The sequence below is a fragment of the Methylobacterium iners genome, from assembly GCF_022179305.1.
In the GTDB taxonomy this organism is placed as follows: domain Bacteria; phylum Pseudomonadota; class Alphaproteobacteria; order Rhizobiales; family Beijerinckiaceae; genus Methylobacterium; species Methylobacterium iners.
Genome location: NZ_BPQP01000022.1, coordinates 1 through 55414, shown reverse-complemented (window position 1 = coordinate 55414; position 55414 = coordinate 1). Strand labels below are relative to the sequence as shown.

Annotated in this window: 56 protein-coding genes and 1 pseudogene (1 of these 57 cut by a window edge); 41 read left to right on the top strand and 16 right to left on the bottom strand. The window is 69.7% G+C overall.

Annotation, left to right across the window (positions count from 1 at the left end):
- The 4 genes from MFF55_RS08145 to MFF55_RS08130 form a co-directional block, all read left to right on the top strand.
- Window positions 1–932, top strand: partial view of a hypothetical protein gene (locus MFF55_RS08145; RefSeq protein ID WP_238243580.1) — the 3' portion only. 277 nt of this gene lie to the left of the window's left edge; the window shows 932 of its 1209 coding nt (coding positions 278–1209); its start codon lies off the left edge, out of view; the stop codon is at window positions 930–932.
- Window positions 933–1041: 109 nt separating this feature from the next.
- Window positions 1042–2019 (top strand): trypsin-like serine peptidase, encoded by a 978-nt coding sequence (locus MFF55_RS08140; RefSeq protein ID WP_238243579.1) that lies wholly within the window; start codon window positions 1042–1044, stop codon window positions 2017–2019.
- A gap of 137 nt (window positions 2020–2156) precedes the next feature.
- Window positions 2157–2975, top strand: coding sequence for an OmpA family protein (locus MFF55_RS08135; protein WP_238243578.1), 819 nt, complete (start codon window positions 2157–2159; stop codon window positions 2973–2975).
- Between the two features lie 54 nt (window positions 2976–3029).
- On the top strand, window positions 3030–4019 hold the full coding sequence (locus MFF55_RS08130) for a hypothetical protein (protein ID WP_238243577.1): 990 nt from the start codon (window positions 3030–3032) through the stop codon (window positions 4017–4019).
- 60 nt (window positions 4020–4079) lie between these two features.
- On the opposite strand, the gene MFF55_RS08125 is transcribed toward MFF55_RS08130, so the two are convergent.
- Window positions 4080–4604 (bottom strand): NUDIX hydrolase, encoded by a 525-nt coding sequence (locus MFF55_RS08125; RefSeq protein ID WP_238243576.1) that lies wholly within the window; start codon window positions 4602–4604, stop codon window positions 4080–4082.
- A 161-nt stretch (window positions 4605–4765) separates the two neighbouring features.
- The gene (locus MFF55_RS08120; RefSeq protein WP_238243575.1) at window positions 4766–8941 is read right to left on the bottom strand and encodes a PAS domain-containing protein; all 4176 of its coding nucleotides are present in this window, start codon (window positions 8939–8941) and stop codon (window positions 4766–4768) included.
- A 301-nt stretch (window positions 8942–9242) separates the two neighbouring features.
- On the opposite strand from MFF55_RS08120, the gene MFF55_RS08115 reads away from it, so the two are divergent.
- From MFF55_RS08115 to MFF55_RS26755, 11 genes are all read left to right on the top strand, one after another.
- Entirely contained in the window at window positions 9243–10559 is a 1317-nt protein-coding gene (locus tag MFF55_RS08115; protein WP_238243574.1) for a replication-associated recombination protein A, read from the top strand.
- Window positions 10560–10563: 4 nt separating this feature from the next.
- Entirely contained in the window at window positions 10564–10893 is a 330-nt protein-coding gene (locus tag MFF55_RS08110; RefSeq protein ID WP_238243573.1) for a GlpM family protein, read from the top strand.
- Window positions 10894–10981: 88 nt separating this feature from the next.
- Entirely contained in the window at window positions 10982–11536 is a 555-nt protein-coding gene (locus MFF55_RS08105; protein WP_238243572.1) for a TerB family tellurite resistance protein, read from the top strand.
- A gap of 75 nt (window positions 11537–11611) precedes the next feature.
- Window positions 11612–12859, top strand: a complete 1248-nt coding sequence (locus MFF55_RS08100) for an Hsp70 family protein (protein WP_238243571.1) — start codon at window positions 11612–11614, stop codon at window positions 12857–12859.
- Window positions 12860–12911: 52 nt separating this feature from the next.
- Window positions 12912–14303: an RluA family pseudouridine synthase gene (locus MFF55_RS08095; RefSeq protein WP_238243570.1), complete on the top strand. Its 1392-nt coding sequence runs from the start codon at window positions 12912–12914 to the stop codon at window positions 14301–14303.
- Window positions 14304–14428: 125 nt separating this feature from the next.
- On the top strand, window positions 14429–14818 hold the full coding sequence (locus MFF55_RS08090; protein WP_238243569.1) for a hypothetical protein: 390 nt from the start codon (window positions 14429–14431) through the stop codon (window positions 14816–14818).
- Window positions 14819–14840: 22 nt separating this feature from the next.
- Window positions 14841–15509 (top strand): HAD-IA family hydrolase, encoded by a 669-nt coding sequence (locus tag MFF55_RS08085; protein WP_238243568.1) that lies wholly within the window; start codon window positions 14841–14843, stop codon window positions 15507–15509.
- Window positions 15510–15565: 56 nt separating this feature from the next.
- Entirely contained in the window at window positions 15566–16375 is an 810-nt protein-coding gene (locus MFF55_RS08080; protein ID WP_238243567.1) for an ATP12 family chaperone protein, read from the top strand.
- A gap of 64 nt (window positions 16376–16439) precedes the next feature.
- Entirely contained in the window at window positions 16440–16991 is a 552-nt protein-coding gene (locus MFF55_RS08075; protein ID WP_238243566.1) for a chlorite dismutase family protein, read from the top strand.
- A gap of 110 nt (window positions 16992–17101) precedes the next feature.
- The gene (locus MFF55_RS08070) at window positions 17102–18634 is read left to right on the top strand and encodes an acyl-CoA carboxylase subunit beta (RefSeq protein ID WP_238243565.1); all 1533 of its coding nucleotides are present in this window, start codon (window positions 17102–17104) and stop codon (window positions 18632–18634) included.
- A 140-nt stretch (window positions 18635–18774) separates the two neighbouring features.
- On the top strand, window positions 18775–18906 hold the full coding sequence (locus MFF55_RS26755; protein ID WP_283206711.1) for a hypothetical protein: 132 nt from the start codon (window positions 18775–18777) through the stop codon (window positions 18904–18906).
- Between the two features lie 11 nt (window positions 18907–18917).
- Here MFF55_RS26755 and MFF55_RS08065 read toward each other — a convergent pair whose 3' ends face one another.
- Window positions 18918–19979, bottom strand: a complete 1062-nt coding sequence (locus tag MFF55_RS08065) for a right-handed parallel beta-helix repeat-containing protein (protein ID WP_238243564.1) — start codon at window positions 19977–19979, stop codon at window positions 18918–18920.
- Between the two features lie 119 nt (window positions 19980–20098).
- Window positions 20099–21013 (bottom strand): metallophosphoesterase, encoded by a 915-nt coding sequence (locus MFF55_RS08060; protein WP_238243563.1) that lies wholly within the window; start codon window positions 21011–21013, stop codon window positions 20099–20101.
- Between the two features lie 262 nt (window positions 21014–21275).
- Between MFF55_RS08060 and lepA the strand changes: the two genes are divergently transcribed.
- The 3 genes from lepA (at window position 21276) to MFF55_RS08045 (ending at window position 24429) form a co-directional block, all read left to right on the top strand.
- Window positions 21276–23081 carry a translation elongation factor 4 gene (gene lepA / locus MFF55_RS08055; RefSeq protein WP_238243562.1) on the top strand — a complete coding sequence of 602 codons (1806 nt, stop codon included), beginning with the start codon at window positions 21276–21278 and terminating at the stop codon, window positions 23079–23081.
- 155 nt (window positions 23082–23236) lie between these two features.
- A complete protein-coding gene (locus MFF55_RS08050) occupies window positions 23237–23857 on the top strand; it encodes an AAA family ATPase (RefSeq protein WP_238243561.1) in 621 nt (206 codons plus the stop codon).
- A gap of 149 nt (window positions 23858–24006) precedes the next feature.
- Window positions 24007–24429, top strand: coding sequence for a hypothetical protein (locus tag MFF55_RS08045; RefSeq protein ID WP_238243560.1), 423 nt, complete (start codon window positions 24007–24009; stop codon window positions 24427–24429).
- A gap of 498 nt (window positions 24430–24927) precedes the next feature.
- On the opposite strand, the gene MFF55_RS08040 is transcribed toward MFF55_RS08045, so the two are convergent.
- From MFF55_RS08040 to MFF55_RS08025, 4 genes are all read right to left on the bottom strand, one after another.
- On the bottom strand, window positions 24928–25356 hold the full coding sequence (locus tag MFF55_RS08040) for a hypothetical protein (protein WP_373874748.1): 429 nt from the start codon (window positions 25354–25356) through the stop codon (window positions 24928–24930).
- A gap of 148 nt (window positions 25357–25504) precedes the next feature.
- The gene (locus MFF55_RS08035; RefSeq protein ID WP_238243559.1) at window positions 25505–25894 is read right to left on the bottom strand and encodes a hypothetical protein; all 390 of its coding nucleotides are present in this window, start codon (window positions 25892–25894) and stop codon (window positions 25505–25507) included.
- 59 nt (window positions 25895–25953) lie between these two features.
- Window positions 25954–27783: a methylmalonyl-CoA mutase family protein gene (locus MFF55_RS08030; protein WP_238243558.1), complete on the bottom strand. Its 1830-nt coding sequence runs from the start codon at window positions 27781–27783 to the stop codon at window positions 25954–25956.
- A gap of 120 nt (window positions 27784–27903) precedes the next feature.
- Window positions 27904–28707: an undecaprenyl-diphosphate phosphatase gene (locus tag MFF55_RS08025; protein ID WP_238243597.1), complete on the bottom strand. Its 804-nt coding sequence runs from the start codon at window positions 28705–28707 to the stop codon at window positions 27904–27906.
- Window positions 28708–28920: 213 nt separating this feature from the next.
- Between MFF55_RS08025 and MFF55_RS08020 the strand changes: the two genes are divergently transcribed.
- From MFF55_RS08020 to MFF55_RS08010, 3 genes are all read left to right on the top strand, one after another.
- Entirely contained in the window at window positions 28921–29613 is a 693-nt protein-coding gene (locus MFF55_RS08020; protein WP_238243557.1) for a glutathione S-transferase family protein, read from the top strand.
- A 446-nt stretch (window positions 29614–30059) separates the two neighbouring features.
- Complete coding sequence (gene queG / locus MFF55_RS08015; RefSeq protein WP_283206712.1) at window positions 30060–31205, top strand: tRNA epoxyqueuosine(34) reductase QueG; 1146 nt, start codon at window positions 30060–30062, stop codon at window positions 31203–31205.
- A complete protein-coding gene (locus tag MFF55_RS08010; protein WP_238243556.1) occupies window positions 31202–32059 on the top strand; it encodes an SDR family oxidoreductase in 858 nt (285 codons plus the stop codon). The genes queG and MFF55_RS08010 overlap by 4 nt, the downstream gene beginning before the upstream one ends.
- Here the strand turns inward: MFF55_RS08010 and MFF55_RS08005 are convergent.
- The 3 genes from MFF55_RS08005 to MFF55_RS07995 all read right to left on the bottom strand — a co-directional run bounded on the left by MFF55_RS08005 (window position 32052) and on the right by MFF55_RS07995 (window position 34883).
- Window positions 32052–33179 carry an acyltransferase family protein gene (locus MFF55_RS08005; RefSeq protein ID WP_238243555.1) on the bottom strand — a complete coding sequence of 376 codons (1128 nt, stop codon included), beginning with the start codon at window positions 33177–33179 and terminating at the stop codon, window positions 32052–32054. The genes MFF55_RS08010 and MFF55_RS08005 overlap by 8 nt on opposite strands.
- Before the next feature lie 104 nt (window positions 33180–33283).
- Window positions 33284–34303, bottom strand: a complete 1020-nt coding sequence (olsB, locus tag MFF55_RS08000; RefSeq protein ID WP_238243595.1) for a l-ornithine N(alpha)-acyltransferase — start codon at window positions 34301–34303, stop codon at window positions 33284–33286.
- A gap of 196 nt (window positions 34304–34499) precedes the next feature.
- Window positions 34500–34883, bottom strand: coding sequence for a DUF2267 domain-containing protein (locus tag MFF55_RS07995; RefSeq protein ID WP_238243554.1), 384 nt, complete (start codon window positions 34881–34883; stop codon window positions 34500–34502).
- Window positions 34884–35023: 140 nt separating this feature from the next.
- On the opposite strand from MFF55_RS07995, the gene MFF55_RS07990 reads away from it, so the two are divergent.
- From MFF55_RS07990 to obgE, 4 genes and pseudogenes are all read left to right on the top strand, one after another.
- The gene (locus tag MFF55_RS07990; RefSeq protein ID WP_238243553.1) at window positions 35024–36544 is read left to right on the top strand and encodes a helicase HerA-like domain-containing protein; all 1521 of its coding nucleotides are present in this window, start codon (window positions 35024–35026) and stop codon (window positions 36542–36544) included.
- 211 nt (window positions 36545–36755) lie between these two features.
- Window positions 36756–37067 (top strand): annotated as a pseudogene (rplU, locus tag MFF55_RS07985) (50S ribosomal protein L21); the annotation flags it as partial.
- A 124-nt stretch (window positions 37068–37191) separates the two neighbouring features.
- A complete protein-coding gene (rpmA, locus tag MFF55_RS07980) occupies window positions 37192–37458 on the top strand; it encodes a 50S ribosomal protein L27 (protein ID WP_238243552.1) in 267 nt (88 codons plus the stop codon).
- Window positions 37459–37570: 112 nt separating this feature from the next.
- On the top strand, window positions 37571–38602 hold the full coding sequence (gene obgE, locus MFF55_RS07975) for a GTPase ObgE (protein WP_238243551.1): 1032 nt from the start codon (window positions 37571–37573) through the stop codon (window positions 38600–38602).
- A gap of 80 nt (window positions 38603–38682) precedes the next feature.
- Here the strand turns inward: obgE and MFF55_RS07970 are convergent, their stop codons facing one another.
- Together MFF55_RS07970 and MFF55_RS07965 are read right to left on the bottom strand one after the other, a co-directional pair.
- Entirely contained in the window at window positions 38683–39072 is a 390-nt protein-coding gene (locus MFF55_RS07970) for a type II toxin-antitoxin system VapC family toxin (RefSeq protein WP_238243550.1), read from the bottom strand.
- A complete protein-coding gene (locus MFF55_RS07965; protein WP_238243549.1) occupies window positions 39069–39338 on the bottom strand; it encodes a type II toxin-antitoxin system Phd/YefM family antitoxin in 270 nt (89 codons plus the stop codon). Before MFF55_RS07965 ends, MFF55_RS07970 begins: the two co-directional genes overlap by 4 nt.
- A gap of 53 nt (window positions 39339–39391) precedes the next feature.
- On the opposite strand from MFF55_RS07965, the gene MFF55_RS07960 reads away from it, so the two are divergent.
- From MFF55_RS07960 to MFF55_RS07910, 11 genes are all read left to right on the top strand, one after another.
- A complete protein-coding gene (locus tag MFF55_RS07960; protein WP_238243548.1) occupies window positions 39392–39520 on the top strand; it encodes a type II toxin-antitoxin system VapC family toxin in 129 nt (42 codons plus the stop codon).
- Window positions 39517–40638: a glutamate 5-kinase gene (proB, locus tag MFF55_RS07955; protein WP_238243547.1), complete on the top strand. Its 1122-nt coding sequence runs from the start codon at window positions 39517–39519 to the stop codon at window positions 40636–40638. Before MFF55_RS07960 ends, proB begins: the two co-directional genes overlap by 4 nt.
- 99 nt (window positions 40639–40737) lie before the next feature.
- A complete protein-coding gene (locus tag MFF55_RS07950; protein WP_238243594.1) occupies window positions 40738–42036 on the top strand; it encodes a glutamate-5-semialdehyde dehydrogenase in 1299 nt (432 codons plus the stop codon).
- A 41-nt stretch (window positions 42037–42077) separates the two neighbouring features.
- On the top strand, window positions 42078–42656 hold the full coding sequence (locus MFF55_RS07945) for a nicotinate-nucleotide adenylyltransferase (RefSeq protein ID WP_238243593.1): 579 nt from the start codon (window positions 42078–42080) through the stop codon (window positions 42654–42656).
- A gap of 148 nt (window positions 42657–42804) precedes the next feature.
- A complete protein-coding gene (gene rsfS / locus MFF55_RS07940; protein ID WP_373874749.1) occupies window positions 42805–43137 on the top strand; it encodes a ribosome silencing factor in 333 nt (110 codons plus the stop codon).
- A gap of 28 nt (window positions 43138–43165) precedes the next feature.
- Window positions 43166–43669 (top strand): 23S rRNA (pseudouridine(1915)-N(3))-methyltransferase RlmH, encoded by a 504-nt coding sequence (gene rlmH, locus MFF55_RS07935; RefSeq protein WP_238243546.1) that lies wholly within the window; start codon window positions 43166–43168, stop codon window positions 43667–43669.
- 101 nt (window positions 43670–43770) lie between these two features.
- The gene (locus MFF55_RS07930) at window positions 43771–45039 is read left to right on the top strand and encodes a murein hydrolase activator EnvC family protein (protein ID WP_238243591.1); all 1269 of its coding nucleotides are present in this window, start codon (window positions 43771–43773) and stop codon (window positions 45037–45039) included.
- Window positions 45039–46361, top strand: coding sequence for a S41 family peptidase (locus MFF55_RS07925; RefSeq protein WP_238243545.1), 1323 nt, complete (start codon window positions 45039–45041; stop codon window positions 46359–46361). Before MFF55_RS07930 ends, MFF55_RS07925 begins: the two co-directional genes overlap by 1 nt.
- A 136-nt stretch (window positions 46362–46497) precedes the next feature.
- A complete protein-coding gene (locus tag MFF55_RS07920; RefSeq protein WP_238243544.1) occupies window positions 46498–47706 on the top strand; it encodes a divergent polysaccharide deacetylase family protein in 1209 nt (402 codons plus the stop codon).
- A gap of 367 nt (window positions 47707–48073) precedes the next feature.
- Window positions 48074–48625, top strand: a complete 552-nt coding sequence (locus MFF55_RS07915) for an RNA pyrophosphohydrolase (RefSeq protein WP_238243543.1) — start codon at window positions 48074–48076, stop codon at window positions 48623–48625.
- 36 nt (window positions 48626–48661) lie between these two features.
- Window positions 48662–49273: a DUF2939 domain-containing protein gene (locus tag MFF55_RS07910; RefSeq protein WP_238243542.1), complete on the top strand. Its 612-nt coding sequence runs from the start codon at window positions 48662–48664 to the stop codon at window positions 49271–49273.
- A 14-nt stretch (window positions 49274–49287) separates the two neighbouring features.
- On the opposite strand, the gene MFF55_RS07905 is transcribed toward MFF55_RS07910, so the two are convergent.
- The 3 genes from MFF55_RS07905 to MFF55_RS07895 form a co-directional block, all read right to left on the bottom strand.
- Window positions 49288–50361 carry an ROK family protein gene (locus tag MFF55_RS07905; RefSeq protein WP_238243541.1) on the bottom strand — a complete coding sequence of 358 codons (1074 nt, stop codon included), beginning with the start codon at window positions 50359–50361 and terminating at the stop codon, window positions 49288–49290.
- A gap of 105 nt (window positions 50362–50466) precedes the next feature.
- Window positions 50467–50811, bottom strand: a complete 345-nt coding sequence (locus MFF55_RS07900) for a photosystem reaction center subunit H (protein ID WP_238243540.1) — start codon at window positions 50809–50811, stop codon at window positions 50467–50469.
- A gap of 25 nt (window positions 50812–50836) precedes the next feature.
- Window positions 50837–51265, bottom strand: coding sequence for a response regulator (locus MFF55_RS07895; protein ID WP_238243539.1), 429 nt, complete (start codon window positions 51263–51265; stop codon window positions 50837–50839).
- On the opposite strand from MFF55_RS07895, the gene MFF55_RS07890 reads away from it, so the two are divergent.
- The 5 genes from MFF55_RS07890 (at window position 51264) to MFF55_RS07870 (ending at window position 54866) form a co-directional block, all read left to right on the top strand.
- Window positions 51264–51560, top strand: a complete 297-nt coding sequence (locus tag MFF55_RS07890) for a hypothetical protein (RefSeq protein WP_238243538.1) — start codon at window positions 51264–51266, stop codon at window positions 51558–51560. The two genes, MFF55_RS07895 and MFF55_RS07890, sit on opposite strands and share 2 nt — an antisense overlap.
- Before the next feature lie 88 nt (window positions 51561–51648).
- Entirely contained in the window at window positions 51649–52656 is a 1008-nt protein-coding gene (locus tag MFF55_RS07885) for a WD40 repeat domain-containing protein (RefSeq protein ID WP_238243537.1), read from the top strand.
- Between the two features lie 6 nt (window positions 52657–52662).
- Window positions 52663–52929, top strand: a complete 267-nt coding sequence (locus MFF55_RS07880) for a hypothetical protein (RefSeq protein ID WP_238243536.1) — start codon at window positions 52663–52665, stop codon at window positions 52927–52929.
- Window positions 52930–52993: 64 nt separating this feature from the next.
- Window positions 52994–53512 carry a DUF2937 family protein gene (locus tag MFF55_RS07875; protein WP_238243535.1) on the top strand — a complete coding sequence of 173 codons (519 nt, stop codon included), beginning with the start codon at window positions 52994–52996 and terminating at the stop codon, window positions 53510–53512.
- 124 nt (window positions 53513–53636) lie between these two features.
- The gene (locus MFF55_RS07870) at window positions 53637–54866 is read left to right on the top strand and encodes a peptide ABC transporter permease (RefSeq protein WP_238243534.1); all 1230 of its coding nucleotides are present in this window, start codon (window positions 53637–53639) and stop codon (window positions 54864–54866) included.
- The last annotated feature ends 548 nt before the right edge of the window (window positions 54867–55414 follow it).

The window sequence follows — 55414 nt, the reverse complement described above, 5'->3', positions numbered from 1 at the left end:
CGCTGCTGGCGATGGGCCATCGCCTCGTCGCGGACCCGTCCGAGGCGGAGCTGATCGTCTGGGCAACAGGCGCGGTCGACCTCGACCTCCGCCTGATCCCGGGCGACTACGCGCTTCTCGACAAGCTCGAACGCTCCCGCGATCTCCTTGACGGCGCGGCCGGCACGGCGCTCGCGGTGCTGCTGCCGCCGGGGGGTGAGCGCGCGGAGGCCGAGCGAGTCCTGACGGGCATCGGCCGGCCCACGCCCCCGATCCTCCTGCCGCAGACGGGCATCGCGGACGCGGCGGCCCGCCTCGGCCGCAGCTCGGGGGAACCCGGGACGAGCCCTCCCGAGGCGCCCCGTCCGGGCAGCCGTGTCCTTCGGAGCGCTCTGCTCGTCGCGCTCGGCCTGGGCGCCGCGGGCGCAGCGATTTTGGCCGCCATGCCGGAGCGCACGCCGTCGAACGATGGTCCGGTCGCGACACCCGACGCGACGGCAGCCAAGATGGTGCCGTCGCCGGAGAAGCCTCCGCAGGACCCACGACCCGCGGCGACCGCCCAGGCTCCTGCGGCGGGACCAATCCCGGAACAGGCGCCGCCCGAGCTGCCCCTTCTCGTCGAGGAGCTGCACGCCCGGGCGGGCTCGTCCTGCCGGCGCGTCCTGTTCGGCGCGGATTCGCCCGAGCGCCGACCCATCCCCCGGGAAGCGCCGGAGCGGCTCCGGGCGAGCCGCCCGGAACCGCGGCTGTGCGGCCTCGCCTTCGTCGGCAGGTCCGGTGCGCGCGTCACGGTCGGGCCGGAGCTGCGGGCCGCCGCCGTCGCGCCCGTCGCCCTGCCGGACGGGGCCCAGGCCTATTTCCTGCGCGAGAACGGCCCGCGAAACTTCGTCTACCGGGTCCAGGTCTTGGTCGACGGCAGGGAGACCAGCCTCGCGCACGCGATCGCGCCGTGACGGCCCGGCTGCTGGGACACGCTGCGCGGGGCCGGGCGATGGAGGCCCTGGCGTCTTTGACGATCTGTCATGGTCTCGGCATAAACCCTCGGCGGAACGGAGGACGAGCATGGTCTTGAGCCCTCGCATGCGGCAGCGCGCCGCCACGAGCCTCGCCCTCGGGGGGCTGCTCCTGGCGGGACTGGCCGGCACCGCGGCGCATGCCCAGACGGTCGGCTTCGACCCCGCCGATTACGGGCGGGCGCAGCTGCCCCTGCGCCAGACCACGGGCGACGCCGTCGCCTTCATCGACCAGAACAAGGGCGCCTTCGAGCCGATCGCCGAGCTCGACCCCAAGGACCCAATCGCGGCCCTGGCCCGTCCGGTCGGCCGGGTCGACGTCGTGATGAAGAACAACCGCACCGGACAGACGGTCGGGGCCTCCTGCACCGGCACGCTGCTGCCGGGCGACTACGTCCTCACGAACCACCATTGCCTTCCGCAATCGGGCGAGGTCTCGCCGGTCAAGGCCTCGATCCTGATGGATTTCCTGACGCTGGACGGCCGGGGGTCGAAGCGCTTCGAGATCGAGGCACGCCCGGTCGAGTTCGACGCCCGCCTCGACTACGCCGTCGCGAGGGCCGCCGGGAACCCGACGCGGGAATACGGCACCGCCCGCATCTCGGGGGAGGCGGTGCCCGCCGCCCGGTCCATGCTGGTGATCCACCATCCCCTCGGGCGCCCGAAGGTGATGAGCCGGTTCCGCTGCTTCGCCATGAAGGACCAGCCCGGCGACGCCAATCTCCACCATCGCTGCGACACGCTGGGGGGCTCCTCCGGCTCGCTCATGTTCGACGGCTCGGTGGCCGGCATCGCGCTCCACAAGGAGGGCGGGCTCGATCCGAGGGACCCGTCGAGCTTCAACAGCGCGACGCGTCTCGCGGCGATCCTGAAGCACAGCCGCATCCTGGCCGAGATCGCGGGCGGGCAGGGCGCCACCGCGGCGAGCGCGAAGGTCGGCCCCTCGACGGGCGCGCCCTCCGCAACCGCGCCCTCGGCGGCACCGCTCGACCCGGGCGGGATGAACGCGATCCTGCGCGGCCGGTGAGCACCCGCTTGCGCGAGGGCGGCCGAGAACATTCTGCAGGTCCGACGAAAGCGCGGCGCCGAAACGCGCTCTGCCGTGTCCAGGGGGGAGGGTGTGAGGGGGCCACGACGGCTCGCTCGACCACATCCGGGAGTTCGATGATGCAAGCCCTTCGCGATCCATCGGGTCTCGCACGCCGCCTTCGCTTCGCCCTGGGCCTGTCGCTGGTCCTGACGGGCGCCGCCGCGGCGCAGGCAAACCCGCTGACCGAGGTGCCGGGGCGCAGGGCGCCGGAAGTTCCCGCCGAGGAAGCGGCCCCGCCGCGGCCTCCCGCGCGCGACGAAGCCGCCGAGCGGGCCGAGGCGGGAGTCACGAACCCCTCCGCGACCGCGATCATCCGCTCGCTCGCTCCCTTCGCCGACGGCAATCCCGGCGCTCCGGCCCGTCCGCTCGGCGTCGATCCCGGCGACGGCGGTCCTAGAATCCGCGTCGACGTGGCCAGGGCCGTCGATCTCACCGTGTTCTTCGCCTACGACAGCGCCCGCCTGACGCCGGAGGCGCGCATCCAGCTCCAGCCGCTCGGCGAGGCGCTGAGCGCGCCGGCCTTGGCCCGCCACGGCTTCCTCATCGCCGGCCACACCGACGCGGCCGGCGGCGCCCTCTACAACCGCCGGCTCTCCCTCGACCGCGCCCAGGCGGTCAGGGCCTGGCTCGTCGAGGCCTACGGCATCGACCCGAACCGCCTGCGCATCCACGGCTGGGGCGCGACCCGCCTCAAGGTCGCCGACAGCCCGCTGTCGCGGCTCAACCGCCGGGTCGAGGTGAGCCTGATCGCCCCGCCGAGCGCTCGCCTGCGCTTCGACGCGCCCGCCACCGCGCTGTGCCGCGAGGACGGCCTCATCGATCCGCGCCGGCGCGTCGTCCTCGACCTCGACGATTTCGGCGCCGCGCCGACGCCGCTCGACTGCGACGACTAGGTCCTTCGGCGAAGCCGATCCTTCCCACCGTCACGATTATCAGGAGACCCGTTCATGAGCATCAATGATCGCCCCACGCGCATGCCCACGCCTCTGCGCCTGGCGGCGCTGGCCGCCTTCGCGGCGGCCTTCCTCGGCTTCTCACCGCCGGCTGCCCTGGCGCAGCCCAAGCCCAACATCGTGGTGATGGGCGAGGACGCGGACGAGGATTCCGTGCCGCGCGGCAACCGCATCTTCCAGCGCGTCATCACCGAATTGTCCGAGTCGATGAACCTGCGCGGATACAACGTCTACGACGAGACCGCCGTCGCCATGGGCTTCACCCAGCCCAACCGCGTCCGCCGCCGCGACGCGGAGCTGATCGAGGTCGCCCGCGCGGTGCAGAACCCGCCCATCGACGTGATCGCCATCTTCCAGATCTACGCCTCGGCCTCGAAGTCGGGCTATTCCGACATCGTCCGGCCCGAGGTGCGCATTCCCGGCCGCCTCCACAACGTGCGGACGGGCCAGTCGCTCGGCGCCTTCGAGGTCGCCGGCGTACAGCTGCCGCCGCTGCCGCAGGGCTGCGACCGCGAATGCCTGCTGGAGCGGGTGGGTGCCGAGGCCAAGACGATCGCCGCCGACGTCGCCGGGGCGCTGACGGCCAAGCTCGACGGGGTCGTGGCGCCGCGGCGCTCCAATGCGGGGCCGGGACCGGCGCTCGGCACGACGCTCCTCGGGGCCGGCGGTGCGGCGCCGGGCGAGACCGTCGCGCTTCCGGCGGAAGCCTGCGGCGGCCTTCCCACGGCCTACACCGTGCGGCTGAACGGCTTCTCGGCCCAGGACATCCAGGCCGCCGAGGAATACATGGCCGCCTTCCGCTGCTACGAGCACCATCGGCCGGTGCGCTCGGGAGCTTCCTCCTCCGAGTACTGGTACGAGACCCGCGCGGATTCCGCCCGGCTCGCGCGCAATCTCCGGCTGATGCTGGATCATCTCGGCGCCGGCGGCCAGGTCCAGTTCTCAGGCAATGCCTTCGTGGTCAACCGCATCGCGACGCGCTGAGACCCGCGGATCGCGGGACCGGTTGCCGCGGTTCGAAGGCAATTCTCTTGGGCGCAGAGATCAGGTCTTGCAGGCACGCAGTCCGGCGGACCTGGTCTCGCACCCGGCCTCGCCCGCAGGGTGGGACTTGGCCCCGAAGGCCAGCAGCAATTGCTGCAGGTCGCTCTCGTTGACGAGGCTCGCCGCCTCGTCCGCCGCGTACCAGCGGCGATCGCGCTGCGCGGCTTCGGGCCAGCGCTTGCGCTCCTGGCGCACCTTCATCGGGTACACCTCCACCGAACAGGCCACCGTGCTGCCGTCGCTGAGCAGCTTGTCGTAGCGGTAATGGCCGACCGCCTTCTTGGCGACGCGCCCCTTCAACCCGGCTTCCTCGTAGGCCTCCTGCTCGGCCGCGCGGTGGTCCTTGCGCCCCCGCATCGGCCAGCCCTTCGGGATGATCCAGCGCTTCGTCTCACGCGAGGTCACCAGAAGGATCTCGGGACGACCGTCCGCGTCGAGCCGGAACGGCAGCGCGGCAACCTGGTTGCGCGGTGAGCGCAGCTTCTTCTTCAGCGTCCCCTCCGGGGGTTCGTTGGGATTGCCCAAGACCAATGGGCCTCACGCGACCTGACCGCATTCACATCGGTTAGGAGCAATTAGATCTCGAAGGGCTTAGCGCAGGGCCAGAGTAACAGACGTATTGCTGGAGAGTTCCCTTGTCGTGCGATTGATCCGGCCGATCGAACATCTGGTCCGGGAGGACGGGCCTACGCGGGGGCGGCGCTCGATGGCGCCCGTTGGCCCCGCGTCACACGGCGCAACACCTTCGACAACTCTTCGGCAGCGTAGGGCTTCTGGAGCAGCTCGAAGCCGTGACGGCCTTCCTCGGCGAGCACATGGCTGTAGCCGGAGGTCAGCACTACCGGCAGATCCGGGTAGCGGCGGCGGATCTCCTGCCCGAGTTCGATCCCGCTCATGCCCGGCATGACCACGTCCGAGAAGACGGCATCGAAGCCGTTCACCTCGGCGAGAAGCCTCAGAGCCTCGCTGGCATTGACCGCCCAGGTCGTCTCGTAGCCGAGATCCTGAAGCACCTGCGTGGAGAAGGCGCCCACCGCCTCGTTGTCCTCCACCACGAGGACCCGCTGCCCGTGTCCCCCCTCGACCATCGGCGCCGGCACGGCACTGCCCGCTTCGTGCGCTCCCGCCCCCTTCGCGCGAGGCAGGTAGAGGGTGAAGGTCGTGCCATGTCCCACGGTGCTGTCGGCGGCCACGTCGCCGCCCGACTGCTTGGCGAAGCCGTAGACCTGGGACAGGCCGAGCCCGGTCCCCTTGCCGACCTCCTTCGTCGTGAAGAAGGGTTCGAAGATCTGGACGAGCTTATCCTCGGGAATGCCCGAGCCCGTATCCGCGAGCGAGACGGCGACGAACGGTCCCGGTCCGCCGCGATGGCCCCGGATCGCCGGCATGGCCTGCGCGGAACGGACCTGCACCGTGAGCGTGCCCTGGCCGTACATGGCGTCGCGCGCATTCACGGCCATGTTGACGATCGCGGTCTCGAACTGGCTCGCGTCGGCCTCGACGAAGCAGCCGCCTTCCGGGAAATGCGTGATGATCTGGACGCGGGACCCCACGATGGTGCGCAGCATGTCCGCGATCGCCTGGATGCAGCTTGCCGCGTCGAAGACCTCGGGCTTCAGCGCCTGGCGGCGCGCGAAGGCGAGGAGCTGGCCCGTGAGCTTCGAGGCCCGGTCGACGGTGTCCGAGATCGCGCCGACGTAGCGCTGACGGCGATCGTCGGCGAGGCCGGGTCGGCGCAGCAGGTCGGTCGAGCTCTTGATGATGGTGAGCAGGTTGTTGAAGTCGTGGGCCACCCCGCCGGTGAGCTGGCCGACCGCCTCCATCTTCTGCGCCTGGCGCAGGGCTTCGTCGCGGAAACGGTCCTGGGTCACGTCACGCCCCACGGCGTAGAAGCGATCCCCTTCGGGCACCGCCGTCCAGGCGATCCAGACCACCTCGCCGTTCTTCCGTACGAGTCGATCCTCGAAATGTCCGACGGGACGACCTGCCGCGAGCTCGGAGACGACCTTGGCTGCCGCCTCGTGATCGCCGGGGTGCACCAGTTCGACGAAGGGCCGCGAGAGAAGCTCGACCTCGGTGTATCCGAGAAGCTTCGACCAGGCCGGGTTGATCGTCTTGAGGTAGCCGTCGAAGCCGGCCGCCGCGAAGAGCTCGCTCGAGAGGTCGAAGACGCGGTTGCGCTCGCGGGTGCGCTCTTCGACGGTCTGGGCGAGCTGGTCCGCCCTGTCGCGCAACTCCTCCTCGAGCCGGTGCTGGCCCGTCACGTCCACGTTGATCCCGGTGAGCCGGATCGGCCGACCGTCACGGTCCCGAACCGCCATGCCCTGCGAGCGCACCCAGCGCACCTCACCGCTGTCGCGCAGGACGCGTACATCCATCGAGAAGATGTCGCCCGTCGTGGCACTCTCCTTCGCGACGGTCTCGGCCGCCTCGCGGTCGGCCGGGTGCAGCACGTTCGTCCATGCTTCGAAGAGGCGCTCCGGCGGCGTCGCGGGATCGACCCCGAGCACCTGATACATCTCCGACGACCAGGTGATCGCGTTCGTGGTGAGATCCCAATCCCAGACGCCGATGCCGGCAGCCTGCTTGGCGAGCTGGAGGCGCTTCTCGCTTTCCCGCAGCTCCGCCTCGGCCGCCCGCGCCTCGCTGATGTCCTGGATCGAGACGACGACGCGATCCGGCTCGCCGGCGAGCGGCGCCGAGGAGATGCGCACGGGAAAGCGCCCGCCGTCGAGCCTGCGATATTCCTTTTCGTAGGGCTCCCACCAGCCACGTTCGCGCGCCTGCGCGAAGGCGGTCTCGTCGAGGGGCAGGTAGTCGGGGATCGTGAAATCCCGCCAGTCCCAGCGGCCTTCTTCGAAGTCGGCCCGGCTATGGCCCGTCATGGCGAGGAAGGTGTCGTTGATCGCCAGTGTCTCGCCGGTCCGCGCGTCGAAGATGGACAGCCCGGTGAGCTTGGAATCGAACACGCCGCGGAACCGCGCCTCGCTCGCGCGCAGTCGCGCCTCGGCGCCGACCCGCTCCACATGCGCCCAGCAGCGCTCGACCACCGTCTCGACCAGGGCGACCTCGTCGGGGTGCCAGCCGCGCGATTGGACCTGGTGCACGGCCATCATCGCGACGAGCCGCCCTTCCTTGACGAGGGGACAGCAGACGATCGCATCGATGCCGATGGCCTGGAACATCTCGCGGCCCTCGCCGGGTGCGAGCTCGCCCGCGACGTCGCGGATCACGAGCGTGCGCCCGGACCGCATGTCGGCCGCCGCCCGGGGGCCGAACAGATCGAGGCTGTAGGTCCCCGCGGAACTCGCCAGGCCCGGTACCGTGTAGTCGTCGTGGATGATGAAGCGGTCGTTATCCGCGTCGACCACCGCATAGGCGCAGCGGGAGGCCCCCAGGCTTCGTGCCAGGAGCTCGGCCGCGGCGAGCATCGCGCAGAGCGCGTCGCGCGAGGCGCGCATCGCCTCGTCCAGCTCGCTCATGAAGCGCAGCCGCGCCTCGCTGGCGCGCAACGCCGCCTCGGAGCGCGCCCGCTCGACGGCCGCCCAGGTCCGCTCGGCTGCGGCTTCGATGAGGTCGACCTCCGCATCGGTCCAGGCGCGCGGCCGGGCCTGATGCAGGTTGAGGTTCGCGACGAGGACTCCGTCCTTCAGGAGCGGGACGCTGACGATGGCCCGCGCACGGATTGCGTCCAGGGCAGCGAGGTTGCGCTTCGTGTGCGGATCGATAGAGGCGTCGTCGACGCGCAAGGTGCGGCCGGACCGCAGGCGATCGATCATTGGACCGCTGAAATCGGCCATCCGCAATGCGCTCGGCAGATGATCGACGGTCCCATCCGTCCAGCCGCCGCGGATGAGGGCGAGGTCCTGCGCCTCGTCGATCTCCGCGAATGCCACCCGGCTCGCCCCGAGCCGCTCGCCGAGCGCGCGCGTGGTCGCGGCGATGACGGCCTCCGGATCGGCGAGGCCACGGGTCCGATCCCCGAGGTCGAGCAGGAAGCGCTGACGCTCCTCGCTCTGGCGCAGGCGGTCGGCGGCATGGTGCCGGTCGGTCACGTCGCTGGCCGCGCCGAACCATTCGACGACGGCGCCGCCGCGATCCAGGATCGGCACGGCCCGCGAATGCGTCCACCCGACGCTGCCGTCCGCACGCCGGACGCGATGCTCGAGATCGAAGGTGCTTCGGGCGGCGACGGCCGCCTCAATTGCGGCCGCCACGAGGGGCTGATCGTCGGGGTGGACATAGGCCTCGAGCCAGTCCGTCCGCGGTGCTTCAGCGTCCGCGAGGAAGCCTCGCCCGTCGAGCTCGCGCAGCTCGGCCCAGTCCGGGCTCATCCTGAAGAGGGCGTTGGAGCTTGCGGTCACGAAGGCGCAAAAACGCTCGCTGCTTTCCTTGATGCGGCGTTCGGCGAGAACCCGCATTGTGGTCTCGACGACGATCGCCAGCACGCCCGCGGGCCGGCCGCGCTCGTCCATCACCGGCGAGTAGTCCAGGTTCATCCAGACCTGCTCCGCACGCCCGTGCCGGTAGAGGGTCAGCTCCTGGTCCTCGTAGGCGAGCGTGCCGCCGGCAAGCCCGACCCTCATGACGTTGTCGTTGAACGCGGCGACCTCGGGCCAACCCTCGCGCACCCGCGAGCCGAGCAGCGCCGGATGCCGCCCTCCCGCGAAGACCGAATAGGCGTCATTGTAGAGCATGACGCCGTGCTCGCCCCAGAGCAGCACGATCGGCACCGGCGAGTAGAGCAGCATCGAGACTGCGGTCTTGAGGCTCTGCGGCCAAGTACCGAGCGCCCCGAGCGACGTCGAAGCCCAGTCGAAGGATTCAATGAGCCGCGCGGTCTCGCTGCTCGTCGGCCCCAAGAAATTGAGCCTCTTCGACGAGGCCTCAAGAGCGGCCAAGGTAAGGTCCTTCCGCTGGCGGTCTGGAGCGATCACCCAAGCTTTTTGAACGGAATTTATACGCACCGCCAGCGCATTTCGGATACACTTCGAGCGAATGCGGACGTGGAAACTGCTGCACTTGCGGCAGGCCTGGAAGGGGTTCCGACGCCCGTCGCGGCGTCCGGGTCGGCCGGCGTGATCGTGGCGTCGATCACAGCGCTCTTGGGACAGCCGGGATTTGCCGGTTGCAGGGCGGCGGCGTCCGCGGCTTGATGGCGCGATGTCCGACCTCTTCGCCGCATCCGATCTGCGCAACGACGCCCCGCGCCCGCTCGCCGACCGGCTGCGCCCGCAGAATCTGGCCGACGTCGTCGGCCAGGAGGGGCTGACCGGTCCGGACGGTGCGCTGACGCGGCTCCTCGGCGGCAAGGCTTTGGGCTCCCTGATCTTCTGGGGACCGCCCGGCACCGGCAAGACCACCGTGGCGCGGCTGCTGGCGCACGAGACCGACCACCATTTCGAGCAGATCTCGGCGATCTTCTCCGGGATCGCCGAGCTGCGGAAGGTGTTCGACGCCGCCCGGAAGCGCCGCTCGGCGGGGCAGGGCACGCTGCTCTTCGTCGACGAGATCCACCGGTTCAACCGGGCGCAGCTCGACGCCTTCCTGCCGGTGATGGAGGACGGCACGGTGACGCTGGTTGGCGCCACCACCGAGAATCCCTCCTTCGAGCTGAACGCGGCGCTGCTCTCCCGCGCCCGGGTCCTGCTGTTCCGCGCCCTCGACGACGCGGCGGTCGCCAAGCTGCTGGCGCGCGCCGAGGCCCTGACCGGCTCGGCGCTGCCGCTCGACGAGGAGGCGCGCGGCATCCTCGTGCGCATGGCCGACGGCGACGGGCGCGCCGCCCTGACGCTGGCGGAGGAGGTCTGGCGCTCGGCCCGCCCCGGCGAGACGCTGGACGCCGCGACGCTGCAGGAGATCGTGCAGCGCCGGGCGCCGATCTACGACAAGGCCCAGGAGGGCCATTACAACCTCATCAGCGCCCTGCATAAGACCGTGCGCGGCTCGGACCCCGACGCGTCGCTTTACTACCTCTGCCGGATGCTCGACGGCGGCGAGGACCGCCTCTTCATCGCCCGGCGCCTGGTGCGGATGGCGGTGGAGGATATCGGCCTTGCCGACCCTCAGGCCCTCGTCATCGCCAACGCGGCCAAGGACGCCTTCGACTTCCTCGGTTCGCCGGAAGGCGAGCTGGCGCTCGCCCAGGCCGCGATCTATCTGGCCTGCGCCCCGAAATCGAACGCGGTCTACGAGGCCTACAAGGCCGCGACCCGGGTCGCCAAGGAGCACGGTTCGCTCCCGCCGCCGCGCACCATCCTCAACGGTTCGACCAAGCTGATGCGCAAGATCGGCTACGGCGAGGGCTACCGCTACGACCACGACGAGCCCGACGCCTTCTCGGGCCAGGATTACTGGCCGGAACGCTTAGGCCGACAGCACTTCTACGCGCCGACCGACCGCGGCCTCGAGAACCGGCTGCGCGACCGCCTCGACGCCTGGGAGCGCCTGCGCCGGGACCGGCGCGCCGCGGAGGAATAGGCGATTGGACCTCCTCTGGAAGGGGCTTGCCGGCGGCCTCGTCACAATCGCCATCGTGCTCGCCTCGCGGCGCGGCAACTTCCTGCCCGGCATCCTGCCGCTGGCGCCGACCTTCGCGATCATCGCGCTGCTCGCGGTCGGCGCGAAGGGCGACGCCGCAGGCTTCCGCGAGGCCTGCCTCGCCGGGGCCAAGACGATCCCGGCCTACCTCGTGTTCCTCGCCGTCGCCTACGGCCTCGGCAACGTCACCGATCACCGGCTGGCGATTCTGGGCGGCCTCGCGGCCTGGCTCGTGGTGGCTCTCGCGATCTTCCTGGGGCCACGCTTGTTCTGACGCGGCCCGTCCAGGGGCTGTCGGGTCGCACCCCGGACGCTATCATGTCCGCCGGGTGCAACGCTCCGGGCCGAGGAGGACAAGCCGCATGGTCATCATCGCGCTACTCGGGATCATCGGCGGGATCGTCTTCTGGATCATCCGGGCGCACAGCGCCGCACAGGCGCTCGGCGAGGTCAACCGCGACACGAAGGGGCTGCAGCGACGGGCGAAATCCGCCCTGCAGGACATCATCGGCACGCCCCTCAGGGGCGTGCGCGACGTGCGGCTCGCCGCGGTGATCTTGATGATCCAGCTCGTACGCACGGGCAGCCCCGTCACGGCCGCCGAGAAGACGCAGATCCTGGAATTCATGGAGGACCCGCTCGAGGTGGAGGCGATCTCGACCATGTTCGAGCGGGCCTGGGGCTACACCGAGCCCCGCCGCCCCTTCTCCCTGGTGGCCGACGAGCTGCTGCCGCTGCTGCGCGACCAGCTGACCGAACCGGAAAGACTGCAATTCGTCGAGATGCTCTCCAAGGTCGCCAGCGCGCATTCGGCGCCGAGCGAGCTTCAGCGCGAGGCCATCGTCCGCCTCAGGCGCCGCCTGCTTGCGGCAAGCCCCGCGCTGGCGGCGGACCGGACCGGCGATTTCGGACGGTGAGGCCGATGGACCCGGCGGGACGCAGCCTGTAGGTCGGCCGGCCCACCTCCGAGCGGCACTCGTCCAGAGACCTTCATGGCGGCCTGCGGCCTCGATTTCGGCACCTCGAACACGACCCTGGGCATCGCCGATGCTGCTTCAGCCAAACTGATGCCCCTGGAGGGTGAGCACCTCACGATTCCGAGCGCCATCTTCTTCCCGCCCGGAAAGGCCTCGCTGATCGGACGGGCCGCGATCGAGGCCTATGTCGGGAGCGAGCCCGGGCGGCTGATGCGCGGCCTCAAATCCGTGCTCGGCTCGCCCCTGCTCGAGGAGACCACGCCGGTCGGGCGCGAGCGGATCCGGTTCCGCGACGTCATCGCCCGGTATCTCGGGGCGGTGAAGGCGCGGGCCGAGGCGACGGCTGGTCAGGGCCTCGACACGGTGGTCCACGGACGCCCGGTCCATTTCGTCGATGGTGATCCGGCGGGCGACGCCCGCGCCGAGGCGGCGCTCGGCGAGATCGCCCGCAGCATCGGCTTCAGGCATGTCTCCTTCCAGTTCGAGCCGATCGCCGCCGCGCTCGATTACGAGCGGCAGGTGCGCGCGGAGGAGATCGCGCTCATCGCCGATATCGGCGGCGGCACCTCGGACTTCTCGATCGTCCGCCTCTCGCCCGAGCGGCACGCCCGGGCCGACCGGGCGGAGGACATCCTCGCCAATGACGGCGTGCGCATCGGCGGCACGGATTTCGACCGGCGCCTGAGCCTTCGCACCGTGATGCCGCTGCTGGGCCTCGGCACTCCGATGCGGCGCGGCGACCTCGACGTGCCGACCGGCTACTTCCACGATCTCGCCACCTGGTCGAGCATCAACCGGCTCTACACGCGCAAGGTCCTGCGCGAGATCGAGGAGGTCCGTCGGGACGCGGAACGGCCCGACCTTATCGAGCGCCTTCGCACCGTTGTCGAAGCCGAGCGCGGCCATTCCCTGGCGATGGAGGTGGAAGACGCCAAGATCGCCGCCTCGGGCGAGGGGAGGGGCGCGATCGCCCTCGATTGGATCGAGCCGGGCCTCGCGGCGGATTTTACCCAGGACGGGTTGATCGCGCATACCGACCAGCTCAGCCGCCGCATCGCCGAGCGGATCGGCCGCTGCCTGTCCCAAGCCGGCCTGAAGCGCGAGGCGATCGACGCCCTGTTCCTCACGGGCGGGTCGACCGGCCTGCCGCATGTCCGCGAGGCCCTGGTCGCCGGTCTGCCGCGGGCACGAGTGGTCGAGGGCGACACCTTCGGCTCCGTCGGCATGGGCCTCACCATCGAGGCGGCACGCCGCGCGGCCTGAGAGAACGGAACTCCGGCTTTGCCGAGGCGAGGCGGGGTGTTACGAGCGCTCCATGGCTGGCAGACCTCCACGACGCGGCGCATCCGGGCGAGACGGAGCCGGCAAGGGCGCCGGCCCGGGAGGCCCGGGCCGCTCCCGCACGACCAAGCGTCCCGAACGCGCCCGCACCGGACCCCGCACCAGCGCGCTCGATGCGGCCCAGAGGGCGGCGCAGGTGCGCGGCGATGCGGCCGCGAAGCACGCGCCCTGGCGCCCGGGTCGGTCGGCGAACGACGACGCTCCCGAGAGCTTCGACGAGAAGCCGGCGCGGGCGCCCCGCACGCGGGCGGCGCCGCCCACCGGTGCCGGCATCGCGCCGCGCTCACGGCGTCCCGCCGACGCCGCGTCGCCCCAGCCGGAGCCCCCGACCCGGCGCGAGCAGCGCGCTGCCGCCTCCGCCACCCTTGCCTCCGGCGTCCAGACCCTCACCGTCGAGGCGGACGAGGCCGGGATGCGGATCGACCGGTTCCTGACGACCCGGTTCCCGCAGCTTCCCTTCACGCGGGTGCAGAGCATCGTGCGCAAGGGCGAATTGCGGGTCGACGGCAAGCGCGCCAAGCCGAGCGACCGGCTGGAGCCGGGATCGAGCGTGCGCGTGCCGCCGCTCAAGCTCGAGGCCACGACGGAGCGTCCGCGCAGCGCGACCCGCGACGCCACCGATGCCGACTTCCTGCGCTCGCTGATCCTCTACGAGGACGCGGAGATGATGGTGCTCAACAAGCCCTTCGGCCTCGCCGTCCAGGGCGGATCGGGCACCGTCCGCCACGTCGACGGGCTCCTCGAAGCGCTCACAGGTCCCGACGGCCAGAAGCCGCGCCTCGTCCACCGCCTCGACAAGGACACGGCCGGCTGCCTCATCGTCGCCAAGACGAGGCTGGCGGCCGCGACGCTCGCCAAGAGCTTTCGCTCGCGCTCGGCCCGCAAGGTCTATTGGGCGCTCACCGCCGGCGTGCCCCGCGTCCACCAGGGCCGAATCTCGACCTACCTGGCGAAGGAGGAGCCGACCGACGCGGATGCGCGGATGCGCGTCGCCAAGCACGGGGACGAGGGCGCCGCCCACGCGCTGACCTATTACGCGATGGTCGACAATGCCGCGCAGAAGCTGTCCTGGCTCTCGCTCAAGCCCGTGACCGGGCGGACCCACCAGTTGCGGGCGCATGCGGCCCATATCGGCCATCCGATCGTGGGCGACCCGAAGTATTTCAGCGTGGAGAACTGGGAGCTGCCCGGCGGCATCCAGAACCGGCTGCACCTGCTCGCCCGACGCATCGTGATCCCGCACCCGCGAACCGGCAAGCCCATCGACGTGACGGCGCCGCTGCCGCCGCACATGGCGCAGAGCTGGAACCTGCTCGGCTTCGACGCCTCCCGCTACGATCCGATCGTCGAGGCGCCGGAGGCTTGACCGGGCGACGAAGCGCCGCCCTCCCGCCGGGCCGGGCGCGCGACCGGCCGCCTTGGCATTCCGTCTGCATGCCTTATCCTCTGCGCGAGCGAGTCCGGCGGCTCGGCCTTCGCCCTGGAGCAACGATGCGTCGCAGGCATCCGATCACGATCCCGGCCGCACCTGCCCGCGCCATGCTCCTCGGCCTCTTCGTGCTGGCCCTGGCGCCGATCGCGGCCGCGCAGACGCCCCAGCCCACTCCGCCGCAGGCGCCGCCACCCGCCCAGCAAGCGCAGCCCGCGGCCGCGAAGCCCGCACCGGCGGCTCCGCAGGCGGCGCCTTCGCCTCGTCTGGGCACGGCCTTCCGGGGACCGGGCCGTCGGCGCAGCTACGCGAGCTGCAATCGCCAATCCCAGGCGCGCGGGCTCCGGGGCGGCGTCCGGCGCCGGTTCCTGATCCGCTGCAGGCTCGGCTACGAGCGGCCGCGCGCGGCCCAGCCGGCATCGGCCCAGAACCCGCCGGCCCGGCAGCCGTGAGGCGGCCCCACCGGCACACGCCATGAAGCTCGTCGTCTTCGACGTCGACGGCACCCTCGTCGACAGCCAGCACCTCATCGTCGCGGCTCAAGGAGCGGCCTTCGCCGAGCACGGGCTGGCCGCGCCGAACCGCGCCGAGGCGCTCTCGGTGGTCGGCCTGTCGCTGCCGCAGGCCTTCCGGCGACTGGTCGGCGAGGACGGCCCGGTCGAGAGCCTCGCCGAGAGCTACAAGCGCGCCTTCAACACGCTTCGGCTCGATCCCTACTACGAGGAGCCCCTGTTTCCCGGCATGGGCGATCTCCTGAGGCGCCTGCGCGAGCGGGGCGACCTGCGGCTCGGCATCGCCACCGGCAAGTCGCGCCGCGGCGTCGACCGCTTGATCGCGACACATGGCTGGGAGGATTGGTTCGCCACCACGCAGACCGCCGACGACGCGCCCTCCAAGCCGGACCCGACCATGCTGCGCCAGGCCATGACGGAAGCGGGCGCGCGGCCGGACACCACGGTGATGGTGGGGGACACCACCTACGACATGGCCATGGCGGTGAGCGCGGGCGCGGCGGCGATCGGCGTCGGCTGGGGCTATCATCCGCCCGGGGCCCTGTTCGGGGCGGGCGCGGTCACTGTGGTCGAATCGGCTGCCGCCCTCAGAGATCTCTTCTCGCGACCAACGGCTCCCGAAGCCGACTGAGCGGGCGACCGAACCGCACATCGCGGCGGCGGCACCGATGCGCTATCTCCTGCGGCATGAGCGAAGACCCGAACAACCCGTTCCTCGGCGACTCCTCCGAGGCCTCGAAACCCGCTGATCCCCTCGCTTCGGTCCGCAACCAGGGCCGGCCGGCCCTGCCGAAGCGCTTCTACAAGCAGGCCGGCCTCATCGAGGTGGAGGGCGGCTTTCGCCTCGCCCTCGATGGGCGCGGCGCCAACACGCCGGCGCGCAAACCCCTGATCCTGCCGACCCGGGATCTCGGCGAAGCGGTCGCGGCGGAATGGGGGGCGCAGGCCGAGTTCATCGATCCGGCCGCGATGCCGCTGACGCGCCTCGCCAACACCGCCATCGACGGCGTCGCGGACCGGCGCGAGGCGGTGGTCGCGGACCTCTCCGCCTATGCCGGCACGGACCTCGTCGCCTACCGGGCGGGAACGCCGGAACGGCTCGTCGCGGCGCAGGCCAAGGCCTGGGACCCGATCCTCGACTGGGCGCACGAGGCGCTCGGCGCGCGCTTCATCCTCAGCGAGGGCGTGATGCACGTCACGCAGCCGGAGGCCACGGTCCACGCACTCGAGGGCGCGGTCGCGGCGGTCGAGGACCCATTCCGGCTCGCCGCCCTGCACACCATGACGACTCTCACCGGTTCGCTGCTCATTGCGCTCGCCGTCCTCCACGGACGGTTGAATCCCGAGGAGGCCTGGGCCGCCGCGCATGTCGACGAGACCTACCAGGCCGGGGTCTGGGGCTCGGACGAGGAGGCCGAGGCGCGGATGGCGGGGCGATGGACGGAGTTCGAGGCCGCCGCGCGGATCATCGCACGCTCCGGCTCCACAGCATCGTGACCCGGCCGGCCGGCACGCGAAGTGCAAGCCGAACACGGGAGTTGGGTGCCGGGGGCTGCGAAGGATGGTCGATATCTTTGCCTTCGCCGGAGGCCGCGGCGGCGCATGGCGGGTCCTCGGGAGCCGAACCGTCCGGGGCGAAGGTCTTCCTACCGTCGAGAGCCTCGACATGGTCGAGGAGCCGCGCGACGCGGCGATCCTCTCGCCGGCCTGGGTCTTGCGCGGCCTCATCAGCAACATCCGCTACGCGACCAAGGCGGAAGGGGAGGCGCTACGGGCCGTCCAGCAGGGTCTCGCCCGACCGCAGGCCACCCTCGCGGCCCTGATCCCGATCCGCAAGAACGCGGCCTGGTGGGGCCTGGCGCAGGACGAGCGGCGCGCGATCTTCGAGGAGACCTCGCACCATACCGCAATCGGCCTCGATTACCTGCCCGCCATCGCGCGGCGCCTCCACCACGGCCGCGACCTCGGCGAGCCCTTCGATTTCCTGACCTGGTTCGAATACGCGCCGGAGGACGCGCCGGCCTTCGACGCCTTGGTGGATCGGCTCAGGGCCACCCGGGAATGGGACTACGTCGACCGCGAGGTCGACATCCGGCTGGCGCGGGCCGCGTGATCTCAAAATCGTTTTCGCGTCCCGGCGCGCGTGCTAAGGCGCTTTTCGACCCCTACCGCCAAGCCTAAACCCCTTCGGCGGCATCGCTCCAGCGTCGAGGCCCGATCAGCATGAAGGACATTCTCGAGAAGCTCGAGGAGCGGCGCGCCCAGGCGCGCCTCGGCGGCGGCGAGAACCGCGTGGTGGCGCAGCACAAGCGCGGCAAGCTGACGGCCCGCGAGCGCATCGAACTCCTCCTCGACCACGGGTCGTTCGAGGAATTCGATATGTTCGTGCAGCACCGCTCCTCCGATTTCGGGATGGAGAAGCAGAAGATCCCCGGCGACGGCGTCGTCACCGGCTGGGGCACGATCAACGGCCGCACGGTCTTCCTGTTCTCGAAGGACTTCACAGTGTTCGGCGGCTCGCTCTCGGAGGCGCACGCCCAGAAGATCGTCAAGGTGCAGGACATGGCGCTGAAGATGCGCGCGCCGATCATCGGCATCTTCGATGCCGGCGGCGCCCGCATCCAGGAGGGCGTGGCGGCGCTCGGCGGCTACGGCGAGGTCTTCAAGCGCAACGTCGCGGCCTCGGGCGTCATCCCGCAGATCTCCGTCATCATGGGTCCTTGCGCCGGCGGCGACGTCTACTCGCCGGCCATGACCGACTTCATCTTCATGGTCCGCGACACGAGCTACATGTTCGTGACCGGTCCCGACGTCGTGAAGACCGTCACCAACGAGGTCGTGACGGCGGAGGAGCTCGGCGGCGCCAAGGTCCACACCACCAAGTCCTCGATCGCCGACGGCTCCTTCGAGAACGACGTCGAGGCGATCCTGCAGATCCGCCGCCTGATGGACTTCCTGCCGGCCAACAACATCGAGGGCGTGCCGGAGATCGAGAGCTTCGACGACGTGAACCGGCTCGACATGAGCCTCGACACCCTCATCCCCGACAACCCGAACAAGCCCTACGACATGGGTGAATTGATCCGCCGGGTCGTCGACGAGGGCGATTTCTTCGAGATCCAGGCCACCTACGCCCGCAACATCATGACCGGGTTCGGCCGCATCGAGGGCCGCACCGTCGGCTTCGTCGCGAACCAGCCGATGGTGCTGGCCGGCGTGCTCGATTCCGACGCCTCCCGCAAGGCCGCCCGTTTCGTCCGCTTCTGCGACGCCTTCGCGATCCCGATCGTCACCTTCGTCGACGTGCCTGGCTTCCTGCCGGGAACGGCCCAGGAATATGGCGGCCTCATCAAGCACGGGGCGAAGCTGCTCTTCGCCTACAGCCAGGCGACGGTGCCGCTCGTCACCATCATCACGCGCAAAGCCTTCGGCGGCGCCTACGACGTCATGGCCTCGAAGCATGTCGGCGCCGACCTGAACTACGCCTGGCCCACCGCCCAGATCGCCGTGATGGGCGCGAAGGGAGCCGTCGAGATCATTTTCCGCAGCGAGATCGGGGATGCGGAGAAGATCGCCGGGCGCACGGCGGAGTACGAGGACCGGTTCCTCTCGCCCTTCGTCGCGGCGGAGCGCGGCTACATCGACGAGGTGATCATGCCCCACTCGACCCGCAAGCGCATCGCCCGGGCGCTCGGCATGCTGCGCACCAAGGAGATGGAGCAGCCCTGGAAGAAGCACGACAACATCCCGCTCTGAGGACGGGCCGGGCTTCGAATGACAGGTGAAGGGTCGCGCCACCGGCGGGGCGCGCCCCTTCGCCGACCGCCAAGAACTTTCCATGCCGCGCTTTCGGCGCGGCGTGCCATGATGCGCGTCTTCAGGACGAGGACAGGACCATGGCGACCGAGAACAAACGTGGGAGCCGCGAGGCCAAGAAGCCGAAGAAGCCCGTCGTGAAAACGAACGCCTCGGCGCCCTCGACGAAGGACATGGTCAGCACGGCGGTGAAGGCAGCGCGCAAGAAGTAGCCGCAGCCTCCTTACTCCACGCGGTTGCCCTCTACGACGTTGCCGGTCGCGTTGTCGCCGTCGTCCGCGCTGCTGCCGAACGGGTAGCCCGCATCGGCCGCGCAGTTCATGGTCCAGTCCCAGCCGCCCCGCGACCCGACATTGACCGGGTCGGGCCGCAGAATGCCGTTCGCGCGGAAGCGGTTGCCGGTGATCACGTTGTCGGACGGCGTCTGGTGGCGAACCGTGCCGCCCTCGCCGCAGTTCCGGTAGAGGTGGATGCCGCCGCGCGAGCCGTAGGTGATCGCGTTGCCGCGGATGGTGTTGCGGGCCGATCCGTCCACGGCGACGACCTCGCGGCCGGTCGCGACATCGAAGGTGTTTCCCTCGATCACGTTGTCGGCGCTCTCGGCGTCCAGGTAGAGGCCGACGGAGGGCGAGGTGCCCGAGACCTCCGAGTTGCGCAGCGTGAAGCCGGTGACCCCCGGACCCAGGTAGAGCGGGATCTGTCCCGTCGCGACGAGCCGGGAATCGAGGAGGCTCACCCCCTTCGGTGCGGCTTGCTGCGCCCGCTCCGTGTGGCCCGCCGCGCGGGAGGATCGGCGCACCGCCTCGCCCTGGCCGTTCACCCCCATGCCCCAGACGCGAACCTGGCCCTGGATCGTGCAGTTGCGCAGCGTCACGTTCGCCGGCCGCTCCCACCGCCCCGCCCCGGAGGCGATGGAGCGGATCTCGACGAGGATGTAGGGGAAGCGCGGCGGCGGGCCGGACTCGCCGATCGTGGCGCCGTTGCAGTTCAGCTCGATCCCGGAGGCGCGCGAGCCTTCGATGATCACGCGGCGTCGCACATGGTCGCCCGGCTCGAGGCGCAGGCTGCAGCCGAGCGCGACGCTATCGTCGTCCGCGCTCGGCGGCGCCAGGAGGCGCGCACGGGCCGCCGCGTCGCAGGAGGCCGCGAGGGCCGGCTGGCCCCCGGAGAGGCAGAGCACCACGATGGCGGAGGCCGCGATCCCCGGCGCGGCGCGACCCGTGGCCCTCCCGGGCCTCGCCGGCAGTCCCTTCGGGCTGGCACCGGCCCTGTTCGGCGCATCCATCGTCCCGATCCCATTGCACGTGGTGGCGACGGTGGTTCAGGGCGAAGTGCGGCCTTTCCATGAAGCGGGCTCTGCGATGGGAGCTCGCCGCGAACCGTTGCGGATGAAGGTCGCCTGCCTCACGAGGCGGCCGGAGACTCGCCGAGTTCGAGCAGCACGATCTCGGGCGGCACGCCGAAGCGGACGGGCAGGCGGCTGACGCCGAGACCGCCCGACACGATCAGATGGCGCCCCTCCTCCACGACATGCCCGTAGGCGAAGCGCTGGCCGTAGATCGAGGGCACCACGGGCGAATGCCCGAACAGGCGCACCTGGCCACCATGGGTGTGGCCGGCCAGCGTGAGGGCGACGCGGGCGGGCACCTCGGTGAAGATGTCGGGCTCGTGAACCATGAGGATGACCGGCGCGCCGTCGGTGACGCGCGCCACCGTGCCGGGCAGGTCGGCGTAGGTGCGGTGATCCCCGACGATGGCGAAGGGCTCCTGATCTCCGATGCCGGCGAGCCAGAAGGGATGTCCGTCCTTCACGAGGCGTACCGCATCGTTCTCCATCACCGGGATGCCGCGTGCTTCCAGCGCGCGCCGGGCCTCCACCGGGCCGCTGCGCGCGGCCAGCGCCGCATGATCCTCCCACCAATCATGGTTCCCGAGGATGGCGTGGATTCCGAGCGGCGCCTTCAGGCCCTCGATGACCCGTGCGAAGGCGGGGAGCGGCACCCGGCGGGTCACCACCCGCCACCCGGCGGGATAGTCTCCGAGGAGTAGGATCAGGTCGGGCCGGAGCGCGTTCGTCGCATCCACGATCTCGGCGACGCGGTCGAGGGGCATGCACGGCTCGCCGGCGTGGAAGTCCGCGAGAACCGCGACGCGGAGCGACAGGCCCGGCGTCCAGTTCGGCAGCACGGGCGCGTAGCGGGTCACGACGAGCCGAAAGCGCGGCTCGATGCCGAAGGCGTAGGCGCCGGTCGATGCGCCCGCCAGCGTCATCCCCGCGAACCCGGCCAGGAACTGCCGTCGGCTCGGCAGGATCAGCATGTCTCGAAAACCTCGATGGGAACGGTCGCGCCCTCCTGGCGGAGGGTGGCGAAACATCGATGCCCCGCGGTCGAGCCTAGCGGGCGAAGGATTGATGAAGCCCTACGGGAATCGTCGACCCGCGTCGCGGCGTCGCCGGTCCCCTGCGCTTGGCCTAACCCGGTAGCGCTGCTATCTGCGGCCACCAGTTCCCCGACATGAAACCGTGCGCCGGGTCCGTTCGCCGCGACGGACCGCGACCGCGCCGGAGATCAGCCGCCCGATGACCACGTCCCCCATCGACAACATCCGCAACTTCTCGATCGTCGCCCATATCGACCACGGCAAGTCGACGCTCGCCGACCGGCTGATCCAGACCACCGGCACCGTGGCCCTGCGCGACATGAGCGAGCAGATGCTCGACTCGATGGACATCGAGAAGGAGCGCGGCATCACCATCAAGGCGCAGACCGTGCGGCTCGAATACCGCGCGGAGGACGGCAAGGACTACGTCCTGAACCTGATGGACACGCCCGGCCATGTGGACTTTGCCTACGAGGTGTCGCGCTCGCTCGCCGCCTGCGAGGGCTCGCTCCTCGTCGTTGACGCCTCGCAGGGCGTCGAGGCGCAGACGCTCGCCAACGTCTACCAGGCGCTCGACGCCAACCACGAGATCGTGCCCGTCCTCAACAAGATCGACCTGCCCGCGGCCGAGCCCGACCGGGTCAAGGAGCAGATCGAGGAGGTCATCGGCATCGACGCCTCGGACGCCGTGCCGATCTCGGCCAAGACCGGCCTCAACATCGAGGCGGTGCTGGAGGCGATCGTCACACGCCTGCCGCCGCCCAAGGGCGACCGCAGCGCGCCGCTCAAGGCGCTCCTCGTCGACAGCTGGTACGACGTCTATCTCGGCGTCGTCGTGCTGGTGCGCGTGGTCGACGGCGTTCTCAAGAAGGGCATGACGATCCGCATGATGCGGGCCGACGCGGCCCACGGCGTCGATCGCATCGGCGTGTTCCGTCCCAAGATGTCCGACATCGGCGAGCTCGGCCCTGGCGAGGTCGGCTTCTTCACGGGATCGATCAAGGAGGTCGCCGACACCCGCGTCGGCGACACCATCACCGAGGACAAGCGCCCGACCGCCCAGATGCTGCCGGGCTTCAAGGACGTGCAGGCCGTGGTGTTCTGCGGGCTCTTCCCCGTCGATGCCGCCGAGTTCGAGAACCTGCGCAGCGCCATGAGCAAGCTTCGGCTCAACGACGCGAGCTTCTCCTACGAGATGGAGACCAGTGCGGCGCTGGGCTTCGGCTTCCGCTGCGGCTTCCTCGGCCTCCTGCATCTCGAGATCATCCAGGAACGCCTGGAGCGCGAGTTCAACCTCGACCTGATCTCTACGGCGCCCTCCGTGATCTATCGCCTCGCCATGACGGACGGCAGCGTGAAGGAGCTGCACAACCCGGCCGACATGCCGGACGTGATGAAGATCTCGGCGATCGAGGAGCCCTGGATCCGCGCGACCATCCTGACGCCCGACGAGTATCTCGGCGGCGTGCTCAAGCTCTGCCAGGACCGGCGCGGCTCCCAGGTCGATCTCAACTACGTCGGCAAGCGCGCGATGGTGGTCTACGAGCTGCCGCTCAACGAGGTCGTGTTCGACTTCTACGACCGTCTGAAGTCGATCTCGAAGGGCTACGCCTCCTTCGACTACCATCTCTCTGACTACCGCGAGGGCGACCTCGTCAAGATGTCGATCCTCGTCAACGCCGAGCCCGTCGACGCCCTCTCGATGCTGGTCCACCGCTCCCGAGCCGAGAGCCGCGGCCGGGCCATGTGCGAGAAGCTGAAGGACCTGATCCCGCGCCACCTCTTCCAGATCCCGGTCCAGGCGGCGTTGGGCGGCAAGATCATCGCCCGCGAGACCATCAAGGCCCTGTCCAAGGACGTGACGGCCAAGTGCTACGGCGGCGACATCTCCCGCAAGCGCAAGCTCCTCGACAAGCAGAAGGAGGGCAAGAAGAAGATGCGCCAGTTCGGGAAGGTGGAAATCCCGCAGGAGGCGTTCATCGCGGCGCTGAAGATGGACGATTGATTTTCAAATCATGCCCGGATATTTTTTGAGGTAATACGGCTTTAGAGGTGGTTTATGAGCGAGGAGCAACACCTAAAGCTTAAGCAAGTTTTCACGCCAGGGGGATCCCTTCGGTAACATATGTTTCAAGAGAGCACTTAAATCTTGAGAATAGATTGGAAGACGCACTAGCGCGCGGCGATGGAATCATCACAGTTACTGGCCCGACAAAGTCAGGAAAAACTGTTCTTTGTAGGAAAGTCTTAGAAGACGAAAAGTCCGTATGGGTTGAGGGGGGACGAATAAGAGAAGAGAAAGACTTTTGGGATCAGATTACCGGTTCGGATTACGCACCGCCGTCGATTTCAGAAACAATGTCAACAGCATCAACCAAAGACTTAAAAACGGGTTTGTCGGCTGAATTAAACTTTCCAGGGGTAGGCAAGCTGGGAGGTAATGCAGGAACTGGCGGGTCACTTACTTCATCGAGCACTTCAATTCGGCCGTATACCGCAGATCATAAAGCACGCACGCTGAAGAAACTCATTGCAGATGAAGTTTCTCTCGTCATCGACAATTTTCACTTTGTCCACAAAGAGGTACAGGCGCACATAGTAAATTCTTTAAAGTCTTCGATATTTGATGGATTAAACATTATCATTATTGCGGTCCCTCATCGCGCGTTTGATCCTCTGGCCGTTCAACAGGAAATGCAAGGCCGTTTTGTACATCTTGAGATTGCACAATGGACATTGGACGAACTCAAAGTGATTCCTCAAGCGGCTTTCCAGCCTTAAATGTCACTGTTAGAAACAGTGTTATCCAAAGGATTTGTGACGAGTCTTTTCTCAACCCACTCTTAGTGCAGGACATATGCTCTCGAATTTGTATTCTCAATGGCATAAGAGGCTTTCAAATAGAGGCCAGAGAGCTAATCAATGTAAATATGGATCCGATACTTGAGGATGTGGCCAAAAATAGTGGCTTTCCCACATACGATCGCTTAAAGCGTGGACCTCAGACTCGCACCGATCGTAAGCCGCGAAAATTGCGGCACGGTGGTAGCGTTGATATTTATCAAGCGATCATGCTGGCTGCTGCCTACGCTGGACCTAAGGTGAGAACCGAATACGATGACTTGAGATCAAGTCTCCGTGATTTGTTAGTCGATGGCGAATTACCGCAAAAGAACGAGATAACCTCCTCCTGCGGTCATATGTCTGCCATCGCAAAAAAGGATTTATCTCACGCCGAGCCAATCGAGTGGCATGATGATGCCCTCATAATAAGTGACCCTTTTCTTCTTTTCTTCCTTAGATGGCAGAGGGACTCACTCTCGAAAGGCGCATCTGTATCTCAAGTTGTATGACTCCAACATTTAAAAGCTAATTTATTATACTCATTTAAACTCGCACGTGGACAAAAGCATCGTGCAGCGCCGCCGGCGACGTCGCGGTGTAGCATTCGAGATCCGGTTGCGGTCCAGAAGCGCGCCGCGCGGGAGATCGAGCAGATCGTAGACGACATACGTCCAGGTCAGCGTCTCTTCCGGCAGCATGCATTCCCAGATGCCGATCCGCGCGGTTTTGGACGTACGCCGAACGATCTTCCGGCAATGGGCGAGCGACGCTGCCTGCTCGCGGATTAGGGCGACGTGGGCATTTCGTTCCGCGCAAACGTTTGATCACGGGATCGCGGTTGCTGTCCAAAGACAACGCGCGTCAGTGCGGACCGGCCCGGTCGGGCACCGGGCATGGAGCAGTGCGTTCCGTCGTCGCGCGAAAGCAATCCGGATCAAGTCGCAAGAGATAAGCTTAACCGTTTTCAGAACTCGGACCGCGATGCCGTCGATCACGCCGACGTCCCGCTATTCGATCGGCGTCTCGGCCGATGCGGCAGGCACCTTTTCGACAGGCTCGGCATTCGCGTAGGCCTTGCGCTCGAGCATCGGCTGCAGGCGACCGGCCAGTTCCCGGTCGAGGTGCCGGGCATAGGCGTTCTTGAAGTAGCGGTCGCCAGTTCCGCGCCCGTAGATGCGGTCGTGCGCGCGGATCATCGCGTCGACCTCCGGACGGCACAGGAAGCCGATCACGCCGGCGGCCTGATACCAGCGGCCGGCACGGGCGTGGGCCATGGCGCCCGGGTTGGCGACGACAGTCTCGGCGAAGCAATCGGTCGCCGCCTTCTCGAGAGGCGCCATCACCGCGTGCGGAGAACCCGGCGTGCGCGTCGCGGCACCGAACGCGGGTCCGAGGACCGCGACAACTAGGACGGTGCTCAACAGGACGGCCTTCATGGGGGGTGCCTCGAACCGAGCCGGATTCGGGCTGAGTATTCACCCACGATTTCGTCGGGAACAGGGCTGAACGTTGCCGGATGTTGCGCCGCAGAACATTCCGCGCCCGATGTGGTCGACGGACCACAGCGAGGGCGAGGCGCCGCTCTCAGCCCCGGCGTTCGGCGTTCCAGCGCCCGCTGCAGCCGATCGGCCCCGTCGTGCTCCAGGTGCCGTTGCCGACGCCCTGCCTGCCGAGACGGCCGACGACGTTGGCGCGGTCCGAGCCCCGCGCGATGACGGCGCGCACCGCGCCCTTCGGAGAGACCTGCCCGCTCACAGTGAACTCGCCCCCGGCATAGCTCGCCTGCCCCCGCTCGACCCGGACGCCGTAGCGATAGGCCCGGTCGCAGGGTCCGTCCTCGGTGAGGACCTCGATGCTCCAGTTGCCGTCGTAGCGGTTGGGCACCTTCACGCTCTTCTTGGCCGCGAGCGCCGGCGTCGCGGCAACGAGGAGCGCCGCGGCGGGCAGGATGAGTTTCACGATGATCCGTTGCATGCTTGTCCCGTTGTCTCGAACGAACCGGGAAACTCGCCACATCCCCATCGGTTGCCCGGTCAAGCCTCGGTCGCCCGCCCAAGCGCCTCGCCGAGCAGGGCGAGAAGGTCGCAGCCGGCATGGAGGAAGGCGTCGACGCCCGCCGCGCGCAGCGCGTCCATGAGGTCGGCCGGCTTGCCCGCCAGGTAGATCGTCGTGGCGCCCGCACCGCGAAGCGCCTCGGCGGCGGCGACGCCTTGCGTTGCGTAGACGGCGTCCGACGAACACAGGCAGGCGATCGATGCACCGGAGGCCCTGAAGGCGGCGGCGAGCGCATCCGGGTCCGAGAAGCCCTCGTTGTCCAGCGCCTCGATCCCGCCGGCCGCGAAGGCGTTGGCGGCGAAGGTCGCCCGCGCATTGAAGACCGCGACGGTGCCGAGATTGGCTAGGAACAATGCGGGCCGCCTGCCCGTCCTCGCGAGGTAGGCGTCGGAGGCATCGCGCAGGGCCTCGTAGGGCTCCGCGAGGCGGTGCGAGGGCAGGACTCCATCGCTGCTTGGAGACCGCGGCGCGGCGGCGACGTCGAGCACGGCCACGGGCTTCTCGGCGAGGAACGGGAACTCGCTCGCTCCGGTCAGCGCCTCGCGACGGGTCGCCACGTTCCGCGCCCGCACCGCGCGGGTCTCGGCGATCCGAGCCTGAATCCTGCCCTGCCGCAGGCTGGCGACGATGCCGCCCTCCCGCTCGATCGCCTGGAAGGCGTCCCAGGCCGCCTCCACCAGGTTCTGCGTCAGCGCCTCGAACGCACCGGCGCCGGCCGCGGGATCGGCGACACGGGCGAGGTTCGATTCCTCGATCAGCACGATCTGGCTGTTGCGCACCACGCGCCGGGCGAAGGCGTCGGGCAGGCCCAGCGCCAGCGTGTAGGGGAGAGCGGTGACGACGTCGGCGCCGCCCAGCCCCGCCGAGCCCGCGGCCATCGTGGCGCGCAGGATGTTCACGAAGGGGTCGCGGCGGGTCATCATCCGCCAGGCGGTCTCGGCGTGCAGCCGAAGGGGTTTCGGCGCGAGGCCACAGGCCGCCTCGACCTGCGCCCAGAGCCGGCGCATGGCGCGGAACTTGGCGATGGTCAGGAACTCGTCGGCATCGGCCACGAGGAGCACGCCGATCGCATCTCGGGCCCGTTCCAGATCGTGCCCGCCGGCCTCCAGCATGCGCAGGTAGGCCACGGCCGTGGCGAGCACCGCGGCGAGCTCCGCCGCCTCGCTCGCACCGGCCTCGTGGTAGGGGCGCCCATCCGCCAGGCAGAGGCGGCCTGTGAAGCCCGAGGCCTCGAGTTCGGCGAGCAGGCCCGGGAGCTCTTCGCTGGATGGCTCGGCGCCAGCGCCCGCGGCCAGCGCGCCGATGGGATCAACGCCGAGGTCGAGGTCGAGCGCGCCGAAAGTCTCACCCCGGCGCTCGACAAGCGCCTTGAGGAGACGCGCGGCCGCGATCCCCTCGGGGCCCGCGTCGAGGCGCGTGGCGATGAGGGGCAGCATCACGCCGGACAAGGCGGCGTCCAGCGCCTCGACACCACCAAGGGGCAGGCCGAAGCCGCGAGCGGCCGGCGCACCCGCGAAGACGAGGGTGAGCGCGTCCGCGCCCCCCTCGAGGTCGGAGAGCGCGAGGCCGTTGGCGGCCCGAGCCTCGGGGTGATCGACGCGCTGCGCTACCCGCCAGGGGCCGGAGGCCCGCATCGGCTGGGCGACGGGCTCGGCCGGGTCGTAGAGCGGCTCGATGCGGATGCCGTCGGCCGTCTTCGAGACCAGGCGCGTCTCGAAATCCGCACCCTTTAGGACGCCCTCGACGAGGCCGAGCCAGCGCTCACGGGTCGGAGCCGGGAAGAGGTCGGCGAAGGGGCGGTCTTCCATACGTCTGGCCTTGGCATCATCGCGGCCGGCCGAGCGTGGCCGGGCGCGTTCCCAGACAGCCCTTGCACGACCGCGCTGGCGGAGGCAATCGCCCCGGGCGGCAAGCCCCAGGGCCGCGCCTCAGCCGAAGATGATCAGGCCCGCGACGCCGAGCGACCCGACGATGATGCGCCACCAGGCGAACAGCCGGAACCCGTGGGCCGAGACGTAGTCGAGCACCGTGCGCACCACGACGAGCGCCGACACGAAGGCCACCACGAAGCCGATGAAGATGAGGCCGGCATCGTCCTTCGAGAGGTTCTTGTAATTGTCGAGCAGGTCCTTGGCGAAGGCCCCGGCCATGGTGGGGATCGCGAGATAGAACGAGAACTCGGTGGCCGAGCGCTTGTCGGCGCCCATCAGCATCGCGCCGACGATCGTGGCGCCCGAGCGCGACACGCCCGGAATCATCGCGACGCACTGGAACAGGCCGATCTTGAGGTCCATCGGCAGGGTGAAGTCGAAGACGTCGCGCTTCTTCACCTCGAGCTCGGTGTCGTCGAGGACGAGGAGGACGAGGCCGCCGGCGATGAGCGTCGCGCAGACGACCCAAGGGTTGAAGAGGTAGAACTTGATGTCCTTCGAGAAGATGCCGCCGATGATCGCCGCGGGCAGGAAGGCGATCAGGATGCCGGCCACGAAGCGCCGGGCGCGGGGATCGTTCGGCAGGGCCCGGGCGACGCCCCAGAGCCGGCCGAAATAGACGCTGAGGATGGCGAGGATCGCGCCGAGCTGGATCAGCACCTCGAAAGTGTTGTTGGGCGACTTGAAGCCGATGAAATGGCCGACGAGGAGCTGGTGGCCGGTCGAGGAGACGGGGATGAATTCCGTCGCGCCCTCGACGAGGCCGAGCACGACCGCCTTCGTGATGCTGAGCGCATCCATCATCTCATCGCCTCGAGGATCGGTGTTGCGCAGGAACGGGGACGGCCGGGGGCCGGCGTTCGTCGATCAGGGTTGACGGGCGGTTACCGCCCTAGGTCGCACGTGTTAATGAGGCGGCAACGATCGAGCAATAAACCTGCCGGCCGACCATCTCCGAGGGGCCTCGACACGGCTCGTTCCCCATCCGATCCGAACCCGTCTGAAACGGCCTCGATGGCGACGCTGCATCATTCCCCCTTCTGCCCGCATTCCCGCTTCGTGCGCCTCGTCCTGGCCGAGATGGGCATGGAGCCGGCTCTCGTGGAGGAACGTCCCTGGGAGCGTCGCGACGCCTTCCTGCTCATCAACCCGGCCGGGACGACGCCCGTCCTCGTCGAGCAGACCGGTCTCGCCGTGCCCGGCGCCGGCATCATCGCGGAATATCTCGACGAGACCCGCGGGCTCGGCCTTAACGGGCGGCGCCTCCTCCCCAACGGAACGACCGCCCGGGTCGAGGTCCGGCGGCTGCTCGACTGGTTCCTCGTCAAGTTCGATTCGGAGGTGACGGGCTACCTCGTCACGGAGAAAATCTCCAAGCGCTTCATGACGAGCGCGGTCGGCGGCGGCCCGCCCGACATGAACGCGATCCGCGCAGCGCGGGCCAATGTGCGCTATCACCTCAAGTACATCGGCTACCTGATGGGCCATCGCAAATGGCTCGCGGGCGACGATCTGACCTATGCCGATCTGGCGGCCGCCGCTCACTTGAGCTGCGTGGATTATCTCGGCGACGTGCCATGGGACGAGGACGAGACGGCGAAGGACTGGTACGCGCGGGTGAAGTCGCGCCCGTCCTTCCGCGCGCTCCTGGGGGACCGAGTGCCGGGCATGGCGCCGGCCGATCACTACGCGGACCTCGATTTCTGACGGACTGCACGCCCATGGTCCGCCGGAGGGGCGCGGGTCCCCTCTCCTCGACGGGAGACGGACGGGGGCGATCGTAGATGAAGTCGCCCGTCCATGATCAGCCTTCTTACACCAACTCCGCTTGTCATTCCGGGGCTGCGCAGCAGAGCCCGGAACCCAGAGCCGCGGACGATGCAAACTGGACCCCGACCTGTGGTTCTGGGTCCCGGGCTCGCCTGCGGCGCCCCGGGATGACAAAGGTGGCGGAGCTGAGGGCGGCGGAGGGCGCTTGCCCCGCTGGATCGCTGGGTCCTGCCAAAAAGTCGACGCCGTACGGAGCTTGCACCAGCAATCCGCCTGCCCTCAAGGAGAGGGAGCACCTGCGCGCTCCCAACGAGCGGATCGGAAGTTTCGGAAGGCCGCCGAAGCACCGGCGACCACCCCGAAAGATCCTGGCTGGGCCCGATCTGCGCCGCGCCGTCGAGGCCCGCGCCCGGCATCTCGGCTTCGACGCGATCCGCGTGACCCGTCCCGACGCCGTACCCGAGCTCCGGGAGCGCCTGCCGGAATGGCTCGCCGCTGCGCATCACGGCGACATGGATTGGATGGCCGATCGCGCCGATCAGCGCGCCGATCCGGGGGCGCTGTGGCCGCAGGTCCGCAGCGTCGTCATGCTCGGCATGAACTACGGGCCGGAGACCGACCCGCTCGCGCTGATCGAGCGGCGCGACCGCGCCGCGATCGCGGCCTACGCGCAGCGGCGTGATTATCACGAGGTGATCAAGGGCAAGCTGAAGGAGCTCGGCGGCTACCTCTCCGCCAAGGGCGACGTCCGGGTGAAGGTCTTCGTCGACACGGCGCCCGTCATGGAGAAGCCGCTCGCGGCCGCTTCCGGTCTCGGCTGGCAGGGCAAGCACACGGTGCTCATCTCCCGCGACCTCGGAAATTGGCTGCTGCTGGGCGCGATCTACACCTCGGCCGATCTCGAATCCGATGCGCCGGAGACCGACCATTGCGGCTCCTGCCGCCGCTGCCTGGACATCTGCCCGACGAGCGCCTTTCCCGCGCCCTACCAGCTCGATGCGCGCCGCTGCATCTCCTACCTGACGATCGAGCATGCAGGGGCGATCCCGGCGGAGTTCCGGGAGGCCATCGGCAACCGGGTGTTCGGCTGCGACGATTGCCTGGCGGTCTGCCCCTGGAACAAATTCGCGGTCGTGGCAGGCGAGGGGCGTCTCGCGGCGCGGGCCGACCTCGACGCGCCGCCGCTGGCGGAACTCGCGAGCCTGGATGAGCCCGCCTTCCGTGCGCGCTTCGCGGGCACGCCGATCAAGCGCACCGGCCGCGACCGATTCCTGCGCAACGTCCTCATCGCGATCGGGAATTCCGGCCGGCCGGACCTCGCCCACGAGGCGGTCCGCTGCCTGGCCGATACGTCGCCGCTGGTGCGCGGCATGGCGGTGTGGGCGGCGAGCCGGCTCCTCGACCTGCACAGCCTACGAAACCTGTTCGAAGCCCATGCTACGGGCGAGGCCGACGCGCATGTCGCCGCCGAGTGGCGCGCGGCCCTGGACTCCGCATCGCTCGCCCACCCGGAGATCGCGACCCCATGAACCTGTTCGTCTTCGGTCTCGGCTTCTCGGCGCGGCGCTTCGTGGAGCGGGAGCGCGCGCGCTTCGGTCGGGTTTGCGCCACCGTCACCGATCCGGCGCGACCGTCGCCGCCCGGTGTCGAGATTCGGGCCTTCGGTCCCGAAACCGACGATTCCCGCATCAGTGAGGACCTTGCCGCGACCGACGTGCTCCTCGTCTCGGCACCGCCAGAGCGCGCGGGCGACACCGTGCTCCGTCGCTATCGGGCCGCGATCGCCGACAGTCCCGTCGCCTGGATCGGCTATCTCTCGACGATCGGCGTCTACGGCGACCATGGCGGGGCCTGGATCGACGAGGGGACTGAGGCCACGCCGGGCAGCGAGCGCTCGCGGGTGCGGCTCGCGGTCGAGAACGATTGGCTGGCTCTCGGACGGGAGACGGGCAAGGCCGTCCAGATCTTTCGGCTCTCCGGGATCTACGGACCCGGCCGCAATCCCTTCGTGAAGCTGCGAGAGGGCAAGGCGCAACGCATCGTCAAGCGCGATCAGGTCTTCAACCGCATCCACGTGGACGACATCGCCGCGACGCTCGCGGCCTCGATCGCCAAGCCCCGTCCGGGCGCGGTCTACAACGTCACCGACGACGAGCCGGCGCCGCCCCAGGTCGTCACCGAGCACGCCGCACGGCTTGCCGGGCTGCCACTCCCGCCCGAGGTCGATTTCGAGACCGCGGATCTGAGCCCGATGGCGCGCAGCTTCTACGGGGAGAACAAGCGCGTGCGGAACCGGCTCATCCGCGAGGAACTCGGGGTCGCACTCGCCCACCCGACCTATCGGGAGGGGCTCGCCGCGCTCGTGGGCGACGCCGTCAGGTAGTCGCCGCCGCCGGCGCCGAGCGCCACAGGCCTGCCAGGCTCAACGCACGGAACAGCACGGCCCGGAAGAAGCGCGGCCGCTCGACGACGAGGGCTGCGCCGAAGGAGAGCGCTTCCGTCAGTGCGAGGGCGATGGCGAAGGTCGCGAGGGTTCCACCGAGCCCCGGCGCCCATTCCATGTAGGCGCGCAGGGAGAAGATGAGGGTCATCACGGGCACGTGGATGACGTAGAGCGTGTAGGAAAACGCGGCCGTGCCGCTCAGGCCCTCGAAGACCCGCGCGTCGGCGCCCTCCCGCGTGGCGAGGCGAAGCAGGCAGAGGGCGAAGGGCAGCCCCAGCGCGGCCTGATAGGCGAGGAAGGCCGGGTGCTCGCTCTGGGCATCGATGAAGCCCGGCGCGCCCGCGAAGGCGAGCGGAACGAGCAGGGCGAGGATCGTGGCCGGCCAGAGCAGCCTGGAACCGGCGAGGGCACGCAGCCGCGAATCGCCCCCGAACAGCGCCGCGCCCGCGCCCGCCGTGAAGAGAGCAAGCGATTGCAGGTAGAAGAAGCGGTTGGCGGTCACCGCGACGAGCGCGAGGACCGCCAAGGCGCCGAGAATCCGCCAGCCGCCGCGTCCGACGATCGCGAGCGCCGCGAAGGCGGCCACGCCGTAGAGGTAGACCTCCTGGCGCAGGGACCAGAGCGCCCGGTCGATCACGAAGGTGGCGTCGCCCGGTCCGAACGTGAGCGTGATGCCGCGCAGGAACGCGATGACGTCGAGCCGGTAGGGCTCGCCCGTGCGGGTCAGCAGCGGCAGCCCGGCATGACCGATCGCGCCGACCGCGAAGGTGATGACGATGGCCAGGATCAGCGGCGGCCAGATCCGCGCGATCCGATGCACGGCGTAGGGCAGCAGGAAGCGCCGGCGGTCGGCGGCGATGAGCCGGGTCAGGCTCGTGGCGATGACGAAGCCGCTGAGCGAGAAGAACACCATGACGGCGAGGCGGCCGACCCACTCCGTGGCGCCGGCGGCAAACCCCTCCAGGTGCGGAAAGGCCATTCCCAGGGCATGGCTGACGAGCACCACCTGCGCCGCGAGGCCGCGCACGCCGTCCAGCGCCTCGTAACGATAGCCGCGCACCTGAGCGTCCCCGACTCGCCGGGACCGACGATCGGGACCCTGTGCGAGCCGTCGCGATGCCCGCACATTGGGGCGTCATCGCGACGGCGTCCGAGGCCAGAGGATCAGGCGGCGCGGCGGTTCGCGGCGGGGCCGAAATGGTCGATGTAGCGGGAGGCGATCGCGGAGACCGGCAGGACCACGAACACGTCGGTGGTGCCGAATTGCCGGTCGATCACCGCGCCGTCGCCGAAGGTGGCGCCGACCCGCAGGTAGCCCTTGATCAGCGGCGGCAGCGCCTGGAGCGCGGCCTTGGGATCGATCGATTCGCGGCTCATCCGGTTCATCGAGACGTAGCGCTCGGGCAGCGCCCGCGCCTGCCAGGCTTCCGGCGCCCGGGCATGGTGGTGCAGGAAGCTCAGGGGCAGGGCGAGCCGGTCGGGATCGGTGCCCTCGAGGCTGGCGCAGCCGAGCATCGCGTCGATGCGGTGGTGCTGGACATAGGCCCAGATGCCCGCCCAGAGCAGCTCCACCGTCCGCTTGGTCCGGTAGGGCTTCAGCACGCAGGAGCGGCCGAGCTCGAGGAAGCGCTTGCCCGGATTGGCCGCCAGCAGGGGGCCGATGTCGTACTCGCCCGCCGTGTAGAAGCCGAAGTTCCGGTCCGCCGCCTCCTGGCGCAGCAGGCGATAGGTGCCGACCACCTTCGGCCGCGGGCGGCGGAAGGGCTTGGCCTCGGTCGCCGCGTGATCGATGACCAGCAGGTGGTCGCAGACGGTATCGTAATCGTCGATGTCGCGACGCGACAGGAGCGTCATGCCCGTCGCGACCGCCGACATCTCCTCGTAGAAGACGCGGTAGCGCAGGCGCTGGGCACGGCGAATCTCGGAGACCGTCGTCGCGAGCCGCACTTCGAGGTTGCCGATCCGCCCGAGGCTCGGGTCGAGGCCCGGCGCGGCGAGCGGCTTCCTGAGGCGAGGCTTGAACTTGATCGGCGCCGCGCCGGGCGGGATCAGCCCCCGACCGTAGAGGCCCGGTAGGCCGGCCTCGGCCCGCTTCTGCTTAAACCGGGCAAACGGCGCGTGGACATGCGCCTCCCAGCCGTTGAGCCACGCCTGCGAAGCGTCTCGTGCGAAATTCGGGACCATCTTACGCCCTGCCAAGCCCCCGAAGCGCCCCCCGATGGAGTGCACGACCTCGGACCTCGGAGGGTGACAACAACACGAAGCGCGAACGCTTTTATGACAGCGTTTCGCGTTCAAGTACAGAGACTTGGCCTTCGTGGCAGGAGCGCGTTCGGCGACTCCCTCATCGGTAGCCGCCGAAGCAAATAAGCCTATCGGCTCAGACGAACTGGTTGAGGCCGGGGATCGAGCCGATGATCGGGCCCATCACGTCCTCGCCCGCCTTTTCGCGGCCATAGGCGAAGAGTTCGCGGCCGAGCGGCTGCATCTGGCCCATCGGCACGCCGGCGGACATGAGCTTCTGGCCGAGCGCCATCACGCCGCCGCCCATCATGCCGCCCAACATGCCCATGAGGCCGCCGCCCTCGCCGTCGTTGCTCTGGGCTATCGCGGTCTCCGCCCCCGGGATGGCCGCGAGGAGCTGGCTCACCTCGGCCGCCGGGCCTTCCTTCTGAAGGAACGCCAGGATGTGGCCGATCGCGGTCTGCGCCGTCGAGGCCTCCAGCCCGGTCACGCGGGTGACGCGGGCAATCAACTCGTCCATCTGAAACGCTCCAAAGCGTGGGAATGCCCGTCAATCAATCGTGGCGCCCGCGAAATCAAGGCCGCGAGCGGGCCGCGCTGGAAAATGCCCGGCCCAGGCGGCATAAGGCCAAGGTCGAGACACGCAGGGGACGGTTGGTCATGCAGGGCGACGGCACCATCCTGGTCGGCAAGAGCGGCGCGAAGCGCGAGGTCCTGACCCTGAAGCTCGCCAACCGGCACGGGCTCGTGGCCGGCGCCACGGGAACCGGCAAGACCGTGACGCTGCAGGTTCTCGCCGAGGGCTTCTCGAATGCCGGCGTCCCGGTCTTCGCCGCCGACATCAAGGGCGATCTCTCCGGGCTCGCCGCGGCCGGCGAATCGAAGCCGGTCTTCGTGAAGCGCGCCGAGGAACTCGGCATCGCCTACGAGCCCGACCGCTTTCCGACGGTGTTCTGGGACCTGTTCGGCGAGCAGGGCCACCCGATCCGCGCCACCGTCATCGAGATGGGGCCGCTGCTGCTCGCGCGGCTGCTCGAACTCAACGACACGCAGGAGGGCGTGCTCAACATCGCCTTCCGCGTAGCGGACGACAACCAATGGCCGGTCCTCGACCTGAAGGACCTGCGCGCGCTGCTCGTGTTCCTCTCCGAGAATCTGAGGGAGATCTCGGGCAAGTACGGCAACGTCTCCGCGGCCTCTGTCGGCGCGATCCAGCGCCAGCTCCTGATGCTGGAGAACCAGGACGCGCATTCCTTCTTCGGCGAGCCGGCGCTCGACCTCAACGACTTCATGAAGGTCGACCGCGAAGGCCGCGGCATCGTCAACATCCTGGCCGCCGACAAGCTGATGCAGCGGCCCCGGCTCTACGCCTCGTTCCTGCTCTGGATGCTCTCGGAGCTGTTCGAGCAGTTGCCGGAGGTCGGCGACCTGGAGAAGCCGAAGCTGGTGTTCTTCTTCGACGAGGCGCACCTGCTCTTCAACGATGCGCCGAAGGCGCTGCTCGATGCGGTCGAGCAGGTGGTGCGCCTGATCCGCTCGAAGGGCGTCGGGGTCTATTTCGTGACGCAGAACCCGCTGGACGTGCCCGAGACCGTGCTCGGCCAGCTCGGCAACCGGGTGCAGCACGCGCTGCGCGCCTTCACGCCCCGCGACCAGCGCGCGGTGAAGGCCGCAGCCGAGACCTTCCGGCAGAATCCCGGCTTCGACGTCGCCGAGGCGATCACCGAGCTCGCCGTCGGCGAGGCGCTGGTGAGCTTCCTCGAAGCCAAGGGCACGCCCTCGGTGGTCGAGCGAGCGTTGATCGCCCCCCCGCAGGGCCGCGTCGGGCCGCTGACGCCGGCCGAGCGCGCCGGCATCATCGCCGCGAGCCCGCTGCGGGGTAAGTACGATCAGGCCGTCGACAACGAGAGCGCCTACGAGCTGCTGGCGAAACGGAAGAACCTCGACACGGCCCCCGCCGAGGCGGCGCAGCAGAGCGAGGGCGGCCTTGGCGGGATGCTCGGCGGCCTGCTCGGCGGCGTCTTCGGCTCGAAGCCGTCCGGGAAGGGCGGCCGGCGCCCGCCGCAGAGCCTCGCCGAGCAGGTGGTGGGCAACGCCGCCCGCTCGATGGCGCGCACCGTCGGCACGCAGGTGGGGAATGCGATCCTGCGGAACGTGCTGGGCGGGTTGATGAAGCGGTAGGTGTCCGTCTCGCCCTCCGGCGAAGCACGCCCTCGCAGGCGACATTGACAAATTGGCTCCTGAGCGCCTATCCACCGCCACGACGCGCGGCTTCCTCGACGAAGTCCGCGCGTTTCGCGTTCGTGCATGGCGTCAGGCCCGCGCGGATGACCTGAACAAGAAGACGGTCCAGGCGCCAGCCGGAGGCCGGCAGAGAACACGAGAGAGAACGATGTTCGCAGTCATCAAGACGGGCGGCAAGCAGTACCGCGTCGCCGCCAACGACACCATCACGATCGCCACGCTCGAGGGCGAGGAGGGCGCCACCGTCACCTTCGGCGACGTGCTGCTCTTCACGGACGGCGAGGGCGTGACCCAGGTCGGCGCGCCGCTGCTCACCGGCATCGGCGTTACCGGCGAGATCGTCGGCCATGGCCGCGACAAGAAGGTGATCGCCTTCAAGAAGCGCCGCCGCCAGAACTCGCGCCGCAAGCGCGGTCATCGCCAGCACCACACCGTCGTGCGCATCACCGAGATCAGCGCGGGCGGTCAGTCGTCGAAGGCGCCGGCGCGCAGGGCCAAGGCCGAGAAAGCCGAGTCGCTGCCCGCGACCGCCTCGGCCGAAGCCTGATCTTAGCCCCGCCAACCCAGATTCGGAGTAATCCCAGATGGCCCATAAGAAAGCAGGCGGCTCATCCCGCAACGGCCGCGACTCGGCCGGCCAGCGCCTCGGCGTGAAGAAGTTCGGCTCGGAGGCGGTGATCGCCGGCAACATCATCGTGCGCCAGCGCGGCACCAAGGTGCATCCCGGCGTCAATGTCGGCATCGGCACCGACCACACCCTCTTCGCCAAGGCCGACGGCCGGGTGCAGTTCCAGACGAAGCGCGGCCGCGCCTTCGTCGCGGTGATCCCGCACCAGGAAGCCGCCGAATAAGCATTCGCCCCTCGACGAGGGTAGGGCGCCGGCACCGATCGCGGGGGAGGTGGGAAACCACCTTCCCCGTTGTTGTTTTCCATCCTCAACGACGATCGAAACGAGCGCAGCCGTGAAATTCCTCGACGAAGCCAAAGTCTACGTCCGCTCCGGCGACGGCGGGGCCGGCTGCGTGGCGTTCCGCCGCGAGAAGTTCATCGAGTTCGGCGGCCCCAACGGTGGCGATGGCGGCCGCGGCGGCGACGTCTGGGTGGAATGCGTCGAGGGGCTGAACACGCTGATCGACTACCGCTACCAGCAGCACTTCAAGGCCAAGAAGGGCGAGCACGGCATGGGCTCGAACCGCCACGGCGCCAACGGGGCCGACGTGGTGCTCAAGGTGCCCGCCGGCACGGAGATCGTGGCCGAGGACGGCGAGACGCTGATCGCCGACATGACCCATGTCGGGCAGCGGGTGCGGCTGGCCAAGGGCGGCAATGGCGGCTTCGGCAACGCCTATTTCACCACCTCCACGAACCGCGCGCCCAAGCACGCCAATCCGGGGCAGGAGGGCAGCGAGCAGTGGATCTGGCTGCGTCTCAAGCTCATCGCCGATGCCGGCTTGGTCGGCCTGCCGAATGCCGGCAAGTCCACGTTCCTGGCGACGGTCACCGCCGCCAAGCCGAAGATCGCCGATTACCCCTTCACGACCCTGCATCCCGGGCTGGGCGTCGTACGCTCGGACGAGCGGGAATTCGTGCTCGCCGACATCCCGGGCCTGATCGAGGGCGCGCATGAGGGCGTGGGCCTGGGCGACAAGTTCCTCGCCCACGTGGAGCGCTGCCGCGTGCTCCTGCACCTCGTCGACGGCACCAGCGAACACGCGGGAAAGGCCTACAAGCTCGTCCGGGGCGAGCTCGAAGCCTACGGGCATGGCCTCGAGGACAAGCCCGAGATCGTCGCCCTGTCGAAGGTCGACGCCCTCGATCCGGAGACGCTCAAGGAGCAGCTCGCGCGGCTGAAGCGGGCGGCGAAGCGCAAGCCGCTGGTGTTGTCAGCAGCGAGCGGGCTCGGCGTGCAGGACGCGCTTCGGACGATTGCGACGGAGATGCGAGTGGCTCGGATCGCCGAGGAGGAAGCACAGCCGGCGCCCTGGCAGCCGTGAGTCACGCGGTGCGATCTCGAAGCGAAGGCGTGATCCTGGCGCATGATCCCGGCACTCGTGACGGGGTAGCGCCGTAGGGGTCAGTCTGCCTTCGCCGCGAATGGGTGGGCGACGAGTGCCCGATCGATCGTCACGAGCCGGAGGTTCTCGACCTGGCATTGAGCGAGCAGCATCTTATCGAACGGATCGCGGGTGGCCGGCTCGGGTTCGACGGACGCAAGGGCGCGGTGCCCGTTGATCGGCACGAGGTCTATCCCGAGACCGGCGATGAGTTCGGGGAGCGTCCTGAGGTCCGGCGTCAGCCGGAGCTTGCCCAGCCGCCATTTGATGGCGATTTCCCACAGGCTCGCCACGCTCACATGGAACTCGCCCGCCGGCTCGGCGAGCAACCGCTGGACGCCTGGGGGGAAGCCGCCCGTCCTTCTCTCGATCAGGGCCAGGAAGATGTGGGTATCGAGCAGGAGCTTCATGCGTCCGGCGGCAACGGGCGCAGGAGAAAATCGTCAGGCAACGGATCGTCGAAGTCCTCCGCGACGAAGGGCGCGATGGTGGTGATCCCGTGCTTCGCCTTGAACGCGTCGATCGCCTCCCATCGCAGCCCTTTGCGGGGCTGATGGGGCACGAGATCAAAAACCGGCCGACCGTTGCGGGTAACGACGATCGTCTCGCCGTTCTCGACCTGACGGGCCAGCGCCGTCAGGCGGTTCTTCGCTTCGCGGATCGACACGATCGTCATGGTTCGCGATGTAGCTACATGCAGCCACAAAGGCAAGATTCGCCAGAGCCGTGGTGAGGAAACCGAGTTCCGGCGATGGCCTCGTCGATGCGGCCGCCAAGGTCCACGGCCTGCCGCTCTTGTTCAAGGGCAACGACTTCGTGCACACGGACATCGAGCCCGCGTACCGACCCGTCCCATGACACCCGCCCTCCAGGATTTCCGCCGCGTCGTTCTCAAGGTCGGCTCGGCGCTTCTCGTCGACCGGAGCCGCGGTCGCCTGCGCCATGCCTGGCTCGCGGCGCTCGCCGAGGACATCGCCGAGCTGCATGCGCGGGGCGTCGACGTGCTCGTGGTGTCCTCCGGCGCGATCGCGCTGGGCCGCACCGTCCTCGGCTATGCGCCCGGCACGTTGCGGCTTGAAGAGAGCCAGGCCGCCGCCGCGGTGGGCCAGATCTCGCTCGCTCGGCACTGGTCCGAGGCGCTCGGCCATCACGGCATCGCCGCCGGGCAGATCCTGGTCACGCCGCAGGACACCGAGGAGCGCCGCCGCTACCTCAACGCCCGCGCCACCGTCTTGAAGCTCCTCGAAGTGCGCGCCGTCCCCGTGGTCAACGAGAACGACACGGTCGCCACGAGCGAGATCCGATACGGCGACAACGATCGCCTCGCCGCCCGCGTCGCCACCATGATCGGCGCCGACGTGCTCGTGCTGTTCTCCGACATCGACGGTCTCTACACGGCGCCCCCGGCGACCGACCCGCAGGCGCGCCACCTGCCCCTCGTCGAGCGGATCACGCCCGAGATCGAGTCCATGGCGGGCGGGCCGGCCTCGGAACTCTCCCGCGGCGGCATGCGCACCAAGGTCGAGGCCGGCAAGATCGCCGCCAGCGGCGGCACGCACATGATCATCGCCGACGGACGGGGGAAGAACCCGCTGCGCACGATCCTCCAGGGCGGGCGCTGCACCTGGTTCCTGTCCGGCTCGAACCCCATCGCCGCGCGCAAGGCTTGGATCGCCGGCTCGCTGGAGCCGCGCGGTGCGCTCGTCGTCGACCAGGGAGCGGCACGTGCGCTGCAGGGGGGCGCCAGCCTGCTGCCGGTGGGCGTCACCGCCATCGAGGGCAGCTTCGGGCGGGGCGACGCCGTCATCATCCGCGACGCTTCCGGACGCACGCTGGGCCGGGGCCTCGTCGCCTACGACAGCACGCAGGCGGCCGGCATCATCGGCCGCACGAGCCGCGAGATCGCCGAACTTCTCACCCATCCCGGCCGCGCCGAGATGATCCACCGCGACGACCTCGCCATGGCGGGCGGGTGAGGCATGCGGTTCAGCGTGCTTGTTTTGTCGCATCCTCGCGTGGCATGAGGGTGGATTGACACGGGCGGCCGCTGCGACGAGGCCGCGGGGATGAAGACAGTGCCGGTCCTGAATTTGCGCTCCGACTTCGCCATCGACGCCGACCTCGCCATGCAGATGGCGCAGATCGGCAAGCGCGCACGCGCTGCGGCCCGCCAGATCGGGCTCGCCTCCGCGCAGACCAAGGACATCGCCCTCCGGCTGATCGCCGAGCGCCTGCGCGCCGACCGGGACGTCATCCTCGCGGAGAATGCCCGCGACGTCGCCGCGGCCCGGAGTGCCGGGCAGACGTCCGCTCTGATCGATCGCCTCACCCTCGACGAAGGCCGCCTGGCGGCGATCGCCGACGCGGTCCAGAAGATCGGCGCGCTCCCCGATCCGGTCGGACGCCAGATCGCGGCCTTCGAGCGCCCGAACGGCCTGCTCATCGAGCGGATCGCCGTGCCGCTGGGCGTCGTTGGCGTCATCTTCGAGAGCCGTCCGAACGTCACCGCCGATGCCGGCGCCCTCTGCCTCAAGGCCGGCAACGCCGCGATCCTGCGCGCCGGCTCCGACAGCCACCGCACCGCCATGGCGATCGCCCGTGCGATGAGCGCCGGCCTCGTTGCGGCCGGCCTGCCCGCCGACGCGGTCCAGCTCGTGCCGACCCGGGACCGCGCCGCCGTCGGCGCCATGCTGGCGGGCCTCGACGGCTGCATCGACGTGATCGTGCCCCGGGGCGGACGTGGCCTCGTCGAGCGGGTCCAGGCCGAGGCGCGGGTCCCGGTCTTCGCGCATCTCGACGGCGTCTGTCACGTCTACGTGGCGGCGGCCGCCGACCTCGACATGGCCCGCACGGTGGTCCTCAACAGCAAGATGCGCCGCACCGGCATCTGCGGCGCCGCCGAGACCCTGCTCGTCGATCGCGCCTGCGCCGGGACGCATCTCCTGCCCCTCGTCGCGGCCCTGATCGAGGCCGGCTGCGCGGTGCGGGGCGATGCCGCCGTCCAGGCCGCGGATCCGCGCGTGACCGCCGCGACCGAGGCCGATTGGCGGACGGAGTACCTCGACGCCATCATCGCGGCGCGCGTCGTCGACGGGCTCGACGCGGCGATCGACCATATCGAGACCTACGGCTCGCATCACACCGATGCGATCGTCACCGACGACGCGGCGGAAGCGACGCGCTTCCTCGCCGAGGTCGATTCCGCGATCGTGGCGCACAACGCGTCGACCCAGTTCGCCGACGGTGGCGAGTTCGGGTTCGGTGCCGAGATCGGCATCGCCACGGGGCGGATGCATGCCCGCGGCCCCGTCGGCGTCGAGCAGCTGACGACCTTCAAGTACCGCGTCCACGGGAGCGGGCAGACCCGGCCCTGAGCCAGTCCGTGCCGGTGCGGCTGCCGCCGGCCCTGCCCGGCATGCGGATCGGCCTGTATGGCGGGTCCTTCAATCCGGCCCATCCGGGCCACCGGCATGTCAGCCTGACGGCGTTGCGGCGGCTGCGCCTCGACCGGATCTGGTGGATGGTCACGCCTGGCAATCCGTTGAAGGATCACGGCGAGCTCGCTCCGCTCGAGGTGCGGGTGGAGACGGCCCGGCGCGTCGCATCCCATCCGCGCATCCTGGTCACCGACTTCGAGAGCGCGATCGGCGCGCGCTACACGCGCCAGAGCCTGCGCTACCTGCGCCTGCGCCACCCGGCCGTGCATTTCGTCTGGATCATGGGCGCCGACAGCCTCGCGAGCTTCCATCGCTGGCAGGGCTTCCGGTCGATCGCCGCGATGATGCCGATCGCCGTGATCGACCGGCCGGGCTTCACGCTGTCGGCTCCCGGGTCTCGGGCGGCGCAGGCGCTCGCGCGCTTCCGGGTGGAGGAGGAGGCCGCCGGGCGGCTTGCCGACAGGAGGCCTCCGGCCTGGACCTTTCTCCACGGCCCGCGCTCGACGCTCTCCTCCACCGCGTTGCGCGTCAGGGACAGAAGCTCGGCGAACTATTGAAAATGGAGCGGGAAGCCTCCAAACTTGGGTCAGACCTTCATGACGCAGCGGCCGTTCCGCCGACACTTCGGGAAATCAGACCCTGAACGCCTCCACCCACACCGAGACGGCCGCTTCCGAACAAGCCGCCGACGCGAAGATCGGCGATCTGCGGGCGCTGGCCCTCGATTGCCTGGAGGACATGAAGGCCGAGGAGACGATCGAGATCGACCTCGTCGGCAAGACGTCGCTCGCGGACACGATGATCATCACCTCCGGCCGCTCGCAGCGCCATGTCGGCGCCATCGCCGACCGCATCCTGCAGGACATGAAGTCGAAGGGCTTCGGCTCGGCCCGGGTCGAAGGCCTGCCGGCCTGCGATTGGGTGCTGATCGATGCGGGCGACGTGCTCGTCCATATCTTCCGCCCCGAGGTACGAGGCTTCTACAATCTCGAGAAGATGTGGGGCGCGGACCGTCCCGCCGGTCTCCTGGCCGGCTGAGGCTCGGGCCCGCCGGCGGGCGCGGACCATGCGCCTCCTCGTCGCGGCGGTCGGGCGGCTGAAGGCCGGGCCGGAGCGCGACCTCGCAGCGCGGTACCGCGATCGCGCCGTTCAGGTCGGCCGCTCGCTGGGGTTTGCCGGATGCGACGTCGCCGAGATTGCCGAGAGCCGCGCCAGACGTGCGCCGGATCGATGCGCCGAGGAGGGCGCGGCCATTCTCGCCCACCTGCCCACGACCGATGGAATCCTGCTCGCCTATGACGAGCGCGGGCGTTCCGATTTGGCGAGCGAGCGAATTGCCGAGCGCGTCGCGGCCTGGCGCGACGCCGGCCGAACGGCACTGGTGATCGCCATCGGCGGCGCCGACGGTCTCGACCGCGCGGTCCGCGCGCGCGCCGACCTGTCGCTCGCCTTCGGAGCGGCGACCCTGCCCCACGGTCTTGTGCGCGTCCTGGCCCTGGAGCAGGTTTACCGCACGCTCACGATCCTGGCGGGTCACCCCTATCACCGCGGCGATCCCGAGGCGCCATGACCGACGAATGGCGGGATATGCTCGACCCTTCATCCAGCTCGGCTCGGCGCCCGAAGCCGCGCCTTTGCGGCGTTCTCGCCGCGATCCTCATGGCCCTGATCATGTCCCCTGCCTTTCCGCAGGAGGTCGCGCTTCCCGATTCCGCCCAGTGGACGCTGGAGGAGAAGAACCGCCGCGCGGAGAGCCTTCGGCAGATCGAGGAGGCCCTGGCCGCGAGCAAGGGTGCGGGCGCCCAGTTCGAGGCCGAGATCAAGGCGATCGGCGGAGATCGGGCCAAGCTGAACGCGGCGCTGCTCGACGCCGCGCGCCAATCCCAGGCGACCGAGGATCGGATGAGCCGGCTGGAGGAGCGCCTGAAGACGCTCGGGACCAGCGAGACGGCGATCCGGCGCTCCCTCGAGGCGCGGCGCGGCGTCATCGCCGAGATCCTGGCGGCCCTGCAGCGCATGGGCCGCCGTCCTCCGCCGGCCGTGCTGGTGCAGCCGGAGGACGTTCTGGCCGTGATCCGCACCTCGATGCTGCTCGGGGCCGTGGTGCCGGAGCTGCGCGGCGAGGCCGAGACGCTCGCTGCGGACCTCACCGAGCTGGTCCGCCTCAAGGGTCTGATCGCCGCGGACCGGCAGAGCCTGCAGGGCGACCTCGCCGGATGGGCGCGCGAGCAGCAGCGGCTGAATGCCCTGGTGACCGCGCGCCGCACCCGGCTCGCCGACGTCGAGAGCGGGCTCGTCGCCGAGCGGGGCCGGACGGCGGAGCTCGCCAGTCAGGCCCGCTCCCTCAAGGAGTTGATCGACCGCATGGAGGGCGAGGTCTCCTCGGCGCGGAAGGCAGCGGAGGCCGCCCGCGACGCCGAGGAGCGGGAGGCCCGCGCGACCCGGGACCGCTTCGCAGCGGCCGGCAGCCGCGATCCCGCGCGTCTTGCGCCGAAGATCCGCTTCGCGGAGGCACGCGGCGAGCTGCCACGGCCCGTCAGCGGCGCGATTGTGCGTAATTTCAATCAGCCCGACGGCAATGGCGGGACGTCGCGCGGCATATCGCTTGCCACGCGCCCCAGGGCGGTGGTCGCCTCTCCGGCCGACGGCTGGGTCTCCTTCGCGGGCCAGTTCCGGTCTTACGGGCGACTCTTGATCATCAACGCGGGCGATGGCTACTATCTCTTGCTGGCAGGCATGGACGGGATCAACGTCGAGGTCGGACAGTTCGTGCTCGCGGGAGAGCCCGTGGCGGTGATGGGGGAGGGTGGTTCACCCGCTCCCGCGGCCGGCGACGATCGAAGCGATCCGGTTCTCTACGTCGAGTTCAGGAAAGACGGCGGCTCCATCGATCCGGAGCCTTGGTGGGCGAAGAGCCCCAGCGAGAAGGTTCGCGGATAATGCGCAAGATTTCCCTGGTTCTGGTCGGCGCGTTTCTGGGCGCCGGAACGTCCGTCATCGCGACGCAAACGCACCTGCTGTCCGGAACCAGCGCGGTGGCGGCCTCGGCCGAGACCTACCGTCAGCTCAGCCTGTTCGGCGACGTGTTCGAGAAGGTCCGCACCGACTACGTCGAGAAGCCGGAGGAGGCCAAGCTGATCGAGGCGGCGGTCAACGGCATGCTGACCTCGCTCGATCCCCATTCGAGCTACATGGATTCCAAGAGCTTCCGCGACATGCAGGTGCAGACCCGCGGCGAGTTCGGCGGACTCGGCATCGAGGTCACGATGGAGGAGGGCCTGATCAAGGTCGTCTCGCCCATCGACGACACGCCCGCCTCGAAGGCCGGCATCCTCTCGAACGACGTGATCACGCAGATCGACGAGGACCAGGTCCAGGGCCTCACCCTCAACCAGGCCGTCGACAAGATGCGCGGGCCGGTCAACTCGCCGGTCAAGCTCAAGATCAACCGCAAGGAGGCGAAGGAGCCGATCGAGGTCACGCTCAACCGCGACGTGATCAAGATCAAGCCCGTGCGCTCGCGCGCCGAGGGCGGCGATGTCGCCTATATCCGCCTCACCCAGTTCAACGAGCAGACCTTCGACGGCCTGCGCAGCGCCATCGACAAGCTCTCGAGCGAGATCGGTTCCGAGAAGCTCAAGGGCTACGTCCTCGACCTGCGCAACAATCCGGGCGGCTTGCTCGACCAGGCGGTGCTCGTGTCGGACGCCTTCCTCGACCGCGGCGAGATCGTCTCGACCCGCGGCCGCAACGCCGACGAGACCCAGCGCTTCTCGGCGAAGGGAGGCGACCTCACCAAGGGCAAGCCGATCGTCGTGCTCGTCAACGGCGGCTCCGCCTCGGCCTCGGAGATCGTCGCCGGCGCGCTCCAGGACCACAAGCGCGCCACCGTGCTCGGCACCCGCTCCTTCGGCAAGGGCTCCGTGCAGTCGATCATCCCGCTCGGCGGCAGCGGCGCGCTGCGCCTGACCACGGCGCGCTACTACACGCCGTCCGGCCGCTCGATCCAGGCCAAGGGCATCGAGCCGGACCAGGAGGTCCTGCAGGAGGTGCCGGACGAGCTGAAGGGCAAGGACGAGACGAAGGGCGAGGCCGGGCTCAAGGGCCACCTCAAGCAGAAGGATGCCGAGGAGCGCGGCGGCTCGTCGGCTTACGTCCCGCCGGACCCGGCCAAGGACAAGCAGCTGATCGCGGCCTTCGACTTCGTCCGCGGCATCCAGAAGGGCGCGGCCAACACGCCGAAGGCCGCCGTCCCGAACTGATCGACCGAACCCGCTGAAGGATTAGCGGAACGTTAACCATAGCGGCCTGCAATGTCGGACGGGACCGACGTTGGAGGCCGCTTCTCGTTGAAGGCCAGGCCGGCCGAGGTACCCGGAGCCTTGGGAAGCGGGCGGCGTGGCCTCCGACGACATCCTGACGCAACCGCTCGGCGGGAAGGCCGTCGCCAGGCGCTGGCGGCCTGGCGCCGTCCGGATCACGCTGCCGGTCGCCGTCGGCGGGCTCGTGGGCGCGCTCGTCGTCGGTGTGAGCATCGTCGCCGTGACAGGCGACCCGCAGGGCGGAGAGCCGCGGGTGATCGTCCCCATCGCGATCCGGGAAGCACCGGCAGCGGCGCCCCAGCCCGTCGCCGCCGCGATCCGCGAGGTGCCGGCCTCCTCCCAGCGCTCGGCGCAGGAGGTCGAGAACGCGTCCGGGGTCGTGGTGGTGCGGCCGGACGGGAGCGCCGCCCCCGGCGACGCCGTCGTGATCCGGGTCCCCAGGGCCGGACCCGTCAAGCTCGCGCCGGCGCCCGATCCGCGGCTGACCGAGCGCGGCCGCCACGGCACCCTGCCGCGCCTCGGCGAGGGGCGCCTGCGCCCGCTCGACATCTATGCTCGCTCCGAGCCGGACGGCGCCCCCGCCGGTCCCCGCATCGCCATCCTCGTCTCCGGGCTCGGCATCGGCCAGGCGGCGACCGCGAGCGCGATCGCCAAGCTCCCGCCGGCGATCTCCTTCGCCTTCGCGCCCTACGGCAGCGATCTCGAACGGACGGTCGCCCGGGCGCGCGAGGCGGGCCACGAGGCCTTCCTCCAGGCGCCGATGGAGCCCTTCGACTACCCCGACAGCGATCCGGGTCCCCAGACCCTGCTGACGACCTCGCGGCCGGCCGAGAACCTCGACCGCCTGTCCTGGTCGATGAGCCGCTTCAGCGGCTTTGTCGGCATCGTCAATTTCATGGGCGCCAAGCTGACGAGCGATCCCGCCGCGATGGAGCCGATCCTGCGCGAGATCGGCGCGCGCGGCCTCGCCTTCGTCGATGACGGCGCCTCGCCCCGCTCCCTGTCGCTTGCCCTCGCGGCCAAGGCGAAGGTGCCGGCGGCGCGCGCCGACATCGTCCTCGACGCGGTGCCGCGGGCGGAGATGGTCGACCGCGAACTCGCCCGCCTGGAGGCGCTGGCGAAGGCGAAGGGCTTCGCCTTCGCTTCGGCGAGCGCGCTGCCGGTCAGCATCGAGCGGATCGCGCGCTGGGCGCGGGAGCTCGAGGCGCGGGGCGTGCGGCTGGTCCCCGTCAGCGTCGCGCTCCGAGGACCGGCACCGGCGCGCCTGACGAGCGCGATGCCGTAGGCCGGTGCGCCTGATCCCTCTGCTGGGGGCAAGGCGATTGCAGATCGGTCCCCATTCAGCTGTGATGTGGCACCACCCATTGTCATTCCGGGGCGCCCGAGGCGAGCCCGGAAACCAGAATCATAGGTGAAGGTCCAGTCTGCGCCGTCAGCGGCTCTGGGTCCCGGGCTCCGCTAAGCGGCCCCGGGATGACAAGCGTGGATGGACCGCTCACGGCCACGCGCCTCTGCAATCGCCCTGTCGGAAGGAGAGGGGGAACTGCATCTCAGTCGTGCGGGGTGCAGAACACGCCGAACGATGGGTCGGAAATGGGATGGAAAAGATCCCGCGTTGCGGCGCCTAGTCCCGCTCCGTATGGTCCCGCGCCATGAACACCGTCGAGACCGCTATCGCCGGGCAGTCCCCTGAGCTGCCCTATCGCCCCTGCGTCGGCATCGCGCTGATCAACCGGCAGGGCCTCGTCTTCGTAGGCCGGCGCCGCGCGGAGGCCGGGCCGGAGCACGTGGCGGGGGACCGGGCCTGGCAGATGCCGCAGGGTGGGATCGACCCGGGCGAGGACCCGGAGACGGCGGCCCTTCGCGAGCTCTACGAGGAGACGAACGTCCCCGCCGGCTCCGTGACGCGGCTCGGGGAGATCCCGGACTGGCTCCCCTACGACCTGCCGCCCGATGTCCTGAAACAGGCCTGGAAGGGGCGCTATCGCGGCCAGACCCAGAAGTGGTTCGCCTTCGGCTTCCTGGGATCGGACGACGAGATCGACGTGCTGCAGCCGGGCGGTGGCGCCCACAAGTCGGAGTTCGACGCCTGGCGCTGGGAGCCGATGACCGGCCTGCCCGACCTCATCATCCCCTTCAAGCGGCCGGTCTACGAGGCCGTGGCGGCGGCCTTCTCCGACCTGACGGCCTGGAGCCGGGCATGAGCCGCCTCCGCGCCGGGCGCGCCTGAGGTCGGCCGGATGCGATGGTGGTCGATCCCGATCGTGCTGGCGCTCGCCTGGTTCGCGTTCACGCTGACGCCGTTCTGGGCGCTGTACGACCTCGCCCGCGCCGTGCAGACAGGGGATGCGGACTACGTCGAGCGGCACGTCAACGTCCGCACGCTCCGGCTGTCCCTGATCCGGCAGACCGCGGCCGCGGCCCGAGGCCCTGAGGGATCGCCGGCCGGCGACCCGCGCGACCGCCAACGGATCAGCGACGCCGCCGTCGCGCTCGCGATTCCCCTGGCCGAGGCCCTGGTCACGCCCCGGACCGTGGTGGATCTGCTCGACGACGGCTGGCCGCAATCCCTCGACCTGCCGAGAAGCGAAACCGCCGACGGCGAGGGCGGTCCGGGCCTGCGCATCGAGGGCCTGACCCGCCTCGTGACCTTCTATCTCGCCTCGGAGATGCGGGGCTTTCGCACGGTCGTCATCGGCGTGCCGCCCGACCTGCCACGCGCGCGTCAGTTCCGCATCCGACTGCGCCTGCGCGGCTGGACCTGGCGCCTCGTCGACATCGAGCTGACGGAGGAGCTACGCGACAGGATCGCCCAGAAGCTCGCGCCCGGGCCTCTCAAGGGGAAGCCGTAGAGCGGCCTCGGCCATCAATCCTCCGATCGCGCCTTGCGGTTCGTGAAGCGGGCGTTGCCGAGCCCGGTGCCGATGGTGAGCACGCCCCAGCGCTCGACCTCGGTCATGTTGGGCACCTCGCTCAGGCCCTGCACGACGGCGTCGTTGTGCATGACGACCATCGTGTCGTGCGAGCCGATGCGGGGAATCGCCTCGATGATGCGATGGCTCAGGTTGAATCGGCTGCTCTCCCAATTGCCGGGCAGGTTCTGGCCGCCGCGCTCGATCGTTCCGTCCGGCTCGATCACCCCGGGGCAGCCGATGCCGATGAAGGGCGCGAGTTCGAGGCGCGCCCGCTTGGCGCGCCCGACCAAATCCTCCAGCATCGCGATGAGCCGGAGGATGGCCTCGTCGCGGCTGGGCGCGGGGTCGTCGTCGCAATGGCGCCAGATCTCGGAGCGCCACACCTCGGCGCGCGAGAGATCCGGTGTCTTCTTCTGGTTCGTGACGAGCACGCCCGCGCGGATGTTGCTGCCGCCGATATCGACCGCGAGCAGGCTGTCGTAGCCCGAGAAGATCCAGGCCGGCGCGAGGTGGACGGCGCCGATCAGCCCGGCATCGTCGGGATGGTTGCGGATCGGCTGAAGGGTGAGGTCGAGCCCTCCGGCGCGCAGGATCACCGCGGCCCGGGCGATGGCGAGATGGCCCACCAGGCTGTCGCGCAGGCCGCCTCCGACGACGATGGCCTGGGTGTCGCGCCAGCCCTTCTGCCGAAGGAAGCGGCGCACCACGGCGGCAAGCTCCTGGGCGAAGTCCTCGACGGCGCTGAACACGAGCCCCGAGGCCTGAGGGCTGCCCTCGATCAGGAACTCGTCGAGCCGCTTCTTGCTGATCGCCTCGCTCGGACGGTCGCCAAGGGGGTCGGGACCGCGCTCGCGCAGCTTCTCGCGCCATCCCTCGATGAGCGCGCGGAAGGCGCGCTTCGAGACTCTGTCCCCGACGAAGCCCTCGTCGTTCCTCAGCTCGATGTTGTAGTGGTCGACGGTGACGGACGGGAGGTCGCGCCCCGCATGGGCCAGACTTGGATTGACCGTTGCGCCGTCTGCCATGCTCGGAGATCTTTCCTCGTTCGCGCGATCCGCTGGAGCCTCAACGCGCGAACACGCGATCGGTCGACGGCAGAATCGGGCGCGCGATGGAGGGTCGGCCGCCGGCTACTGGGGCGGGGCGGAAGCGGCCTTCGGCTTGCTGGCCTCGATCATCGCCTCGGCCTTGCCTTCGTCGGTATCGCCGCGCTCGATCGTACGCTTCGGGTCGGCCGCGAGCTTCGCGACGATCGCGACGAGGCCCTCGCATTCTGTCCCGAAGCCGTAGGTTTCGAGCACGATCGCCGCATCCCGCAGGGTTCGCAAATCGGCCGCAAGCGGTCCGTTGGCGGGCTCATGCAGCTCGGGCTTCGCCGCAAGGGCCTCCTCCAGGCCCGCCTCCCGCACGTTGCACGCGGCCGAGGCGGGTATCGCGCAGAGCGACAGGAGGAGTGCAGGGATCAGCCGATGCATGGGGTCTCTCCGTGAGGACGTCGGATCAGGCGTGGTCGGGGAAGCTGCGCAGGATGTCGTTCGTCAGCGCCACGAGCTGGCTCGGCCGATAGGGCTTGGGCACGAAGACGGATTGCGGCACGGCATCGGCGGGCGACAGGCTCGCGCGCCCGCCGGAGGTGTAGAGGACAGGGAGGCGCGGAAGGTGACGCCGCGCCCGACGCGCCAGCGCCAGGCCGTTGGTGTTGTGGGCCAGGTCGATGTCGGTGAAGAGCAGATCGACGCGCTCGCGCAGGAGGATGGCCTCGGCCGCCTCGGCATCGGCGGCCGTCAGGACACGGTAGCCCTCGTCGAGCAGCGCCTCGGCCGCGAGCTCGCGAACCAGGGCCTCGTCCTCCACCACCAGGACGGTCTCTGTGGCTCCGTGCAGCGGGAAGGCCGGATCGATGAAGGCGGGGAAGGCGAAGGGGACCATGACGCAACTCCAACTCACCCGGCGGCGGGCAACGGCCGCCCTGCCGGATCGCTGGACCAACGGGTCCGCGTCCCGGCGGTTCGTCCCGGTTCACTCGAATTGCGCGGGTTTGGTGAGCAAAGCTTTAACCCTGCCCGCCCGCGATGAATCGCCGTCGCGCCATCCCGGGACGCTCCGACGGACGTTCGTCGCGAACCCGGTGGACATCGCCGCCTCGACGGCCCTGCTTGCGACCGTGCTGGTCTTGCTGCACGCAGCGGCGGGGAAGCCCGTGCCGTGCGACGGGGCGTCGTGACCCGCGCGGAACCTCCCGCTACAGAGGAGGGCTGCCCGACGGGGCGGCGATCCGCGAAACCCGGCAGCAAGGAGCGTTTGTCCCGAGCATGAGCGTCGAGGCCCCCTCACTCACCGATCACGTCGCGCCGATCGAGGCGGGTGCCCACGTCACGTTCCTGGCCTGGCTCAAGGACACCTTGGCGCTCTCGCTCGGGGACGGCGCCGTCCTGCTCGCCCGTGACGGCTCCTCGACCCGTGTGGAGGCGCATCCCGACGCCGCGATCCTCGTGGGCGCGAGCGACGGGCGCCGCCTCGTCACCGGCGGCGAGGACGGTCGCATCGTCGCGACAACGGCCGACGGGACCTCGGGCGAGGTCGCGGCGGCCAAGGGCGGCGCCTGGATCGATGCGCTGGCGCTTCACCCCGACGGCGGCCTCGCCTACGCCGCCGGCCGCAACGTCACCGCCCGGGACGCCAAGGGCCGGGAGAAGACCTTCGCGGCGCCCTCGACCGCGCGCGGCCTGGCCTTCGCACCGAAGGGCTTTCGCCTCGCGGTCGCGCATTACAACGGCGCCACCCTCTGGTACCCGAATCTCGAGACGACGCCCGAGCCCATCGAGTGGAAGGGCTCCCACATCGACGTCACCTGGTCGCCCGACGGGCGCTTCGTGATCACGACGATGCAGGAGAACGCGCTGCACGGCTGGCGCCTGCAGCCGGACCGCGGCCACATGCGGATGTCGGGCTATCCGGGGAAGGTCCGGTCCATGAGCTGGTCGTCCGACGGTCACTGGCTCGCGACCGGCGGGGCCGAGGCGGCGATCGTCTGGCCCTTCGATTCCAAGGAGGGCCCCACCGGCAAGGCGCCCCGGGAATGCGGCGTGCGCCCGGCCCGGGTCTCCCGCGTCGCTTTCCATCCGAAGGCGCCCGTGCTCGCGATGGGCTACGAGGACGGCTGCATCCTCCTCGTCCGCTTCACCGACGCCTCCGAGCTCCTGGTCCGCCCGGCGGTGAAGGGCAGCGCCGTTTCGGCCCTGGCCTGGGACGGGCGCGGCGCGCGGCTCGGCTTCGGCTGCTCCGACGGTCGGGCCGGCGTGCTGACCCTGCCGGGCTGAGGCCTCATGCGCTTCCTCGGCTTCGGCAAGCCGCGACCCGAGGACGACCATCGGCGGCGCGTCGCGGCTTGGGCGCGCGAGGCCGCCGGCCTCCCCGAGGAGGCGATCGTGAAGGTCAACGAGATCCTGTGTCCCGATCCGGCCTGCCCCGGCCTGGAGACGGTGATCCTGCTCATGGTGCCCAGGCAGCGGACCCGCGCCGTGAAGGTCGCGAAGCCCGCCGACGCGGTGACGCAGGCCGATGTCGTCGCGGCCGTCGATGCCGCAGGCTGAGCACGCGGATGGGAACCGGTGCCCACGCCTGGTCTTGTCCGCTCGTCGGTTCGGGGGTTGAGCTTTGTTCGGTGTCCTACGCACGATCGGCCTCGCGCTCGGCCTCCTCGGCGGAACCGTCGCGGCGCAAGGCCCGGAATTCGCGCAGCAATACGCGCAGCGCCTCGGCGGGGCGACCGATGAGTTGCGGCGCGTCGTGACCACCTTCGAGCGGGACGCGGCCGCGACGGGCAACAGCCGCGAGGCCGCGCTCGACCGGCTGCGCGCCAGCGGCGACCCCCTGACGGTCCGCCGCGGCGAGGCGGCACGCGAGGATATGGAACGCCTCAAGACGCTCACGGAGCAGCAGCAGGCGCTGGCCACGGCCAGCGGACCGCTCGGCCGCATGGTGGCGCTGATCCGCAACCCGGACCTGCCCCTGACGCGGGCGACCTACCAGGATTACGCGCCCGCCGTCCCGACCACGGCGGACGGCCTCATCGCCGGCTTCCTCGGCTTCCTCGCCACCTGGGGCGGATGGCGCGTGCTGTCCGATGTCGGACGCCGCCTCACCCGGCTGCGACGCGCGCCGTCGACCGCCTGATCCGGCGTTGCCGTGCGGGCACAGGTGTTGCCGGGCATCTACAGCCGGGGCCCGCCGTCTGAACTAGGAGTGACGGCGAGCGCAGGCCTCACGCCCGGCGCCGGCCCACGGCTTCGATCAGATCATGGTGCGCGCGTCGAACCCCGGTCCCGTCGACCCCGCGATCGACGCGGCGGCGCTGCTGCGGCGGGTCGGCTTCTTCGGGCTGTTCGTGATCGTTCCCGTGGCGGCGCAGGTCGCCCGGCGGGCGGTGGTGATCCTGGCCCCGATCGCGATCGTGCTTCTCGTCCTCGCCGGCGCGCTCGACGGCAAGTACCGTCCGCTGCGGCCGGCCCTGGCGCGGCTCCTGGGAGCGCCGGCCTTTCTCGCCGGCCTCTTGGTCGTGCTCTGGTCGGTCCTGTCGCTGGTGTGGACGCCGTTCCTCGGCCCGGCCACCGAGCGCCTCCTCAACCTCGCGGCGACGATCGCGCTCACGCTGGCCGGCTTCCTCGCCCTGCCGGACCGGATGCGGTCGGCCAACCTCTATCTCCTGCCGCTCGGCGTCGCGGCGGCGGCGACCCTGGCGATCTTGCTGGGGCTCTTCGGCGATACGCTCCGGGGCGGCTCCGACGAGGACAACACCCTGGATCGCGGCCTGATCCTCCTGGCCCTCCTCGCCTGGCCCTCGGTGGCCTGGCTGCGCTCGCGGGGGCGCGACGTGGAAGCGCTCGCCGTGCTGCTCCTGGTCTCGGGCGCGCTGGTGCTCGCACCGAACATGACGCAGCTCCTCGCCCTGGCGGTCGGCGCGCTCGCCTTCGCCCTGACGAGCTACAGGCCGAGCCTGGGCACCACGATCACCGCAGGGCTAATCGCGGTCCTGCTCGTTGCGGCGCCGCTCCTCCCCTTCGTGGCACGGCCGATCGGCATCGCGGTCGCAGGGCCCGTGGCACCTACCGTGCTGACCCTGAAATCCTGGCAGAAGGTGGTGACCACCGAGCCCGTGAGGCTCGTCACCGGGCACGGCTTCGAGACGGCGCGGCGCGGCCGCCTCGTCAACCTCCTGCCCGTCAATGCGCCGACGACCCTGCTGTTCGAGCTCTGGTACGAGCTCGGCATCGTCGGTGCCCTCGCGGCGGCCTACGCCCTGTTCGGGTGCGTGAAGCGGGCCGGCCGCCAGGCGCCGGCGCTGGTCCCGGGCGCGATGGCGGCCTTCGCGGCGGCCTTCACCATCGCCTGCGTCGGCGTCGGGCTGACCGCGATGTGGTGGGTCACGAGCCTGTCCATCGCCGTGCTGGTCTTCGTCGCCGTCGAGCGCGGACAGTTCCGGACGCGGCGCCCCAAGGCGAGCCTGCTGCGGGCGGCCAACGACGCCTGATACGGTTTCCGCTTGACCCCCTCGGCGGCTTCACCCGCGTCCTTCCCCGGACGGGTGGAGCGTCAGCGGAACCCGATCCGGGGCCCAGCTCGGGACGCCGCGAAGCGTCCGAACCCTTGCGCCGTTCGTCATGAGCCGCGGCCGCGGCACTTCCCTCGCCGGGTCCCGGATCACCCTCCGCTGACGCTCCAGACGTCCGAGAAAGGGGTGCGGAGAGGGGACGCTCCAGGGCTGCAGGCCCACACCTCGTCCCAGCTCCGCTCCTCCGGCGGAGGCCAACCACGTGCGATCCCGATCCGGTCCGACGATTTGTCTTGCTATTATTCCTAAATTATGTTTCTAATCCGTCACCTGCTGCCTGGCACTGAGGGTGTCTGTCCGGTGACCGACCGGGCGGGCTTTGGGCGGCAGGGCGGTGCCCGCGTCGGAGGCTCGGTCCCTCTGCCCCGGGCAGCGGTTTGCTCGGCCCCACAAGGCCGGGGCGGGAGGGCGCAGCACGAGTGGGGAGGACATGCCCCGTCGCCGCTTCCACCCTGGCGGTGCGAGCG

Bases quoted from the DNA above. Each gene is read 5' to 3' on its own strand.
- MFF55_RS08140 (WP_238243579.1), top strand. From the start codon at position 1,042: ATGGTCTTGAGCCCTCGCATGCGGCAGCGCGCCGCCACGAGCCTCGCC.
- MFF55_RS08135 (WP_238243578.1), top strand. From the start codon at position 2,157: ATGATGCAAGCCCTTCGCGATCCATCGGGTCTCGCACGCCGCCTTCGC.
- MFF55_RS08130 (WP_238243577.1), top strand. From the start codon at position 3,030: ATGAGCATCAATGATCGCCCCACGCGCATGCCCACGCCTCTGCGCCTG.
- MFF55_RS08115 (WP_238243574.1), top strand. From the start codon at position 9,243: ATGTCCGACCTCTTCGCCGCATCCGATCTGCGCAACGACGCCCCGCGC.
- MFF55_RS08105 (WP_238243572.1), top strand. From the start codon at position 10,982: ATGGTCATCATCGCGCTACTCGGGATCATCGGCGGGATCGTCTTCTGG.
- MFF55_RS08100 (WP_238243571.1), top strand. From the start codon at position 11,612: ATGGCGGCCTGCGGCCTCGATTTCGGCACCTCGAACACGACCCTGGGC.
- MFF55_RS08095 (WP_238243570.1), top strand. From the start codon at position 12,912: ATGGCTGGCAGACCTCCACGACGCGGCGCATCCGGGCGAGACGGAGCC.
- MFF55_RS08090 (WP_238243569.1), top strand. From the start codon at position 14,429: ATGCGTCGCAGGCATCCGATCACGATCCCGGCCGCACCTGCCCGCGCC.
- MFF55_RS08085 (WP_238243568.1), top strand. From the start codon at position 14,841: ATGAAGCTCGTCGTCTTCGACGTCGACGGCACCCTCGTCGACAGCCAG.
- MFF55_RS08080 (WP_238243567.1), top strand. From the start codon at position 15,566: ATGAGCGAAGACCCGAACAACCCGTTCCTCGGCGACTCCTCCGAGGCC.
- MFF55_RS08075 (WP_238243566.1), top strand. From the start codon at position 16,440: ATGGTCGATATCTTTGCCTTCGCCGGAGGCCGCGGCGGCGCATGGCGG.
- MFF55_RS08070 (WP_238243565.1), top strand. From the start codon at position 17,102: ATGAAGGACATTCTCGAGAAGCTCGAGGAGCGGCGCGCCCAGGCGCGC.
- MFF55_RS26755 (WP_283206711.1), top strand. From the start codon at position 18,775: ATGGCGACCGAGAACAAACGTGGGAGCCGCGAGGCCAAGAAGCCGAAG.
- MFF55_RS08065 (WP_238243564.1), bottom strand. From the start codon at position 19,979: ATGGATGCGCCGAACAGGGCCGGTGCCAGCCCGAAGGGACTGCCGGCG.
- MFF55_RS08060 (WP_238243563.1), bottom strand. From the start codon at position 21,013: ATGCTGATCCTGCCGAGCCGACGGCAGTTCCTGGCCGGGTTCGCGGGG.
- lepA (WP_238243562.1), top strand. From the start codon at position 21,276: ATGACCACGTCCCCCATCGACAACATCCGCAACTTCTCGATCGTCGCC.
- MFF55_RS08045 (WP_238243560.1), top strand. From the start codon at position 24,007: ATGGATCCGATACTTGAGGATGTGGCCAAAAATAGTGGCTTTCCCACA.
- MFF55_RS08040 (WP_373874748.1), bottom strand. From the start codon at position 25,356: ATGAAGGCCGTCCTGTTGAGCACCGTCCTAGTTGTCGCGGTCCTCGGA.
- MFF55_RS08035 (WP_238243559.1), bottom strand. From the start codon at position 25,894: ATGCAACGGATCATCGTGAAACTCATCCTGCCCGCCGCGGCGCTCCTC.
- MFF55_RS08030 (WP_238243558.1), bottom strand. From the start codon at position 27,783: ATGGAAGACCGCCCCTTCGCCGACCTCTTCCCGGCTCCGACCCGTGAG.
- MFF55_RS08025 (WP_238243597.1), bottom strand. From the start codon at position 28,707: ATGGATGCGCTCAGCATCACGAAGGCGGTCGTGCTCGGCCTCGTCGAG.
- MFF55_RS08020 (WP_238243557.1), top strand. From the start codon at position 28,921: ATGGCGACGCTGCATCATTCCCCCTTCTGCCCGCATTCCCGCTTCGTG.
- MFF55_RS08010 (WP_238243556.1), top strand. From the start codon at position 31,202: ATGAACCTGTTCGTCTTCGGTCTCGGCTTCTCGGCGCGGCGCTTCGTG.
- olsB (WP_238243595.1), bottom strand. From the start codon at position 34,303: ATGGTCCCGAATTTCGCACGAGACGCTTCGCAGGCGTGGCTCAACGGC.
- MFF55_RS07995 (WP_238243554.1), bottom strand. From the start codon at position 34,883: ATGGACGAGTTGATTGCCCGCGTCACCCGCGTGACCGGGCTGGAGGCC.
- MFF55_RS07990 (WP_238243553.1), top strand. From the start codon at position 35,024: ATGCAGGGCGACGGCACCATCCTGGTCGGCAAGAGCGGCGCGAAGCGC.
- rpmA (WP_238243552.1), top strand. From the start codon at position 37,192: ATGGCCCATAAGAAAGCAGGCGGCTCATCCCGCAACGGCCGCGACTCG.
- MFF55_RS07970 (WP_238243550.1), bottom strand. From the start codon at position 39,072: ATGAAGCTCCTGCTCGATACCCACATCTTCCTGGCCCTGATCGAGAGA.
- MFF55_RS07965 (WP_238243549.1), bottom strand. From the start codon at position 39,338: ATGACGATCGTGTCGATCCGCGAAGCGAAGAACCGCCTGACGGCGCTG.
- proB (WP_238243547.1), top strand. From the start codon at position 39,517: ATGACACCCGCCCTCCAGGATTTCCGCCGCGTCGTTCTCAAGGTCGGC.
- MFF55_RS07945 (WP_238243593.1), top strand. From the start codon at position 42,078: ATGCGGATCGGCCTGTATGGCGGGTCCTTCAATCCGGCCCATCCGGGC.
- rlmH (WP_238243546.1), top strand. From the start codon at position 43,166: ATGCGCCTCCTCGTCGCGGCGGTCGGGCGGCTGAAGGCCGGGCCGGAG.
- MFF55_RS07930 (WP_238243591.1), top strand. From the start codon at position 43,771: ATGTCCCCTGCCTTTCCGCAGGAGGTCGCGCTTCCCGATTCCGCCCAG.
- MFF55_RS07925 (WP_238243545.1), top strand. From the start codon at position 45,039: ATGCGCAAGATTTCCCTGGTTCTGGTCGGCGCGTTTCTGGGCGCCGGA.
- MFF55_RS07915 (WP_238243543.1), top strand. From the start codon at position 48,074: ATGAACACCGTCGAGACCGCTATCGCCGGGCAGTCCCCTGAGCTGCCC.
- MFF55_RS07910 (WP_238243542.1), top strand. From the start codon at position 48,662: ATGCGATGGTGGTCGATCCCGATCGTGCTGGCGCTCGCCTGGTTCGCG.
- MFF55_RS07905 (WP_238243541.1), bottom strand. From the start codon at position 50,361: ATGGCAGACGGCGCAACGGTCAATCCAAGTCTGGCCCATGCGGGGCGC.
- MFF55_RS07900 (WP_238243540.1), bottom strand. From the start codon at position 50,811: ATGCATCGGCTGATCCCTGCACTCCTCCTGTCGCTCTGCGCGATACCC.
- MFF55_RS07890 (WP_238243538.1), top strand. From the start codon at position 51,264: ATGACGCAACTCCAACTCACCCGGCGGCGGGCAACGGCCGCCCTGCCG.
- MFF55_RS07895 (WP_238243539.1), bottom strand. From the start codon at position 51,265: ATGGTCCCCTTCGCCTTCCCCGCCTTCATCGATCCGGCCTTCCCGCTG.
- MFF55_RS07885 (WP_238243537.1), top strand. From the start codon at position 51,649: ATGAGCGTCGAGGCCCCCTCACTCACCGATCACGTCGCGCCGATCGAG.
- MFF55_RS07880 (WP_238243536.1), top strand. From the start codon at position 52,663: ATGCGCTTCCTCGGCTTCGGCAAGCCGCGACCCGAGGACGACCATCGG.
- MFF55_RS07870 (WP_238243534.1), top strand. From the start codon at position 53,637: ATGGTGCGCGCGTCGAACCCCGGTCCCGTCGACCCCGCGATCGACGCG.